The following is a 56,504-nucleotide window of genomic DNA, read 5'->3' on the forward strand; positions in this document are numbered from 1 at the left end:
GTTGCTCAGAAATTCGTCGCCTATTGCATAACGCTGCGATGGCAGCCAGCAGATCGGCCGCTTGGAAAGGGCTTTATGAACAGCACCGGAAATCTGGTAAAGCAACAACTCAAGCTCTGGTAATCCTGGCTAGAAAGCTCGCGCGGGTGGCATTCGCCCTGATGAAAAATCAGGACGAATACGTCACCAAAGGTGGGAAACTGGCTTGCTGAAAACCATAGAATCTCCCACAGGTAAGGCGCTGTACTTGAGATCAGTGAAATCCCTGGGATAGCGGGCATGCCCGCGAAGAGGCAGGCACAGGCAACAAAAAACCCGCTACCTGGCACTCAGGTAGCGGGTTTTCAGGTTTGCAGCGTAAGGCTTATTCGCCCAGCACCTGACCGATGGTCGGGTCCTTGAACAGGCGGGTCAGCGCATCGCTCAGCACATCGCCCACCAGCTGGGTGTTGGTGTCCTGGTTCGGCGCCATGCCGAAGCGCTGGTCCAGCGAAGCACCGTAACGGCCGCTGTAGCGGCGGCTGGCATTCTGCACATCGGCACGGAAGGTGGCACCGATGGTGGCTTCGGTCACGTACAGGTTGTCTTTAGGGGACTGATACTTCAGTTCGGCCAGGGTCACGGTCAGCTGTGGTGCGTTATAGGCATTCGGCGTCGGGGTGAAGCCGAGCAGGCGCACGGCGGCTTCGGCCTGGGCCTGCAGCTTGGGCACGACATCATTGCCACTGACGCTGATGGTGCTGGTTTCGGGGTACATGCCGCCCCGGGTGCCCAGGGACTGCGAAGCACGCCCATCGACCACCTTGACCACTACCGGCTGGCCGTGGCCGACCGGTGCGAGCTGAGCCTTGAGCGTGGGTTGCGGGCTGAGTTGTTGCGGGCTGTGGGCACAACCGACCAGGCTGAGGCTGGCTACGGCAATCAAACCGAACAACAGACGTTGCAACATGCGCGTTTCTCCAGAAAATACGGCGAAGGCCCACAGTATACCCAGCCAGGCACAGACCAGTCATCGGTCCGACCCGCTTGTCACAATCGTTTCATGGCCGCGCCCTTATCCTTGCGCCAAGCCCAAACGAACAGGACGTACCGCCATGGCCTCGCTCTGGACACTGCTCTGCCAACGCCCGCGTCACAACGCCTATGCTCGCCTGGACGGCGAAGGCATATGCCTGGCCTTCAAGCAGTGCAGCCAGGCACCGAGCGGTAGTGGATGGGTGCAGATCAGCGAAATACAGCTCGCCTGGCTGGGCCGCGAATTGCCCGCCGAAGCCCGGGCTTGCGCCCGCGCAAGCCGCCGTTGGCACCAGCGCATCCTCGCAGCCTGACAAACGCTGCAATAAAAACCACGAATTACGACCTTTCTGCCCGCGACATCGTTATAATCTCCCCCCGATTATAAGGACGTCTCCTGATCGGGCCCCGCATCTGTCGATTGACCTCGACACCTACACCCGCTTCGCCCACAGAGAGCCTTCCACTCAGGTCTTGCATCGGCTGTCGTGCCTGCTTTTCCGGCCCTTCGCACTGCATGAACCTGTGGGTTGCCATCGCGCAGTCCCCTTTTGAGGTTCACGTCTCCAAAAGAGCGTGAAAAAACGGTTTTTCACAACTTCACGAGAGTGTGGCGAGCAAATGAACAGTCTGGCATGTGCAAAAGCGGCAGATGAGTCCCGAACAGCCCTGAACAGGCGGCAGAAGCGCTCATTCCGGATGAGTGTCTGAGGTCGTTCCATAGCGCACGCACGACACCTTGACCATAAGTCGAATTGCCGCACCCGTGGCAGACAGCGTTCAATAACTGAACCCGAAGACTGGTTGGCGGTGTCCGCGGAAGTTGCAAGAACTGCGAAGAGTCGGACATGGCGATCCTGGCAACCCCAGTGGTCCTATGCTGTCAATTAGGTAGCTGTAGATTGTGGAGACGCGTTAAATGGCGCAGAACGAATCGGTTGATGTGGTATTGGTAGGCGCGGGCATCATGAGTGCCACCCTGGCCGTACTGCTCAAGGAGCTTGACCCGACCCTGAAGCTTGAGGTCGTCGAGGCAATGGACTCCGGAGCCGCGGAAAGCTCCAACCCCTGGAACAACGCAGGCACCGGCCACGCCGGCCTGTGCGAGCTGAACTACACGCCTCAGGCTGCCGACGGCAGCATCGACATCAAGAAGGCCGTGCACATCAACGCCCAGTTCGAGGTCTCGCGCCAGTTCTGGGCCTACCTGAGCAAGAAGAGCACCTTCGGCTCGGCACGTGCATTCATCAACCCGGTCCCGCACCTGAGCTACGTCGAAGGTGACAAGGGTGTGTCCTTCCTGAAGAAGCGCTTCGAGCTGCTCAAGCAGCACCACGCCTTCGCCGAGATGCAATACACCGAAGACAAGAGCGTGATGAAGGAGTGGATGCCGCTGATGATGCCAGGCCGCCCGGCCGACCAGCACATCGCCGCAACCCGCGTTGCCAAAGGGACCGACGTCAACTTCGGGGCACTGACCAACAAGCTGCTGAAGATTCTGGGTGACAGCGCCGATGCGCAGGTCAAGTACAGCAAGAAAGTCGTCGGCCTGCGCCGTAACGGCAGCGGCTGGACCGTCAGCATCAAGGACGTCAACAGCGGCGGCGCCCGTGAAGTCGACGCCCGCTTCGTGTTCCTCGGCGCTGGCGGCGCGGCCCTGCCGCTGCTGCAAATGTCCGGCATCCCGGAAAGCAAAGGCTTCGGCGGCTTCCCGGTCAGCGGCCAGTGGCTGCGTTGCGACAACCCGGAAATCGTCAAGCAGCACCAGGCCAAGGTGTACAGCCAGGCTGCGGTCGGCGCACCGCCAATGTCGGTGCCACACCTGGACACCCGCGTGGTAGACGGCAAGACTTCGCTGCTGTTCGGCCCTTACGCCGGCTTCACCACCAAGTTCCTCAAGCACGGCTCGCTCATGGACCTGCCGCTGTCGGTGCGCATGGGCAACATCGGCCCGATGCTGGCCGTAGCCCGTGACAACATGGACCTGACCAAATACCTGGTCAGCGAAGTGATGCAGTCGATGGAACAGCGCCTGGAATCCCTGCGCCGCTTCTACCCGCAGGCCAGAGCCGAAGACTGGCGCCTGGAAGTGGCCGGCCAGCGCGTGCAGATCATCAAGAAGGACCCGAAGAAAGGCGGCATCCTGCAGTTCGGTACCGAGCTGGTCTCGGCACAGGACGGCAGCCTGGCTGCGCTGCTCGGCGCCTCGCCAGGTGCTTCGGTAACCGTGTCGATCATGCTCGAACTGATCGAGCGCTGCTTCCCCGAGCAGGCCAAAGGTGCCTGGGCTGCCAAGCTCAAGGAAATCTTCCCGGCTCGCGAGAAGGCACTGGCCACCGATGCCGCGCTGTACCGCAAGATCAGTGCCGACAACGATGTGGCGCTGGAACTGGTGGAAGACAGCCCAGCCAAGCACTATGCCTGAGCCGGCCTGAAACGAAAAAACGCCCCTCGGGGCGTTTTTTTGTGCCTGGAATCTCTATCAGCCGCGGGCCTTGGCGATGATCTCGACGTACTCCGGCGCATTACGCTGGTCGGCGATCACCTCGACGAAGGTCTTGCCGTGCTCGTCCTTGCCATCCAGGTCCAGGCCAGCCTCGACGAAGAAGCCTACGAAGCGCTCGAAGTCATCGACACGCAGGCCGCGGTAGCCTTTGATCAGCTTGTGGTGCGAAGGCGAGGTCACGCCATCGGCCGGCTCAAACTGTAGGAACGACTTGATGTAGTCGTCGCTGATTTCGTCACCAATCACCTGCTTCTTGTCTTTGCGCATTGCCGGCTCCAACTGACCATCATGGAATTTCGAAGGCCGGCAGTTTACCCCCCACAGCCAGCGCGCCTCAACGCGAACGTACGGTACCGGTGTGCAGGTCGGCCCAGATGTGGCCATTGGCGTAGGTCAGGAACTGCACATAGACGGTCTCGTTACGCAGCAGGTCCATGATCACCCGGTAATCGCCGACCGGGTAATTCAGGCTCAAGGTTCGCGACTTTTCGTCGAACACTGGCTTCTTCAGGCTTTTGCCCGCCTCGCCATCGAAGTTGAGCAACACCTGGCTGATGGTCGCGCCCTTGTTCAGCGGTTTGCCCTTCAGGCGCATCTGCAGCGAAGCCGTGATCGGGATCGGCTGCTGGTCGGACTGGCGCTGTGCCCCCACCACTACCGAGTAGTCGGTTACTTGCAGCAACTGCTGGCCGGTCGGCGCTTCCTGGCGCAGGGACTGGTCATCGGGGGGGAGGAACTGGCTGTGCAGCGGCGCGGCGGCGAGAGGCAGGCTCACCGCCAGCAGCAGGGGAAGAATCGCACGCATGTGAGGCTCCTTGGCATGAAGGCGCACTCTAGCACGCAGGCAACAGCAGAACTCAATCGAACTGCGCGAGCATCCAGGCTTGGTATTCAGCCGCGCCGGGTTCACCTTCACGTGGCGCCCAGGCGGCATGCTCACCCTCGACCAACTGGCGGTAAGGGCCGGCCTTGCATTCGAACATGATGGTGTTGGGGTCGAGCGCCACCAGACCATGGTAGACGCCCGGCGGCAGATCTACCCCCATGCACTCGCCGCCCGCTTCGAGGATGCGGGTGCCAGTCAGCGCGCCCTGCTCATCGAACAGCAACAGACCGAGGCGGCCTTTGAGCACCAGCATGGTTTCAGCCTTGTCGTCGCTCAGGTGCCGGTGCGGCGCGATGTAGGTCGAGGGTTGCAAGCCGATCGCCAGGCGGTGGCAAGGGTCTGCCATCTCATGGAAGTTGTGATGGTGCCGCAGGCGCGGCGCATCGGCGGCTTTTTGCGCCAGCCCGGTAAGCAACGTTTGGTCGATGAATGCAGGCTGGCTCATGGTTACAGTCCCTTGACCGCGAAAATGCCGTTAGCGTTACGCCAGTAGCCTTTATAGTCCATTCCGTAACCAAAGATATAGCGATCAATGCACGGCAGGCCGGCATAACTGGCTTTCAAGCCTGGGCTGGCCTTGCGGTCGTGGTCCTTGTCGATGAGCACCGCAGTGTGCACCGCGCGCGCGCCGGCATGTTTGCAGAATTCGATGATGGCGCTGAGGGTGTGGCCTTCGTCGAGAATGTCATCGACGATCAGTACGTCGCGGTCAATGAACGACACTTCCGGCTTGGCCTTCCAGAACAACTCGCCACCACTGGTCTGGTTACGGTAACGGGTGGCATGGATGTACGAGACCTCCAGCGGGAACTGCAGGTGGGTCAGCAGTTTGCCAGCAAAGATCAGGCCGCCGTTCATCACGCAGAACACCACTGGGTTGGTGTCGTGCAGGTCCTTGCAGATCTGCTCGCCGACCTTGGCGATGGCCGCTTCGACTTCAGCTTCGTTGTAAAGGCAGTCTGCCTCGCGCATGACTTGACGGATGTGCTCGAGATCGGCGGACATGGCGCTCTCCAGGGGGGCATTTTGGAAAAGCGGGCAAAGGTACGCATCCGCTCGTCACAGATCAAGCATTTATGGACTAACGTGCAAAAGGACTACACGACAGCAAAGGCTGAATAGATTAATCTAGCGCGGTTTTTTTGCCCGCCTTTCGGAGCCCCCTATGCCTACTCGTGAGATCCGCCATCCGCTGATCCGCCACAAGCTCGGCCTGATGCGCCGTGCCGACATCAGCACCAAGAATTTTCGCGAACTCGCCCAGGAAGTCGGCGCCCTCCTGACCTACGAAGCCACCCAGGACCTGCCCCTCGAAAGCTATGAGATCGACGGCTGGTGCGGCAAGGTACAAGTTGAAAAAATCGCCGGCAAGAAGATCACCGTGGTACCGATCCTGCGCGCCGGCATCGGCATGCTCGACGGCGTACTCAGCCTGATCCCGGGCGCCAAGGTCAGCGCCGTGGGTGTTGCCCGCAACGAAGAAACCCTCGAAGCACACACCTACCTGGAAAAGCTCGCGCCAGACATCAACCAGCGCCTGGCCCTGATCATCGACCCGATGCTCGCTACCGGCGGTTCGATGGTGGCCACTATCGACCTGCTGAAAAAGGCCGGTTGCAAGGAGATCCGCGCCATGGTGCTGGTCGCCGCGCCAGAAGGTATCGAAGTGGTGGAGAAAGCCCACCCGGACGTGCAGATCTACACCGCTTCGATCGACCAGCGCCTCAACGAGCATGGTTACATCGTCCCAGGCCTGGGCGATGCCGGTGACAAGATCTTCGGCACCAAGCAGAAGGACGCCTGACCATGCAGGACGGCTTCAACGACCCGCTCTGGCGCCAGGTCGTCTCGGGCGCGCAGATGCTCTTCGTGGCATTCGGCGCGCTGGTGCTGATGCCGCTGATCACCGGCCTCGACCCCAACGTGGCATTGTTCACCGCCGGCATCGGTACCCTGCTGTTCCAACTGGTCACCGGCCGCCAGGTACCGGTATTCCTGGCATCGAGCTTTGCCTTCATCACCCCGATCATCCTCGCCAAGGGCCAGTTCGGCCTGGCCGAGACCATGGGCGGCGTGATGGCCGCAGGCTTCGTGTACACCTTCATGGGCTTGATGGTGAAGATCAAGGGCACCGGTTTCATCGACCGCATGCTGCCGCCGGTCGTCATCGGCCCGGTGATCATTTCCATCGGCCTGGCCATGGCCCCGATCGCCGCCAACATGGCGATGGGCAAGGCCGGTGACGGCAGCGTGCTGCTGCCATACAAGACCGCGATGCTGATCTCCATGCCTGCGCTGCTGACGACCCTGATCGTCGCGGTGTTCGGCAAGGGCATCTTCCGCCTGGTACCGATCATTGCCGGCGTGCTGGTGGGCTTTGCCCTGTCGTTCGCCTTTGGCGTGGTCGACACCGCCAAGATCGCCGCCGCACCTTGGCTGGAAATCCCCAACTTCACCGCACCGGCGTTCAACTGGCAGGCAATTCTGTTCATCGTGCCGGTCGCCCTGGCGCCGGCGATCGAGCACATTGGCGGGGTGATTGCAGTCGGCAGTGTGACCGGCCGCGACTACCTGAAGAAACCCGGCCTGCACCGCACCCTGCTGGGTGACGGCCTGGCCACCACCGCAGCCGGCCTGTTCGGCGGCCCGCCCAACACCACCTACGCCGAAGTGACCGGTGCGGTGATGCTGACCAAGAACTACAACCCGAAGATCATGACCTGGGCGGCAGTCTTTGCCATCACCCTGGCTTTCATCGGCAAGTTCGGCGCGCTGCTGCAGAGCATCCCGGTGCCGGTCATGGGCGGCATTCTGTGCCTGCTGTTCGGTTCGATCGCGGCGGTGGGCATGAACACCATGATCCGCCACAAGATCGACCTGGCCGAAGCGCGCAACCTGGTGATCGTTTCAGTGACCCTGGTGTTCGGTATCGGCGGCGTGCTGATCGGCAGTGGCGACGGCCCGGATGACTGGGGCCTGAAGGGTATTGCGCTGTGTGCCCTCGTGGCCATCGCCCTGAACCTGATCCTGCCGGGCAATGACGGCTGGAAGCACAAGAAGCTGGATGATCAATTGCCTTGATCCGGCCTTGACCTGACCTGGCCTCTTCGCGGGTAAACCCGCAGGTTCACCACTGCCCTGATGCATGTGCAGTAACTGTGGGAGCGGGTTACCCGCGAAGAGGCCGGATCAGACTTAGCACCACTCAGGCCTTTTCACACATCCCCGCCAGCACCTTCACCCACTCCGGGTGATCATTCAGGCACGGCACCAGCACCAGCTCCCTGCCGCCCGCTTCGACAAACTGCTCGCTGCCACGCATGCCGATCTCTTCCAGCGTCTCGATGCAATCGGCAACGAACGCCGGGCACATCACCAGCAGCTTCTTCACCCCGGCTTTGGCCAGCTCGTCCAGGCGCGTCTCGGTGTAAGGCTCGATCCACTTGTCACGCCCCAACCGCGACTGGAACGACACCGACCACTTGCCATCCGCAATGCCCATCTTCGCCGCGAAGGCCTTGGCCGTAGCCAGGCACTGCCCGCGGTAACACACGGCACGCACTTCGGCGCTGGCATCGCGGCAGCAGTCGGCTGAACGCAGATCGTGCTTGCCGGCGGGGTACAGCTTCTTCAGGTGCCGCTCCGGCAAGCCATGGAAACTCAGCAACAGATGGTCGAAGTCCTGCTCGAGGTAAGGCCGGGCGCTGGCGACCAACGCGTTGATGTACTCAGGATGGTCGTAGAACGGCTTCAGCACGCGCAACTGCAACGGCAGCTGGCGCTCGGCCAACGTCTGCTTTGCCTGTTCCACCACCGTGGTGACCGTGCTGTCGGCGAACTGCGGATAAAGCGGCGCCAAGGTCACTTTACGCACACCTTGCGCAGCCAGACGCGCCAGCACCTCGGGCAACGCCGGCTCACCGTAGCGCATGGCGATTTCCACCGGCCCGTGTGGCCAGTGTTCGACCATCGCCGCCTGCAGGCGACGGGTCAGGACCACCAGTGGCGAGCCTTCATCCCACCAGATAGAGGCGTAGGCGTGCGCCGACTGCTCCGGGCGCTTGATCAGGATCAGCGACACCAGCAGGCGTCGCACCGGCCAGGGCAAGTCGATCACGTAGGGGTCCATGAGGAACTGGTTGAGGTAGCGGCGCACATCGGCCACCGAGGTGGAGGCCGGCGAACCCAGGTTAACCAGCAGTAAAGCGTGATCGGTCATGCAGCGTCCTTTGTCAGAGGCGGCTGGACAAGTTGCCCAGGGCCGATTGCAGATCGTTGAAGCGGAAAGTGAAGCCTGCCGCCAGCAAGCGCACCGGGCGCGCTCGCTGACCGCCGAGCAGCAAGGTCGACAGCTCGCCGAGACCGGCCTTGAGCAGCAAACCGGGCATCGGCATGAATGCAGGCCGATGCAGCGTGCGCCCCAGGGCCTTGGCGAAATCGCGGTTGCGCACCGGCTCTGGTGCGCAGGCATTATAGGGACCGCTGGTATCCTTGTGCTGCAAGAGAAAATCTATCAGGGCGATCTGGTCGTCGATATGCACCCACGGCATCCACTGCCGGCCATTCCCCAACGGCCCGCCCAGCCCCAGCTTGAACGGCAAGCGCAGGCGCGACAGGAAACCACCGTCGCTAGCCAGTACCAGCCCGGTGCGCACCAGCACCACGCGAATGCCAAGCTGCTGTGCGCGCTGGGCGGTTTCTTCCCAGGCGATGCACAGCTGGCTGGCGAAGTCCTCGCGAACCGGCGCAGAGGCCTCGGTCAGTTCGCGTTCGCCGCCATCGCCATACCAGCCTACGGCGGAACCGGAAATCAGCACCTCCGGGCGCTGTTCACGGTTGCCCAGCCAGGCCAGCAGCTGCTCGGTGAGGGTGATGCGGCTGGCCCACAGCAGGTTGCGGCGCGCGGCCGACCAGGGCCGATCGGCGATCGGCGCACCGGCCAGATTGACCACTGCATCCACCTGCTCATCAGGGCCCAGATCCTCCAGCCGGCCAATGCCGCGCACCCCGCTGCCACACAATCGCGAGACGTGTTCAGGGCGCCGGCTCCACACGGTCAGGCGATGCCCCTTGCCCAGCCAGTACTGGCAAAGGTGCTGGCCGATCAACCCGGTACCACCTGTCAGCAATATATGCATGCCTGTGTCCTCGCAGCGTGCGGCCATGGTCTATTTTTAAGAACAAGGCACTTTTCCAGACCTATCGCTCTCGGATAACCATAGGCCAAGTTGCCTATGAAGCGGAATAACCTTATACAGAGATTGTACATTGTACAGGTTTGCCTGACAGCGTAGTCTGCCTACAGCAAGGTTCGAAGAGGCCATCATGACAGTACCTATTGCCATCATCGGTGCCGGCATCGCCGGCCTGTCCGCCGCCCAGGCCCTGCAGAAGGCCGGGCAGTCCGTTCACTTGTTCGACAAAGGCCATGGCAGCGGCGGGCGCATGGCCAGCAAGCGCAGCGAAGCCGGCGCACTGGACCTGGGTGCGCAGTATTTCACCGCCCGTGACCGGCGCTTCGTCGAGCAGGTGCAGCAGTGGGTGGCTGCCGGCTGGGCCGCGCAGTGGAAGCCTCAGCTGTACAACTACCGGGACGGTGAACTGACCCCCTCTCCCGACGAACAGACCCGTTGGGTAGGCGTGCCCCGCATGAGCGCCATCACCCGCGGCCTGCTCAAGGACGTCACGGTGAACTTCGGCTGCCGTATCGCCGAAGTGTTCCGCGGCAAGCAATTCTGGCACCTGCAGGACACCGAAGGTTGCAGCCATGGCCCGTTCAGCCGCGTGGTGATCGCCGTACCCGCGCCCCAGGCCACCCAATTGCTGGCCGCCACGCCGAAGCTCGCGGCCGTGGCAGCCGGGGTGCAGATGGAATCGACCTGGGCCGTCGCCCTGGCCTTCCAGGCAGCGCTGGATACGCCGATGCAAGGCTGCTTCGTGCAAGGGAGCGCACTCGACTGGCTGGCCCGTAACCGCAGCAAACCCGGCCGCGAAGAACATCTCGATACCTGGGTGCTGCATGCCACATCCGACTGGAGCAGGCAGCACATCGACCTGGCCAAGGAAGAAGTGATCGAGCACCTGCGGGGTGAATTCGCCGAGCTGATCGGCTGCGTGGTCCCGGCCCCGAGCTTCGCCCTGGCCCACCGCTGGCTGTATGCGCGGCCAACCAGCAATCACGAATGGGGTGCGCTGGCCGATGCCGACCAAGGCCTCTATGCCTGTGGCGACTGGTGCCTGTCAGGGCGTGTCGAAGGCGCCTGGCTCAGTGGCCAGGAAGCTGCGCGGCGGCTGTTGGAGCACCTGGACTAACGTCGCGCGGCAGCGCTATACAAAAATACTAGTTTGCATAACTTCCCGGCTGTGCTGGAATAAACTTGTACGCGATAGATTCTTTGTACAAGTTTTCGGAGACAGCCATGCCAGATCCTGCACCCGCATCTAAGCCCCGCATTGCCATCAGCGCCTGCCTGACCGGCCATAGCGTGCGCTACAACGGCGGGCACAAGGCTTCCGACCTGTGCCGTGAACAACTGCAAGCGCACTTCGATTGGCTGCCGGTATGCCCTGAAGTCGCCATCGGCCTGGGCGTGCCACGCGACCCGATCCGCCTGGTCGGCGACCCCTCGCAACCCGCCGTGGTCGGCACGCGCAACCCGGAGACCGACCTGACCGCTCCCCTGCGCGACTATGGCGAACAGATGGCCAATGAGCTCGATGACATCTGTGGCTACATCTTCATGCAGAAGTCACCCTCCTGCGGCCTGGAGCGGGTCAAGGTCTATCAGGAAAACGGCTATCCTGCGCCGCAAGGCGGCATGGGAGCCTATGCCGCTGCCTTCTGCGCCCGTCGCCCGGACCTGCCGGTCGAGGAGGAAGGACGCCTGCACGATCCGGTGCTGCGCGAAAATTTCATCAGCCGCGTCTACGCCTACGCCGACTGGCAGCAATTGCTGGCGCAAGGGTTGAGCCGTGGCGCCCTGGTGCGTTTCCATTCACGCTACAAGTACCTGCTGATGGCCAACAATCCCCAGGCCTACCGCCAGCTCGGCCGCCTGCTGGGCAGCATGAGCCGGGAAGACGATCCCGAGCAGATCGGGGCTCGCTACTTCAGCCAGCTGATGCAAGCGCTACGGCGTTGCGCCAGCCGGGGTACCCACGGCAATGTCCTGCAGCACCTGAGCGGCTACTTCAAGGACTCGCTGACACAGCAGGACAAAGCTGAGCTGCAGCACCTCATCGGTCAGTACCAGCAAGGTGAAGTACCGCTGGTGGTGCCACTGACGCTGCTCAAGCATCACCTGCGCAAGCATCCCGATCCTTACCTGCAACAGCAGACTTACCTGCAGCCCCACCCTGACAGCCTGGGGCTGCGCAATGCTGTCTGAAACGCTCGTGCCGATTGGCGAGCTGGCCCGGCGCACCGGCGTCAACCCGGTCACCTTGCGCGCCTGGGAGCGTCGCTATGGCTTGCTGAAGCCGCAACGCACCGCCAAAGGGCATCGCTTGTATGGGCAAGACCAGCTCGAACGGGTTCAGGCGATACTCGGCTGGCTTGAACGTGGTGCTTCGGTCGGTCAGGTTCGTGAGCTGCTCGATCAACCGGTGAAGCGTGCGCCGATGGGCGACTGGCAGCCGCGCCAGCTGCAGTTGATCGAAGCCATTGCCCACCTTTCCCAACGCAGTCTCGACCAGCAACTGAACCAGGTGATGGCGTTATACCCCGCCGTGACGCTGTGCGAACAGTTGCTGCTGCCACTGCTGGCATCCCTCGCGGTGCGCTGGCGCAGCCACTTCAACGCGCGCCTCGAACAGGTGTTTTTCCATACCTGGCTACGCAGCAAGCTAGGGGCTCGGGTGTATCACGACAATCAATCGTTGCAGGGGCCGGCCGTGCTGCTCTGCGAAGACAGCGAGCGCCCGTTCGACCCAAGCCTGTGGCTGTGCGCCTGGCTGCTAAGCAGCAACGGCATCCCCGTAGAGGTGCTTGAACAACCGGTGGGCGGCGCGCAGCTACAACGTGCCGTGACCACCCTGCAACCTTGGGCCGTGCTGATGCACCTTGGCCCACGCATCGATGCCAGCACCTTGCAGCGGACCTTGCAGGGCATCGGTGTGACCAAGCTGCTGGGCGGCGCCACCCTCGCCCTGCACCAAGCCGAGCTGCACGCTTTCGATCTGCCCGACCTTTTCCTGTTCGATACCCCGCAGGCGGCATTGCGTGTGCTGCAAGGCAATGTGCGCCAGCCTGTAGAGACGAGTGCCCCATGCAACTGATCTGGCTGCGCAGCGACCTGCGCATCGACGACAACTCCGCCCTCAGCGTCGCCTGCGAACGCGGCCCGACCGTGGCCTTGTGGCTGGCCAGCCCCGGCCAATGGCAGGCCCACGACGACGCTGCCTGCAAGGTCGACTTCTGGCTGCGCAACCTGCGCCAGCTGCGCCAGGCACTGGAGCAACTGAACATTCCACTGCTGGTGCGCAAGATCGACACGTGGGACCAGGCGCCGGCAACCCTGCTCGACGTGTGCCGGCGGCACAACATCGAAGCGGTGCACTGGAACGACGAATACGGCATCAACGAGGAGCAGCGTGATGCAGCCACGCGCAAGCTGCTGGAGGATGCCGGTGTGCGCGCTCACAGCTACCTGGACCAGCTGTTCTTCCGCCCGGGCACCATCGTGACTCGCAACGGTGACTACTTCCAAGTCTTTTCCCAGTTCAAAAAGGTCTGCCTGGAACACCTGCACCGCAGCCTGCCGACACTGGCCCCGCGGGTGAAGCGCCAGCAGCCACTGGATATCGCCAGCGACCCGATCCCGCAGCATATCGATGGCTTCGACAAGCCCGCCGTTGCGCTGAGTGATTACTGGCCCGCCGGTGAAGACCAGGCGCAGGCGCGGCTTGCCCGCTTCATCGATGAAACGGTCGAAGACTATGCGCACCTGCGCGACCTCCCGGCCAAACCTGGCACCAGCCAACTTTCTGCCTACCTGGCTGCTGGCGTGATCTCGCCCCGCCAATGCCTGCACGCAGCGCTGGCCAGCAACCGCGGCGAGCTCGACAGTGGCAGCAGCGGCGTGCAGACGTGGATCAACGAATTACTCTGGCGCGAGTTCTACAAGCACATCCTGACGGGTTACCCACAGGTCTCCAGGCATCGTGCCTTCCGCCCCCAGACCGAAGCCCTGCCCTGGCGCGATGCGCCAGACGATTTCAAGGCCTGGCAGGAGGGGCGTACCGGCTTCCCGATCATTGACGCGGCCATGCGCCAACTGCTGCACACCGGCTGGATGCACAACCGCCTGCGCATGATCGTCGCGATGTTCCTGAGCAAGAACCTGCTGATCGACTGGCGCCTGGGCGAACGGCACTTCATGCGCCATCTGATAGACGGTGATCTGGCCGCCAACAATGGCGGCTGGCAATGGAGTGCCTCCACCGGCACCGACGCAGTGCCCTATTTCCGCATCTTCAACCCGGTTTCCCAGTCGCAGCGGTTCGACCCCGAAGGCCGCTTCATTCGCTACTGGCTGCCGGAATTGCGCGGGCTGGGCGAAAAATCCATCCACCAGCCAGTGAAGTCAGCCGATCTTTTTGCTAATAATTCGTATCACAGTCCGATTGTCGATCTCGGCAGCAGTCGCCAGCGTGCACTGGAAGCCTTCAAGGGCCTACCACGCCGGCAGGATCAGAGGGCAGCATCTTGAATTACTCGCGTAGTTTCTGGGTTACGGGGGCCAGCAACGGACTGGGTCTGGCCTTGGTGGAGCGGTTGCTCGAGCAAGGGCACCGGGTTGCCGCAAGTGGCAAAGGAAGCGAGGAACTGGACGCACTGGCCGTGCGCCATGGTGGCCGGCTGTTGCGCCTGCCTTGGCAACTGCATGAAGACGGCACGGCCGCCAGGGCGGCAGAACAGATATGCCATGCCTGGTGTTCGCTGGACGTATTGATCATCAACGGTGGGGCCAGTGATTACCTGGCCGAAGACGTGGCGGACAGCGATGTGTTCGAGGCCATCGTCACTGACAACCAGCTGGCTGGCGAGCATTGCCTGGCCAGTGCACAGCCGTTGCTGGCAAAGGGGCATCAGCCGCAGGTCATGGCGATTTTCAATCGCTATTCGGCCTTGCAGCTCTACTCACCGACCCAGGTTTCGGCGGGCTGGAACAATCTGCCGCAGTGGTCGCGAGAACAGCGCCAGGCGTTGAAAGGGCTGGGGGTTGACCTGACCGTGGTGGCACCGCAGTCGCTGAAGACGCCGGTGACCTCCGTGCAGGCCGTCCCGGATGCCTGGACGCCGCACAGTGCGGCAGATGAACTGATCGCTCGTCTGGCGTTGCGTGAACCGGAGTTGGTGCTGGAAGTGCTGGATATCAGCAGCCTGTGGCCGTTATCTCGCTAAGTTGCGGGTTCTCAGGCCCGGCCTCATCGCGGCTCAACCCACGAAGAGGCCGGCACAGGCTCAGAGCGCCATGCGGTAATGCAGGCTGTAGCTCTCGACACCATCGTTAGGGGTCTGGATCCCCGCATTGGAATAGTGAATCGCCCTTACCCCGACCTCATGCCCACCGGCAAAACGCAGGCCGAAGCCAATTCGGTCTTCGAACTGGAACGCCGAACCTAACTTGTTGCTCTCGAGTTCGGTATGGGCAAATGCCGCCACACCAATCCCCGCTTCGATATACGGCTTTACCGAATTACCGGCGAATTCGTAAACGAACACGGGCGCAAACGAAAGGCTGTGGTTGCTCGACGTCTCGTCACCCTCCCAATAGGTGTAGGCGCCGTCCCAATAGCCAGTCAGCCGGCCGACGCTGGTCTGCCACCAGCTCGCATCCCAGTTGGACTGCAGGCCCAGTCGGTAAACCATGGTGGAATCACCGGTCTGTCCCACCGAAAACGATACATCGGCTGCTTGCGCTGCCACCACATGCCCCAGGGTAAACGCGGCAGCGGCCGCCAAACCGATCAGCTTCCTCATGAAAAACATCCTTTCCTGATGCTGTTATTAGTGTTCGCCTTGTGTCAGGCAAATCGGTAGAAATCGGCAAGGCAACGATAGTTCAGCTGTTTTCACATTTTTTTTACAACTGAAAGCGTTGCACAACGTCCGACTTGTGCCACAGCACTGGCAGGATGTTTCTCAGGGCCTGCGGTTCGCCGCTGGTCCAGAATGCCGCATCACGCGCCGGCCCCGCTGCCAGAAGATCGCGTGCGGCCAGCAGGCGTTGCAACTGGCGCGCCACGGCGGCTCCGGTATCGATGATGGCCACATCGGCGGGCACCATCTGCGCCAGCAGCGAACGCAGGAACGGGTAATGGGTGCAGCCGAGGATCAAGGTATCGCAGCCAGCGGTGAGCAGCGGCTGCACATAACCCAGCAGCAACTGGCGCAGCTGCGGGCTGCCGAGGTCACCGGTTTCGATCAGCTCGACCAGTCCCGGGCAGGGTTGGGTGACCACTTGCACGTCGTTGGCGAAACGGTCGAGCAAGGCGGCAAACTTGGCACTCTGCAAGGTGCCGGTGGTGGCCAGCACGCCGACCACGCCCGAGCGGGTGGCGGCGGCAGCAGGCTTGACCGCCGGCTCCATGCCGACCAAGGGCCAGTCGGGGTACAGCTCGCGCAGGTCGCCGACCGCAGCCACGGTCGCGGTATTGCAGGCCAGAACCATTGCCTTGGCACCTTGCGCCTGGAAGAACTCGGCGATGCGCCGGCAGCGCTGGCGGATGTAGTCCGCAGACTTTTCGCCATAAGACACATGACCGCAATCGCCCACATAGAGCAGCGACTCATTGGGCAACAGGCGCTGGATTTCGGCGAGCACCGACAAACCGCCGACCCCCGAGTCCATCACGCCGACCGGCGCCGAGCGATCAGCCATCGCGCTTGCCACACACGGCACAAGCCGGGTCTCGCTTGACCCGCAACTCACGCAGGCGCGTGCCGAGGGCGTCGATCAACAGCAGGCGGCCTATCAGCGGTTCACCGAAGCCGGCCAGCAGTTTCATCGCTTCCAGCGCCTGCAGGCTTCCCACCAGTCCAACCAGCGGGCCGATCACGCCGGCTTCGCTGCAGGTCAGCTCATCTTCGCTGCCGTGGCCGTACAGGCAGTGGTAGCAAGGGCTGTAGTCACGACGCGGGTCGAACACCGACAACTGGCCTTCCAGTCGGATCGCCGCGCCACTCACCAGGGGTTTACCCGCTGCGAAGCAGGCCGCATTGACCGCCTCGCGGGTGCCGAAGTTGTCAGAGCAGTCCAGCACCAGGTCGACCGCAGCCACCGCAGCGGCCAGGGAGTCTTGGTCCAGTGCCTGGCGGTGGGCGACCAGCGCGATCTCGGGGTTGATCGCCTGCAGCCGCTGCAGCGCCGAATCCACTTTGCTCATGCCGACGCTGCCGCTGTCATGGATGACCTGGCGTTGCAGGTTGGTCAGGTCGACGGTGTCGAAGTCGGCCAGGTGCAGCTCACCTACGCCCGCAGCCGCCAGGTACAGCGCCACTGGCGAGCCGAGGCCACCGAGACCGACGATCAATGCCTTGCTGCGCTTGAGCCGCAGTTGGCCATCGATGTCCACCTGGGCCAGCAGGATCTGCCGGCTGTAACGCAACAGCTCCTGATCGCTCAACATGGCAGACGCCCCAGTGAAATACGCTCATGGCCGCCCAGGTCCTTGCGGCTGGCCACCTCGGTGAAGCCTTGTGCGGCCAACAGGGCACGTACGTCCGTCGCCTGGTCGTAACCGTGCTCGAGCAGCAGCCAGCCACCCGGCACCAGGTGCTCAGGCGCCTGGGCGACGATCACCCGCAGGTCATCAAGGCCATCGCTACCAGCCACCAGCGCACTGCTGGGCTCGAAACGCACGTCGCCCTCGACCAGGTGCGGGTCTTCAGCGCGGATGTATGGCGGGTTGCTGAGAATCAGGTCGAAACGTTGCCCGGCGAGGCTGCCAAACCAGTGGCTGACCAGCACCCGGACGTTACTCAGGCCCAGGCGCTGGCGATTGCGCTCGGCCAAGGCCACGGCCTCTTCGACGCGGTCCACCGCCGTTACCTGCCAGGCCGGGCAATCGCTGGCCAGGGCCAGGGCGATGGCGCCAGTGCCGGTGCCCAGGTCGAGGACCTTGGCAGGCGATGCGGGCTGCAGCTCCAGGGCGGTTTCGACCAGCAGCTCGGTATCCGGGCGTGGAATCAGCGTATGCGGCGCCACTTCAAGGTCGAGCTTCCAGAAGCCCTGCTGCCCGAGGATGTAGGCCACCGGCTCGCCGGCCCGGCGGCGCTGCAGGTAGCTGGCGTAGGTCTCGGCATCTTCGCTGCTGACGATGCGCTCGGGCCAGGTGTGCAGGAAGCTGCGCGACTTGCTGATGGCAGCGGCGAGCAGCAGTTCGGCGTCCAGGCGTTCGCTGGGCGAGTCCGGCAGCTGCGCGTTGCGCAGGAGGCTGGCAATGATGGTCATCAGTCCCCCAGGGCAGCCAGCTGGTCGGCCTGGTATTCGGCCAACAGCGGTTCGATGACGGCCTCCACGCCACCGGCAAGGATGTCGTCGAGGGAGTACAGGGTCAGGTTGATGCGGTGATCGGTCACCCGTCCCTGTGGGTAATTGTAGGTACGGATGCGTTCGGAGCGGTCACCGGAGCCGACCAGCAACTTGCGCTCGCTGGCGATGGCGTTCTGCGCGGCACTGGTCTGCATGTCATTGAGCTTGGCCGACAGCCAGGACATGGCGCGGGCGCGGTTCTTGTGTTGCGAACGCTCTTCCTGGCACTCGACCACGATGCCGGTGGGCAAGTGGGTGATGCGGATCGCCGAGTCGGTCTTGTTCACATGCTGACCACCGGCACCCGAGGCACGGTAGGTATCTACACGCAGGTCGGCCGGGTTGATCTCGATTGCCGCTTGCTCGTCAGGCTCGGGCAGCACGGCAACGGTGCAGGCCGAGGTGTGGATACGGCCCTGGGATTCGGTTTCCGGCACCCGCTGAACACGGTGCGCGCCAGACTCGAACTTGAGCTTGCCGTACACGTTGTCGCCTTCGACACGGGCGATGATCTCTTTGTAACCGCCGTGCTCGCCTTCGTTCTCGGAGAGAATCTCCAGGCGCCAGCCGCGCTTCTCGGCGTAGCGCGAGTACATGCGGAACAGGTCGCCAGAGAAGATCGCCGCTTCGTCACCGCCAGTACCGGCACGGATCTCGAGGAATACGTTGCGGCCATCGTTGGGATCCTTGGGTAGCAGCATGCGCTGCAGGTTGGACTCCAGTTCGACCAGCTGCTCCTTGGCTTCGCGCACTTCTTCAACGGCCATTTCGCGCAGGTCGGGGTCAGCGTCCTTGAGCAGCGCCTGGGCGCCTTCAAGGTCGTCCTGCACCTTGCGCCATTCTTTGTAGGCGGCATGAACCGGCTCGACTTCGGCATATTCGCGGGAATAGGCGCGGAAGCGGGTCTGGTCGGAAATCACTTCGGCGTCACCGAGCAGCGCGGTGAGTTCCTCGAAGCGGTCCTGGAGAATCTCCAGTTTGTTCAGCAGCGACGCTTTCATTGCGGGGATTTGTCCGTCGAGCCCTCGTTGAGGGCAAAGAGTTCCTGGGCCATGGCCAGCGCATCGAGGCGGCCCTCGGCCGAGAGCTTTTTCAGCTGCACGCTAGGGGCATGCAGGAGTTTGTTGGTCAGGCCCCGGGCCAGTTGCGCCAATACTTCTTCGGGGTTGCCGCCATTGGCCAGCAGGCGCTGGGCCTTTTGCAGTTCTTCGTCGCGCAGGCGCTCGCTTTGCTGGCGGTAGGCGCGCAGCACATCGACCGCGGCCAGTTCGCGCAGGCGCAGCATGAAATCTTCGGCGCCCACCGAAACCAGCTCTTCGGCGGCCTGGGCTGCACCCTGGCGGCTCTTGAGGTTTTCCGCGACCACCTCGTGCAGGTCATCGACGGTGTACAGGTAGACGTCGTCGAGTTCGCCCACTTGCGGCTCGATGTCACGCGGGACGGCGATATCGACCATGAAGATCGGTTTGTGCCGGCGCTGCTTCAGCGCGCTTTCCACCGCGCCCTTGCCGAGGATCGGCAACTGGCTGGCTGTGGAGCTGATGACGATATCGCTGTTGGCCAGCTCCTGCGGGATGTCGGCCAGCAGCACGGCATGGGCACCGAACTGCTCGGCGAGGATGCTCGCCCGCTCCAGGGTGCGGTTGGCCACGACGATGCGGCGCACACCTTGTTCATGCAGGTGACGGGCGACCAGGGTGATGGTTTCGCCGGCACCGATCAGCAGGGCCTGGCTGCGGCCCAGGTCGCTGAAGATCTGCTTGGCCAGGCTGACCGCAGCGAATGCCACGGAAACCGGGTTTTCGCCGATCGCGGTGTCGGTGCGCACCTGCTTGGCGGCGCTGAAGGTGGCCTGGAACAGGCGCCCGAGCAGCGGGCCGATGGTGCCGGCCTCACGCGCCACCGCATAGGCGGACTTCATCTGACCGAGGATCTGCGGTTCGCCGAGCACCAGCGAATCGAGCCCGGAGGCGACCCGCATCATGTGCTTCACCGCATCGTGCTCTTCGTGGACGTAGGCGCTGGCGCGCAGTTCGTCCAGGCTCAGCCGGTGATACTCGGCCAGCCATTGCAGAACGGCGTCGGCGGACAGGTGGTCCTGCTCTATATAAAGCTCGCTACGGTTGCAGGTCGACAGGATCGCCGCCTCACGGCTGGCGGTCAGTCGGCAGAGCTGCTGCAGGGCGTCGACCAGCTGCTCTGGGGTAAACGCCACGCGCTCGCGTACGTCTACCGAGGCAGTCTTATGGTTGATACCAAGTGCAAGAAAGGCCATGCAAGGTCGCTGGTTGTGACGAGAAGCCGATAATTGTCCTCTTTCGCAGGTTTTAGAACAACCACCGTTCGCTATTGTCGTGATAGGGCGGACCAACCTGGCCCCAGGGAGCCCTGTCCACGCCCCGCCCGAAAAAACCCCACCGCCAAGGCAAGCGCAAAATCTGTGGGAGCGGGCATGCCCGCGAAAAGGCCAGAGCAGGAGAAGCGAATCCCCCAGTCGCCTCCCCTCGTGACACTCTCCGCTCCGAGCGTCCATAAGTCACAAGGGAATATTTCCTACAATTAGCACCTGTCAATGAAACTTCCCGACACATCTAAGGCAAAGTTATCCACAATCTTGTAGTCCATTTCCCAAATAGATGTCCCTCTATTGCCTTCCCGATATCGGTGCCTAGCCTGCCAATCACTGACCGGGCCAAGTCCGAAATTTCGGGGTATGCGGATAAGGTTGCCGGGGTGGGCAAAGCTGCGCGCCTGATCAAGAATGGCAGCTATATCGGTGTAGCACTCGGAGTGGGAGCTACGGGACTCGAGATTCAGAAGGCCTGTACCTTGGGGAGAGAGGAGGACTGCAGCAGAGCGCAGTTCGTCGAGACTGCATCTTTGGTTGGTGGTTTAGCAGGTGCTAGCGCTGGAGCATATGCTGGCGCATATATTGGCCCAGCGGTGTGCGCAGTTCTGGGCGTCGCCAGTGGTGGGACAGGCACACTTGCTTGCGCAGTTGCGGGAGGAGCTATAGGAGGAAAATCTGCTGGTGATTACGCTGGAGAAAAGGGCAAATCCTTCGGTGAATTTCTATATCGGGAAAGCCTGAAGTGAATACGACCTGGGAACGGGAATAGTGGGGATTTCAATCATTGTCCCCATGGCACTCACATTCATTACCCAGTGCTACGTTGCTCAAAAATACACCGAGCTTTTTGAGTCTTTTCTATCAAATTGCAAATACGTCATAGATAACAGAAAAATCTACAGGTTCGCGGGCCTGCCAGGAAAGCTGATACGCACTGGTTCCATATCGGCAGTATTGGCAACCCCCAAATTGTTCATATGGCGAGGACTCGCTAACGCAGAGGAGGTCAAGGCTTTCTCCCGAAAGCATCGACGCATTCTTCTTTGCCTGCTGGCCTTGCATCTGACGCTGCTCTCTGCGCTCGTGCTCTCCCACTTCCTGTTTCCCGTTAAATAGCCGAATCAACGGAGCGATCTACACCACCGAACCTCTCACCTACCCCGCTGTCCGACCTAGCACCACCCAAGCTGTAAACCACGACCTTCGCAGGTGGGTTTGCCCTCGCGCTTGTGTCATCATGCTCCGACCGCCGGTTAGTCTTTTTAAGCCTCTCTATGAACAGACCCTACGCACTGCTGCTTGCCTTCGCCCTGCTCCAGGGCTGCCAGAGCCTGGCCCCGCAAAAGGCCGAGCCTCCCGCCGCCGAGGCCGAGGCGAAGAAGCCCGTGGTGTATGGGTCGTTCACGCAAGACACTCTTTATAGCCTGCTGGTGGCCGAACTGGCCGGCCAGCGCAACCGCTTCGACATCGCCCTGGCCAACTACGCCGACCAGGCCGAGAAGACCCAGGACCCGGGCGTTTCCGAGCGCGCGTACCGGATTGCCGAGTACCTCGGCGCCGACGAGCCGGCGCTGGACAGCGCACTGATCTGGGCCAAGAACGACCCGGACAACCTCGACGCCCAGCGCGCCGCCGCCATTCAGCTGGCCCGCGCCGGCCGCTACGACGACTCCATGACCTATATGGAGAAGGTGCTGCAAGGCCAGGGTGACACCCACTTCGACTTCCTTGCCCTGTCCGCCGCCGAAACCGACCAGAGCACCCGCGACGGCCTGATGCAGAGCTTCGATCGCCTGCTGGTCAAATACCCGGACAACAGCCAGTTGGTGTTCGGCAAGGCGCTGCTGCTGAACCAGGACGGCAAGGCCCAGCAAGCCCTCGACCTGCTCGAAGCGCACCCGGCGCAGAATGGCGAAATCGCCCCGATCCTGTTGCGCGCCCGCCTGCTCCAGGCTCTGGACCGTGGGCCGGAAGCGCTGCCGTTGCTGCGCGGGGCAATCCGTGACAACCCCGATGACAAGCGCCTGCGCCTGACCTATGCGCGCACCCTGGTCGAACAGGACCGCATGGCCGACGCCAAGGCCGAATTCCTCAGCCTGGTCCAGCAGTACCCGGATGATGACGAAGCGCGTTACTCCCTGGCCTTGGTGTGCCTGGAGATGAAGGACTGGGATGAAGCCGAGGTCTACCTGCGCGAGCTGATCGAGCGCGACAGCAACGTCGACGCCGCCCGCCTCAACCTGGGCCGCATCGCCGAAGAGCGCCATGACCCGGCCGGCGCCCTGCGCGAATACGCCCTGGTCGGCAACGGCCCGGATTACCTGCCGGCGCAACTGCGCCAAGCCGACATCCTGATCGCCAACGGCCGCGGCACCGAGGCTTCGCGCCTGCTCGCCGAGGCCCGCGAGGCGCAGCCGGACTACGCGGTGCAGCTGTACCTGATCGAATCGGAAAGCTACAGCAACAACAACAAGGACGCCCAGGCCGACCAGGTGCTGCAGCAAGCCCTCAAGCGCTACCCGGACGACCTCAACCTCCTTTATACCCGCGCCATGCTCGCCGAAAAGCGCAATGACCTTCCGCTGATGGAAAAAGACCTGCGCGCCATCATCGCCCGCGAGCCGGACAACGCCATGGCGCTGAACGCCCTCGGCTACACCCTGGCCGACCGCACCACCCGCTACGACGAAGCGAAGGCACTGATCGACAAGGCCCACCAGCTGACCCCGGACGACCCAGCCGTGCTCGACAGCATGGGCTGGATCAACTATCGCCTGGGCCACCTCGAAGAGGCTGAAGACTACCTGCGCCAGGCCTTTGCTCGCTTCCCCGACCACGAAGTGGCCGCTCACCTGGGCGAAGTCCTGTGGGCCAACGGCAAGCGCCGCGAAGCCCGCCAGGTCTGGGCCAAGGGCTTCGAAGCCCAGGCCGACAGCCCCATCCTGCGCAAGACCCTCCTGCGCCTGACCGGATCCGAGACTCTTTAACGCCATGTTTCTGCGCCATTGCATCACCTTCACCCTGATCGCCCTGCTGGCCGGCTGTGCCGGCTTCGGTAGCCGTGAGGCCTTGCAGGGCCACGGCGACCCACAGCAGTGGCGCGCCCACAAAGAGCAGCTGAGCAGCCTCGACGGCTGGCAGATCAACGGCAAGGTCGGCATCCGCGCCCCGCGCGACTCCGGCAGCGGCACGCTGTTCTGGCTGCAACGCCAGGATTACTACGACATCCGCCTGGCCGGCCCGCTCGGCCGTGGCGCAGCTCGCCTGACTGGCCGCCCGGGTGGCGTGGTGCTGGAAGTGGCCAACCAGGGCCGCTATGAAGCCGGCAGCCCCGAAGCCCTGCTGGAAGAACAGCTCGGTTGGCAGCTGCCGGTCTCGCACCTGGTCTGGTGGGTACGCGGCCTGCCCGCCCCCGACAGCAAGAGCAAGCTGACCCTGGATGGCGACAGCCGCCTGGCCAGCCTCGACCAGGATGGCTGGCAGGTTCAGTACCTGAGCTATACCGAGCAGAACGGCTACTGGCTGCCGGAACGCATGAAGCTGCATGGCAAAGACCTCGACGTGACCCTGGTGGTCAAGGACTGGCAACCGCGCCAGCTGGGGCACTGATCCATGCACACGCTCACCCTGCCCGCCCCGGCCAAGCTCAACCTGTGGCTGCACATCATCGGTCGCCGCGCCGACGGTTACCACGAGCTGGAAACCGTGTTCCAGTTTCTCGACCATGGCGACGAGCTGAGCTTCGCCCTGCGCGAAGACGGCGTGATCCGCCTGCATACCGAAATCGAAGGCGTGCCCCACGACAGCAACCTGATCGTGCGCGCCGCGCGTACATTGCAGGAACAGTCCGGCACCCGGCTGGGTGCCGATATCTGGCTGACCAAGGTACTGCCCATGGGCGGCGGTATCGGCGGCGGCAGCTCGGATGCGGCGACCACGCTGCTGGCGCTGGCCCACCTGTGGCAGCTGGACTGGGACGAAGACCGCCTGGCCGCGCTGGGCTTGAGCCTGGGCGCCGATGTGCCGGTGTTCGTCCGTGGCCATGCCGCCTTTGCCCAGGGCGTCGGTGAGCAACTGACCCCGGTCGACCCGGAAGAGCCGTGGTATGTCGTCCTGGTGCCGCAAGTGTCTGTCAGCACAGTAGAAATTTTTTCACATCCACAGTTGACACGTGATTCCCTCCCCCTTAAGATGCGCCCCGTTCCCAAGGGAAACAGTCGAAATGACTGCCAACCGGTGGTAGAGCAGAATTATCCGGAAGTTCGCAACGCGCTGAATTCACTGGGTAAATTCACAGAGGCTCGACTAACCGGCACTGGAAGTTGTGTGTTTGGGGCCTTCCCAAGCAAAGCCGAAGCTGATAAAGTTCTGGCCCTTCTTTCAGCGACCCAAACAGGGTTTGTGGCGAAAGGAAGCAATATTTCGATGTTGCATCGCAAGCTGCAAAGTCTGGTCAAGAAGTCGAGCGCATAAGCGTTCGCAGCAACAGATACAGGGGCGTCGCCAAGCGGTAAGGCAGCAGGTTTTGATCCTGCCATGCGTTGGTTCGAATCCAGCCGCCCCTGCCATTTTCCTTATACTCATCCAGGTATACCCTCAGCCTTCAGGTACTGCGCGTGTCCAAGATGATGGTCTTTACGGGGAACGCTAACCCCGATCTGGCTCGGCGTGTCGTACGTCAGCTGCATATCCCTCTCGGTGACGTCTCTGTCGGTAAATTCTCCGACGGTGAGATCAGCACTGAGATCAATGAAAATGTCCGCGGTAAAGACGTCTTCATTATTCAGCCGACCTGTGCCCCGACCAACGATAACCTGATGGAACTGGTAGTGATGGCCGACGCCTTCCGCCGCTCCTCAGCATCCCGAATCACCGCCGTGATTCCGTACTTCGGATATGCCCGCCAGGACCGCCGTCCGCGTTCGGCACGTGTAGCCATCAGCGCCAAAGTCGTTGCTGACATGCTTACTGTCGTGGGTATCGACCGTGTTCTCACCGTCGACCTGCACGCTGACCAGATCCAAGGCTTCTTCGATATCCCGGTCGACAACATCTACGGCTCGCCCGTACTGGTCGACGACATCGAAGACCAGCGTTTCGAGAACCTGATGATCGTTTCCCCGGACATCGGTGGCGTTGTGCGCGCACGCGCCGTTGCCAAGTCCCTGGGCGTCGACCTCGGTATCATCGACAAACGCCGTGAAAAGGCTAACCACTCCGAGGTCATGCACATCATCGGCGACGTCGAAGGGCGCACCTGCATCCTGGTAGACGACATGGTCGACACCGCCGGCACCCTGTGCCACGCGGCCAAAGCCCTGAAAGAGCACGGCGCTGCCAAGGTTTACGCCTACTGCACGCACCCTGTCCTGTCGGGCCGCGCGATCGAGAACATCGAGAAGTCGGTACTGGACGAGCTGGTGGTGACCAACACCGTTCCGCTGTCTGCCGCTGCTCAAGCCTGTGACCGTATCCGCCAGCTGGATATCGCACCGGTTGTCGCTGAAGCGGTCCGTCGCATCAGCAACGAAGAATCGATCAGCGCGATGTTCCGCTAAGCGGAACGCGTGTTGATGTGAAGCGCCCCGCCCCAGCATGTGTTGGGGCGGGGCTTTTTTGCCATCCCCGTCTGGCGCTGGTCGCAAACGCCATTCGGGAGGCTATTTTGGAGAAGCAAAATGACTGATTTCATCCTGAACGCCCAAGCGCGTACTGACCTGGGGAAAGGTGCGAGCCGCCGCCTGCGTCACTCCGCCAGCATCCCTGCCGTTGTATACGGTGGCGATAAAGAAGCTCAATCCCTGACCATCGTGGCCAAGGAAATCGCCAAGCTGTTCGAAAACGAAGCTGCCTTCAGCCACGTTATCGAACTGAACGTCGACGGCGCCAAGCAGAACGTCATCGTCAAGGCCATGCAGCGCCACCCAGCCAAAGGCTTCATCATGCACGCCGACTTCGTTCGCGTCGTTGCCGGCCAGAAGCTGACCGCTGTTGTTCCAGTGCACTTCATCAACGAAGAAGCACCGGTCAAGAAAGGCGGCGAGATCTCGCACGTCGAATCGCAGATCGAAGTTTCCTGCGAAGCCAAAGACCTGCCAGAGTTCATCGAAGTCGACCTGGCCAACGCCGAAATCGGCACCATCATCCACCTGTCGGACCTGAAAGCTCCGAAAGGCGTAGAGTTCGTTGCTCTGGCCCACGGTGATGACAAAGCTGTTGCCAACGTTCACGCTCCGCGCGTTTCCGCCGAAGCTGCTGAAGAAGGCGCTGCCGAGTAATCCACTCGCACGCCGGTGTTGATCGGGTTACAGTGCGCCCCGCGCCCTGTAACCCACCAACTCCAAGGAAGAGCCCCTGACGTGACCGCCATCCAGTTGATCGTTGGCCTGGGTAACCCCGGCCCCGAATACGAACAGACCCGGCATAACGCAGGGGCTCTTTTCGTTGAACGCATTGCCAGCGCCCAGCGTGTATCGCTGACCGCTGACAAAAAATATTTCGGCCTGACGGCTAAATTCAGCCATCAGGGCAACGACGTTCGTCTGTTGATCCCCACCACCTACATGAACCGTAGCGGCCAGGCCGTGGCGGCATTGGCCAATTTCTTCCGCATCAAGCCGGAAGCGATCCTGGTGGCACACGACGAACTCGACCTGCCTCCGGGCGTTGCCAAGCTCAAGCGCGGCGGCGGCCATGGGGGCCACAACGGCCTGCGCGACATCATCGCGCAGCTCGGCAACCAGAACGACTTCCACCGCCTGCGGCTTGGCATTGGCCACCCGGGCGACGCCAAACTGGTCTCCAACTTCGTCCTGGGCCGCGCGCCGCGCGCCGAGCAGGAGAAGCTCGACGCCAGCATCGATTTTGCCCTCGGCGTGCTGCCGGACGTGCTGGCTGGCGACTTCGCCAAGGCCATGCGCGAGCTGCACAGCCAGAAGGCCTGATTTCCTAGAGAGGGGAATACCCATGGGTTTCAATTGCGGCATCGTCGGCCTGCCCAACGTCGGCAAGTCCACCCTGTTCAACGCCCTGACCAAGTCTGGCATCGCGGCGGAGAACTTCCCTTTCTGCACCATCGAGCCGAACAGCGGCATCGTGCCGATGCCCGATGCGCGCCTGGCGGCGCTGGCGGAAATCGTCAAGCCTAACCGCATCCTGCCGACCACCATGGAGTTCGTCGACATTGCAGGCCTGGTGGCCGGTGCGTCGAAAGGTGAAGGCCTGGGCAACAAGTTCCTCGCCAACATCCGCGAGACCGACGCCATCGCCCACGTGGTGCGCTGCTTCGAAGACGAGAACGTGATCCACGTTTCCAACAGCGTCGACCCCAAGCGCGACATCGAGATCATTGACCTCGAACTGATCTTCGCCGACCTCGACAGCTGCGAGAAGCAACTGCAGAAAGTTGCTCGCAACGCCAAGGGCGGCGACAAGGACGCCCTGGCGCAAAAGGCGATCCTGGAGAAGCTGATCCCGCACTTCACCGAAGGCAAGCCAGCGCGCAGCCTGATGAAGCACATGGCTGACGACGAGAAGGCCATGATCCGTGGCTTCCACCTGCTGACCAGCAAGCCGGTGATGTACATCGCCAACGTCGCCGAAGACGGCTTCGACAACAACCCGCACCTGGACGTGGTCAAGGCCATCGCCGAGGAAGAAGGCGCGGTCGTGGTGCCGGTGTGCAACAAGATCGAGGCGGAAATCGCCGAGCTGGAAGACGGCGAAGAGAAAGACATGTTCCTCGAGGCCCTGGGCCTGGAAGAGCCTGGCCTGAACCGCGTGATCCGCGCCGGTTACGAGCTGCTCAACCTGCAGACCTACTTCACTGCCGGCGTGCAGGAAGTGCGCGCCTGGACCGTACGCGTCGGCGCCACCGCCCCGCAGGCCGCTGGCGTGATCCACACCGACTTCGAAAAAGGCTTCATCCGCGCCGAAGTGGTCGCCTATGACGACTTCATCCAGTTCAAGGGTGAAAGCGGTGCCAAGGAAGCCGGTAAATGGCGCCTGGAAGGCAAGGACTACATCGTCAAAGACGGCGACGTGATGCACTTCCGCTTCAACGTCTAAACGGCAGTCTGCAGCACTGAAAACCCCTTGAGGCCCATGGTTTCAAGGGGTTTTGTCTTTGAGCTTCTCCTGCACGATTGCCGGGGCTGCTTTGCAGCCCTTTCGCGACACAAGGCCGCTCCTACAGATACAGCGAAATCTGGATAATTGCGCTGTACTTGTAGGAGCGGCCTTGTGTCGCGAAAGGGCCGCAGAGCGGCCCCAACTTTCTGCATCTAAGCAGAGTATCTAAAGGACCACCTAGCGCTTCATGCGCCCTCCTCCCAGGAGCCTCGACCATGCATGAAACGCCTCCCCGCTCGGGCTTCGACTGGCAGCGCTGGCTCCCCGGCCTGGCCACCCTGCTGCACTACCAGCCCGCCTGGCTGCCCAAGGACATCGCCGCCGGCCTGGTGCTGACCACCATGCTGGTGCCGGTCGGCATCGCCTACGCCGAAGCTTCCGGGGTACCGGGCATCTACGGCTTGTACGCCACCATCATCCCGCTGCTGGCCTACGCCCTGTTCGGCCCCAGCCGCATCCTGGTGCTCGGCCCGGACTCGGCACTGGCCGCACCAATCCTGGCGGTGGTGGTGCAGTACGCCGCCAGCGACCCGCAGCGCGCCATCGCCATCGCCAGCCTGATGGCCCTGGTGGCCGGCGCCTTCTGCATGATCGCCGGGCTGCTGCGCCTGGGCTTCATCACCGAGCTGCTGTCCAAGCCGATCCGCTACGGCTACATGAACGGTATCGCCCTCACCGTGCTGATCAGCCAGCTACCCAAGCTGTTCGGTATCAAAGTCGATAGCGAGGGGCCCTTGCGCGACCTCTGGCACCTTGGCCAGGCACTGTTAGCCGGCCAGGGACACTGGCCAAGCTTCATCGTCGGCGCCGGCAGCCTGGTACTGATCCTCCTGCTCAAACCCTTCAAGCGCATCCCTGGAATCCTGATCGCCGTGGTGCTGGCGACCCTGGCCGTGAGCCTGTTCAACCTCGACCAGATGGGCGTCAAGGTACTCGGCCAGTTGCCACAGGGTCTGCCCAGCTTCGTCTTCCCATGGGTAAACGACATCGACCTGGTCGAAGTGGTGCTGGGCGGGATTGCCGTTGCCCTGGTGTCGTTTGCCGACACCAGCGTGCTGTCGCGCTCCTATGCCGCGCGGCTCAAGACACCGGTCAACCCCAACCAGGAGATGTTCGGCCTGGGCGTTGCCAACCTGGCCTCCGGCCTGTTCCAGGGCATCCCCATCAGCAGCAGCTCGTCACGTACCCCGGTGGCCGAGGCAGCGGGCTCGAAAACCCAGCTGACCGGCATCATCGGCGCGCTGGCGGTAACCCTGTTGCTGCTGGTCGCCCCCAACCTGATGCAGCACCTGCCCAACAGCGCCTTGGCTGCCGTGGTCATCGCCGCCGCTTTGGGGCTGTTCGAGTTCGCCGACCTCAAGCGCATCTTCCGTATGCAGCAATGGGAGTTCTGGCTGTCGTTCACCTGCTTCGTCGGCGTCGCGGTGTTCGGTGCCATCCCGGGTATCTGCATTGCCGTGGCGATCTCGGTGATCGAATTCCTGTGGGACGGCTGGAGGCCGCATTTCGCCGTGCTCGGGCGGGTCGATGGCACCCGCGGCTACCACGACGTGAAACGTTATCCACAGGCCCGGCGGATTCCCGGGCTGGTGCTGCTGCGCTGGGATGCGCCGCTGTTCTTCGCCAACGCCGAGCAGTTCCAGGGTACGGTGCTGGCGGCGGTGGACGAATCGCCGACTCCGGTGCAGCGGCTGGTGATTGCAGCGGAACCTGTGACCAGCATCGATATCACTTCGGCAGACATGCTCGCCGAGCTGGATCGGGCGCTGGAAGCTCGGGGGGTGGAGCTGCAGTTTGCCGAGATGAAAGACCCGGTGAAAGACAAGATGAAGCGCTTCGAGTTGTTCGAGCATATGGGGGAGCGGGCGTTTCACCCTACGGTCGGGGCGGCGGTGGATGCCTACCTGGCAGATACCGGGATTGATTGGAAGCCCTGAGTAGCCTGTACCGGCCTCTTCGCGGGCTTGCCCGCTCCCACAGGGTGTGTGTGATCCCATCAGCGACGCTGTACCTGTGGGAGCGGGCGTGCCCGCGAATAGGCCGGTGCAGGGGGGCTAGGCAGCCCGAACCCGGCGCCGGTCGATCCAGATCAGCATGGCACTGGCATACAGCGACACCGCCACGAACAGCGCCATGCGCACGGCAAACGCCTTGTACACATCCTGCCCGCCAGCACTGTCCTGCACCGACTGCCCGAGCAGGATCAGCATGGTCGTCAGGCAGCTCACCCAGTACGCCGGGCTCTGCCGGGTCTGCACCGCACGGTAAAGCCTGCGCGCCTGCCAGAGGACGAACAGCAGCACCCATAGAAAGAACATCCACAGGTGAACGAACAGGCTCAACGCGCCCCACACCAGCATTGCCAGTAGCCCAGCCAGCAAGGTCGAGCCGATCAGCTCGCGGCTGGCATGCCGCGCCCGCGTCTCCCCGGCCTGCTGCCCCAGGCTCACCGCCTTCATGATCAGCGGCATGAACTGATCCGGGGCGATCAACGCCAGCAGAAACGCCGGCATCACGATAAGCGTGGCGCGCAGGGCAACCCAGCCGACATCCGCGCTGTCCAGCAAGGGCGGCGACGGCTGCACAGGCGCGCCGGGCGGCTCGGGAAACAGCACATGGGCCAACGCGCTCCCCAACACCGCCAATAGCATGCCCTTGGCCAACGCCTCGACCACCGACAGCGCCAAGGTAAAATCGCTGGTGCCAGCCGCCGCGATCATGGTCAGGCCGATCACCAGCAGGTTGGCCAGCAGGCCATTGCCGCCCTTGAGCGCGTAGCGCAAGACCAGGAACACCCCCACGCCGACCAGCAGCACCCCGCTCACCGGAGCATGGCGCAACAGCGGAATCAGCAACAGGCCGCTGCCGCAACTGAGCAATACCAGGATCGCCAGTGCCGGCGCCGCCTTGAACGGCAGCGGCTCGCTGCGCATGGCCAGCAACAGCACCGCAAACACCGGCGCCAGGATCGGCACCGGCAGGCCCAGGCCAAAGCTGGTCGCCAGGCACAGCGCCACTCCCCAGGCCAGGCGCAGCGCGCGCAGGCGGCGCAGCTCAATAGGCATACGACAGCCAGCTCATCAGCCACATGAACACGCGACCCAGCAGGTTCAGCGGGTTGCCTTCGCTGGGCAGGGCCATGACTTCGGCCTGGCCACCCACACGCAATCCGGACTTGTCTTTGAGCTGATCACGGTCGAGTTCGACGATCACCGGGAAGCGCTGCGCCGAACGCAGCCAGTCGCGGCTGTTCTGCACTGTTGGCAAGGCCCCAGGGGGCGCAGGCTGGCCGACGCTCACGCCATAGCCGATGCTGCGGATCTGCCCCTTCAGCACGGTGCCGGGCAAGGCATCGAGTACCACCAGCACCGGCGCGCCGGGGCGCAGGCGACCGAGGTTGTTCTCGGTCATGTCGGCACTGATCCACACGTCGTGGATGGTGATCAGGGTCATCATCGGGCTGCCAGCACCCACGTAGTGGCCCACGTCGGTGCGCAGGTCGGTAATCAAACCGTTGGCGTCGGCGCGCACCACGGTGCGGGCCAGGTCCAGGCGCGCCTTTTCCACGTTGGCCGCGGCGCTGCGCAGTTGAGCGTTATCGGCGTCGGCCCCGCCCTGCTGCTCGCGGGCCCGTTCGACCTCGGCGCGGGCGGCTGCCACCTGGCTGATGGCCTGGTCACGGGTGGCCTGCGCACCTTCCAGACGACGCACCGATACCGTGCCCGGGTCTTCATCGATCAAGCGCTTGAGCCGCTCGGCATCCTGGCGCGCCTTGCGTTCGTTGGCCTGTGCCGCCACCAGCGCGGCCTGGGCCGAGTCGATGCCGGCGGTACTGGCGCCGATCTGCCGGCGCACGGTGTCCAGGTCGGCTTCAGCGCGGGCCAGGGCGATGCGGTACTGTTCCTGGTCGAGTTCGAACAGCACATCGCCCTGGCGCACTTCCTGGTTGTTGCCCACCGCCACGCGCTTGATCTGCCCGGCCACTTCGGCGGCCACCGGTACCACGTAGGCCTGCAGCCGGGCTTGTTGGGTGTAGGGGGTGAAACGGTCGGCCAGCAGGTACCAGACCAGGCTGACAGCGATCAGGATCAACACCCAGCGCATGCCGCGATCGGGGGCTGGCGGCTTCTGCGCAGAATCACTCATTTCGGCTCACCTTGTGCGGGGTCGGCGGGGGCCGGCTCGTCGAGCAGGTCGCCCCAATCGGTACGGTTTTGCATCTTCTGGCGGGTAACAGGGTCGATCGGTTTGCGGTTGTTGTCCCAGCCGCCGCCCAGTGCCTTGTACAAACTCACCAGGCTGCTCACCGCATTGCCACGGCTGACCAGGTAGCCGTCCTGCTGCTGCAACAACAGCTGCTGGGCGTCGAGCACGCGCTGGAAGTCGGCAAAGCCTTCCTGGTACTGCGAACTGGCCAGGGTCAGCGAACGCTGGGCGGCCTGCGAGGCATCCTGGCGAATGCTGGCGCTTTGCAGCGAGCGCACCAGGCCGCTGGCAGCATCGTCGGCCTCGTGCGCCGCTTCGCGCACGCTCTGGTGATACAGCTCGATCAATTGCTGCAGGCGGGCGTCTTCGACCCGCACGGCATTCTTGCGCCGGCCGTAGTCGAACGGGTTCCAGATCAGGCTCGGCCCCGCCGCCAGGTCGAAAGTGTTGGGCAGGCGGCTGGTCGACAGGAAGGTCCAGCCAATGCTGCCCAGCAGGCTCAGCTGTGGATAAAGGTCTGCTTCGGCCACGCCCACCAGCGCCGATTGCGCCGCCACTGCCTGTTCAGCGACGCGGATGTCCGGGCGCCGCTGCAGCAGGCTGGCCGGCACGTCCTGCAGCACCGCGCGGTCCGGCAGCGGCAACTGCCCGTGGCGCGCCTGCAGCTCGGGCAGCGGCCCCGGTGGCCGGCCGAGCAGCGAACAGAGCACGTTGCGCAAGGCGTTGAGCTGGTTCTCGAACTCGGGAATGGTGGCCAGGGTCGCCAGGTACTGGGTACGCGCCTGCTGCCAGTCGAGTTCGTCGTTCTCGCCGTGGCGAAACAGCCGTTCGGTGATCTGCAGGCTGCGCTCTTGGCGTTTGGCGTTTTCCTGAGCAATATCCAGCCGCGCCTCGGCGGTACGCAGGGCAAAGTAGGTGTCGGCTACCTGCGCCCGCATCAGCAGCATGGCATCGGCGTAGTTGGCCTGGGAGGCGAAGTAGACCGCATCGGCACTCTCGATGGCGCGGCTGAAACGGCCCCAGAAGTCGATCTCCCAGCCGATGTCGAAGCCCACGCTGGACTGCCAGAACACCGAGTCACGGGCGGTGGAGGTGCCGGACTGGTCTTGCTTCAGGTACAGGCTCTGCGCGTTCAATTGCTGCAGCTGTGGATAACGCCCGGTCTGCACGATGGCCAGCTGCGCCCGCGCCTCGGCAATGCGCAAGCCAGCCACTCGCAGGTTGGTATTGTTGGCATCGGCTTCGGCGATCAGCCCTTCGAGTGTAGGGTCGGCGAACACCCGCCACCACTGGCGCAGGTCCGGTGCTGGCGCAAAGCGCCCGGCCTGCTCCAGCAGGGGCGTGCTCCAGCTGTCCAGCCATGGGTCCTGGGGCTTTTCGAAGTCCGGGCCGACCTGGGTACAGCCGGCCAGAATCATCAGCAGCCCCAGGCCATAGCAGCGCTTGGGCATGGCTCAGGCCACAGGCGGGGTCGGTTGCTCCGGCACCTGCAGCGCCACCCATTGCCAGAACAGTACATAGGTCACGCCGAGGATCACCGGGCCGATGAACAGGCCGATGATGCCCTTGACCACCATGCCGCCAAGGGCACCGATCAGCACCACCGGCATCGGCACGTCCACACCGCGCCCGAGCAGCAACGGTTTGAGCACGTTGTCGGCAAGCCCGGCGACGAAGGTATAGACGGCGAAGATGATGGTCGCGGCAGTGAAACCCTCGACGTTGAACACATAGATGATCACCGGCACCGTGACCAGCGTTGCGGGTGCCTGGGCAATCCCCAGCATGAGGATGACGATCGCCAGCATGCCCGCCCCAGGCACACCCTTGACCACGAAACCGACGCCAATCAGCAACATCTGGATGAAGGCGATGCCGATCACGCCCTGGGCCACGGCACGAATGGTCGCGGTGCACAGCTGGGCCAGCGGCTTGCCGCGCTCCTCGCCGGATACCCGCATGGCGATGCGCTGCGAGGCGACTTCACCGCGCTCGCCAAAGGCCATGATCACGCCAGAAATGATGATCGCACCGACGAACAGCAAAAATGCACCACCGACACTGGCCGCGGCGCCCAGCACTGTAAGCCCGGCACCCTTGAGCTGTGGCATCCACTGGTTGAGCACGCTGGCCATGTTTTGCGACGCCGACAGCCACAGTGCATACAGCCTGGGCCCGATCAGCGGCCAGGTCGCTACCGACTCGGGCGGGGCCGGCACGCTCCAGGTACCACTCTTGAGCAGGGTCACCAGGCTGTCCACCGAATCGCCGATGGACATCACCACCAGGTAGATCGGGACCAGCAGCACGATCAGCACCAGCAACACCACCAGCGTTGCCACGTAGCCATCCTTGATGCCGGTGCCGCGCCTGATTCGCAAGTACAACGGATACAGCGTGACCGCCAGAATCACCGACCACAGCATCAGTTCCAGGAACGGCTGGAAAACCTGGAAGGAGAACATCACCAGGGCGGCCACCAGGCCCGCCTTGATCAGCACGTCGAGCAGGCCCCGCGACAGGGCGCTGTCCAGCTTCAGACTCGGCTGCATGTTTCACCTCCGGACAGTAGGTGCGCCCGCGAGGCGCGATTCAGTGGCTCGTCTCGCCGACCGGGCAGTCTCTGTCAGGCAACCGCCGCGCCAGAGCCATCATCACCAGGGGCACCACCGCCATCGACATGGTGATGGCAAGCACCAGCAAGTCGTGTACCTGTTGTGTCAGTACTTGATGCTCCAGCGCCAGCTTGAACACCACGAAGGCAAACTCACCGCCAGACGCCAGCACGATCGCCAGGCACAACGCCTCGGCGCGGTTGAGGCCGCCCGCCGTTTGCCCGAGGACGAGCAGCAGGGGCAACTTGACCACCACCAGCAGCAGCGTCAGCCCCAGGACGATCAGGGGCATGCCGAACAGCAGGCGCAAGTCGGCGCTCATGCCGACGCCGACGAAGAACAGCCCCAGCAGCAGGCCCTTGAGCGGCTCGATCTGGGTTTCCAATTCGTGGCGAAAGGGCGACTCGGCCATGATCACGCCGGCCAGGAAAGCCCCCAGGGCCATGGACACCCCTACGTGCTCCATCAACCAGGCCGTGCCCAGCACCACCAGCAACGCGGTGGCGGTAGACAGTTCGGGCAAGCCGGAACCGACCGTCCATCTGAAGACGGGGCTCAACAGATAGCGGCCGAAGACGATCAGCACGCCAATGCCGGCCGCCACGGCCAGCAGCGGCCAAGAACCTTCGTCGGCAGTGCTGACATCACCACCGAGCAAAGGCACCACGGCAATCAGCGGAATGGCAGCAATGTCCTGGAACAGCAGGATCGCGACGGCCAGGCGACCGTGCGGCTTGCCCAGGTCCTTGCGCTCGGCCAGCACCTGCAGGCCAAACGCCGTCGACGACAGCGCCAGCCCCAGACCGAGCACGACCGCCGCCGCCTTCGATTGGCCAAACAGGAAATACGCCAGCAGGCCGAGCACCACCGCCGTCAAACCCACTTGCAGCGAGCCGATGCCGAACAATGCCTTGCGCATGGTCCACAGGCGGCGCGGCGACAGCTCCAGACCAATGACGAACAGCAGCATCACCACGCCCATCTCCGACAGGCGGGCAACGTTGTCGGGGTTGCCCAGCAGGCCCAGCACTGAAGGCCCGATCAGGATGCCGGCCAGCAGATAGCCGGGCACCGCCCCCATCTTCAAACGCTGCGCCAGTGGTACCAGCAGCACCACGGCCAGAAGAAACACTACCGTCGCCTGCAGCAGGCTGCCGTCATGTGGCATGGATTCGCACTCTTGCTAGCCCCTTTGGAAGAGATCAGAAATGTTCTTCGACCACCTTGAAGGGATAGGGCACGGCCTTGTATTTGCCGATCTTGCCGCGCTTGGGCAGCTTCACCACCTCATCGCGGGTGATGTCCTTGTAGGGGATGCGCGTCAGCAGGTGGCTGATGATGTTCAGCCGGGCACGCCGCTTGTCGTTGGAATACGCCATGAACCACGGCGCCCAGGATGAATCGGAAGCCGCGAACATGTCGTCGCGTGCCCGGGTGTAGTCGTCCCAGCGGGTGTACGACTTGAGGTCCATGGGCGACAGCTTCCACAGCTTGCGCCCGTCATTGATACGGTCCTGCAGGCGCCTGGTCTGCTCTTCGGCGCTGACTTCGAGCCAGTACTTGATGAGGATGATCCCCGATTCGACCATCAACTTCTCGAACAGCGGCACCACGGTGAGGAACTTGGTGCTCTGCTCTTCGCTGCAGAATCCCATTACCCGTTCGACACCGGCGCGGTTGTACCAGCTGCGGTCGAAAATCACCACTTCGCCGGCGGCCGGCAGGTGGCGCAGGTAGCGCTGCACGTACATCTGGGTCTTTTCCCGCTCGGTCGGTGCCGGTAACGCCACCACGCGGAACACCCGCGGGCTGACCCGTTCGGTGATGGCCTTGATGGTGCCGCCTTTGCCGGCACCATCACGGCCCTCGAACACGATGCATACCTTCAAGCCCTTGGCCACCACCCATTCCTGCAGTTTCACCAGCTCCACGTGAAGCTTCCTGAGCGCTTGCTCATACGCTTTGCCGCCCAGTTTTTCTGGCTGCTCGTTCGAATCTTTCTTCCTGGACGGTTTGGCCATGGCGCTCTCCTGAGGGCGAATGAAGAGTCAGTATGGTCGATTCATGGCACTTTTCCGCTTCGCTTGTCAGGCAACAGGCGGCGCCTGAGCAGCCCTTATTTCGCCAGCTTGTTGTAGCTGGTCATCAGGTTGCGATAGTCCGGGATGTGGTTGGAGAACAATGTGCCCAGGCCTTCGATATCGTTGCGCCAGTCACGGTGCAGCTCGCAGGCGACGCCGAACCAGGTCATCAGCTGGGCACCGGCTGCCTCCATGCGCCGCCAGGCCGAATCTCGGGTCAGCTCGTTGAAGGTACCGGAGGCATCGGTGACCACGAACACCTCGAAGCCCTCCTCCAGCGCCGACAATGCCGGGAAAGCCACGCAGACCTCGGTGACCACCCCGGCGATCAGCAGCTGCTTCTTGCCGGTGGCTTTCACGGCCTTGACGAAGTCTTCGTTGTCCCAGGCGTTGATGTTGCCGGGGCGGGCGATATAAGGGGCGTCGGGGAACTGCTCCTTGAGTTCGGGCACCAGCGGGCCATTGGGGCCGGTTTCGAAGCTGGTGGTGAGAATGGTCGGCAGCTTGAAGTACCTGGCCAGGTCGGCGAGGGCCAGCACGTTGTTCTTGAAGCGGTCGGGCTCGATGTCGCGCACCAGTGAAAGCAGGCCTGCCTGGTGATCGACCAGCAGGACGGCGGCGTTGTTCTTGTCCAGACGCTTGTATTGGAAGGCCATGACGGAACTCCTTGCATCGTAGGTTTGGAGTTTCAGCGTAGGCAAGGATGGGGGGCAGGAGGGACCGTCAGTCGGTTCGCTTGGGGGCTACTTGATCGGTAGCCATCACTTCACAAATTCCTGAACTGATTATTTCTCCGCCGCGATTTTTCTCCTCAGCCGCCCCCACCAGAATCGCTTCACCACAATCACAATAACCGTGAGGCCACTCCCGTGGACCAGACACTCCAGGTACGGCAAGCTGCCGCCGACCTCGTCGCGGCCTTTGCCAGCAACAACACCGCTCGCTACTTCGCCTGTTTCAGCGAAGACGCCAGCTTCCTCTTCCACACCTTGCCGCAACCGCTGCTGTCACGTCGTGCCTATGAAGCCCTCTGGGCCCAGTGGCAGGCCGAGGGCTTTGCCGTGCTCGGCTGTGAGTCACGCAACGTGCAAGTGAGCCTGCAAGGCGACGTGGCAATCTTCATGCATGACGTGGCCACTCACATCCGCCTTGCCGGTGAGGAGCACCAGCTGGCCGAACGCGAGACCATCGTCTTCCGCCGTCACGGCGAGCAATGGCTGGCGTGCCACGAACACCTGTCGGTCGTCACCGCCTCCTGATCCGCACTTACGCGGCCTTGCCGCACTGCCATCGCACCCACAAGAGGGCCCGCGCACCGCGATGGGCCTACAACTACCGCGCTGGAGCATCACCATGAGCCACTCGACCGGTATCGAGACCAATGGCGTCGAGCAGTTCCCCGACGATCAACGCGACGCCTCCCCGCTGGACCTGTTCCGCCTGATCTTCGGCGGTGCCAATACATTCGCGACTGCCGTACTGGGCAGCTTCCCGGTGCTGTTCGGGCTATCGTTCCAGGCCGGCGTCTGGGCGATCCTGCTGGGCGTCGGCGTGGGCGCGCTGATCCTCGCGCCGATGGGCCTGTTCGGTGCCCTCAACGGTACCAACAACGCGGTGTCGTCGGGCGCGCACTTTGGCGTGCACGGGCGCATCGTCGGCTCGTTCCTGTCACTGCTCACCGCAGTGGCGTTCTTTTCGCTGTCGGTGTGGAGCTCGGGTGATGCCTTGGTTGGCGGCGCCAAGCGCCTGGCCGGGCTGCCGGAGACCGACCTGACCCTGGGCCTGGCCTATGGCCTGTTCGCGGTGCTGGTGCTGGTGGTGTGCATCTTTGGCTTCCGCTTCATGCTGTGGGTCAACAAGATTGCCGTGTGGGCTTCGAGCCTGCTGTTCCTGCTGGGCATCTTCGCCTTCGCCGGGCCGTTCGATGCGGGCTTCGCCGGTAGCGTCAACCTCAGCCAGCCGGGCTTTTGGGCGGCATTCGTCGGCGCGGCGATCCTGGCCATGAGCAACCCGGTGTCGTTCGGAGCCTTCCTCGGTGACTGGTCGCGCTACATCCCGCGACAGACGCCAAAATCCCGCATCATGCTGGCCGTGATCGCCGCCCAGGTGGCAACGCTGATCCCCTTCCTGTTCGGCCTGTGCACTGCCACCCTGGTGGCCAGCCAGGCGCCTGACTACATCGCCGCCAACAACTACGTCGGCGGCCTGCTGGCCGTGGCGCCGAGCTGGTTCTTCCTGCCGGTGTGCCTGATTGCGGTGATCGGCGGCATGTCCACCGGCACCACCGCGCTGTATGGCACCGGCCTGGACATGTCCAGCGTGTTCCCGCGCCTGCTCAGCCGCGCCGGCGCCACCCTGTTGATCGGTGTACTGGCCATCGGTTTCATCTTCATCGGCCGCTTCACGTTCAACCTGGTGCAGAGCGTGTCGACCTTCGCCGTGCTGATCATCACCTGCACCAGCCCATGGATGGTGATCATGATCCTCGGCCTGATCACCCGGCGCGGCTTCTACCACGCAGACGACCTGCAGGTGTTTACCCGCGGCCAGCGTGGCGGCCAATACTGGTTCCTGCATGGCTGGAACTGGCGCGGCATGGGCGCATGGATCCCCAGCGCGGTGGTCGGCCTGTGCTTCGTCAACCTGCCAGGGCAGTTCGTCGGCCCGCTCGGCGACCTGGCCGGTGGCATCGACCTGAGCCTGCCGGTCACCCTGGGCCTGGCCGGCCTGCTGTACCTGCTGCTGCTCAACCTGTTCCCTGAACCTGCTGGCGTGTATGGCCCCAACGGCCCGCGCTGGGTGCGCTGCAAAAGCGCCCCGCACACGCCGGTGACCACTGCCGAAATGGCCTGACTGGACACCGACCATGACCACTTCCCACTACATTGCCGGCCGCTGGGTCGAAGGCCAGGGCAACGACTGCATCAGCGTCAGCGAGCCTGCGCTGGGCTTGCCCTTCGCCGAACTGATGGCCGCCAGCGTGGCCCAGGTCGACCAAGCCGTGGCCGCCGCCCGTGACGCCCTGCCTGCCTGGAAAAAGGTCAGCGCCAGCACTCGTGCGGCCTTCCTGCGCGGCTTTGCCGAACAGCTCGGCCATCGCCGCGAAGCACTGATCACGTTGCAGATGCGCAACAACGGCAAGCCGCGACACGAGGCCGAAATCGACCTGGATGATGCGGTCGCCACCTTCGCCTACTACGCCGACTTGGCCGAACAACTGCCCTCGAAGAACCGTGACGTGCCATTGGCGGCGGCGGGCTTCACCGCCCGCACCCGCCTGGAGCCGGTGGGCGTGGTCGGCCTGATCGTGCCGTGGAACTTCCCGCTGGTGACCAGCGCCTGGAAGCTCGCCCCGGCCCTGGCTGCCGGTTGCACCGTGGTGCTCAAGCCGTCGGAAGTCACCCCGCTGATCGAGCAGACCTACGGCCAGATCGCCGACACCCTGGGCCTGCCGGCCGGGGTGCTGAACATCGTCAACGGCAAGGCCGAGGCTGGCGCTGCGCTGAGCAGCCACAACGGCCTCGACAAGCTGTCGTTCACCGGCAGCAACAGCGTCGGCAGCCAGGTGATGCGCAGCGCTTCGGCGCAGTGCCGGCCAGTGACCCTGGAGCTCGGTGGCAAATCGGCGATCGTGGTGTTCGACGATTGCGACCCGGACCAGGCGGTGGAGTGGATCGTTGCCGGTATCACCTGGAACGCCGGGCAGATGTGCTCGGCCACCTCGCGCCTGCTGGTGCAGGACGGCATTGCCGACACACTGCTGCCGCGCCTGCAGGCAGCACTGCAAAAGCTGCGGGTCGGCAACCCGCTGACCGAAGAGGTGGACATGGGGCCGCTGACCAGCCAGGCGCAGTGGCTGAAGGTTGCCAGCTACTTCGCGACGGCGCGTGAGGAAGGCCTGCAGTGCCTGGCCGGCGGGCAGGCGCTTGACCGTGAGGGCTGGTTCGTGAGCCCGACGCTGTACACCGAAGTGCCGAAGGACAGCCGCCTGTGGACCGAGGAGATCTTTGGCCCGGTGCTGTGCGCGCGTCGCTTCGCCACTGAAGAGCAAGCGATTGCCGAGGCCAACGACAGCCGCTTCGGGCTGGTCGCCACGGTCTGCTCCGCCGACCTTGAGCGCGCTGAGCGCGTGGCCGATGCGCTGGAGGTCGGGCATGTGTGGATCAACTCGGTGCAGGCGGTGTTCGTCGAGACGTCGTGGGGCGGCACCAAGGGCAGCGGGATTGGGCGGGAGCTGGGGCCTTGGGCGTTGTCGGGGTACCAGTCGGTGAAGCATGTGACTCGGTGTTTGGGGTGATGGCTTAGAGGGCCTGACACAAGATTTTCAGCGCCTGTGAAATCGAGCGCCGCCCGCGCGGCGCATCGCGGGCAAGCCCGCTCCCACATTTGTTTCGGGCCAGTTACTCCTGTCCCGCCAACAGGACCCGCCTTGGTGCATGACATTAGATCGATGAAAAGCAGTTGCGCCCACCTCAATATCGAAGGGAACAAACAAGGCGGTCCCTGTTGGCTTCATAGGAGAGATTGGCCCGAAGCAGATGTGGGAGCGGGCTTGCCCGCGATGCGCCGCGCGGGCGGCGCTCGATCTCACAGGCGCTGAACTTTTCATGGCGAACACATGGTGGCCCTCCCCCAATCCCCAGCCATGCATCCCCAAACATTCCCGCGTAAGAAGGAAGCTGCTGGCAAGGCCAACGCGCTGGCACTAAAAATCCTCAGGAGGATGAAACGGGGCTGCTTTGCAGCCCTTCGCGGGCTCGCCCGCTCCCACAGAGGACCCTGCTGACTCGAAGAGTCATGTGCAGTTCTTTGAGAGCGGCGATCCAACTTGCCCCGCAAAGGCCCTTACACCGACTCGTCGGCCGGACGCGAGCCTTCCTGCACCAGCACCATGCTCTGCGGCGAAGACAGGGCAATACCTTCATCGCGCAAACGGCCAAGAATGGTGAACAGCAAGTCGCTGCGGGTTCCCGACACCTGCCGTGGCCCTGCCACATAACCACTCACGCCAATGACCATGCCCGCAGAGGTCAGGTCCTTGAAGGTCACCGAGCAGGCAGGCGCATCGAGGATTGCCTCATGCTCGCGATAGGCCGCCAGCAGCAGATCACGTACAAGGTTGGCATCGGTCTCCAGCGGCAAGGTCAGGGTGATGCCCACTACGCCCAGGGCATTGCCCATGGTCACGTTGCGCACGTTCTGCGAGATGAACTGCGAGTTGGGCACGATCACCGTGGAACGGTCAGACATCTGGATCTCGGTGGCGCGCACGTTGATCCGGCGGATATCGCCTTCGACCCCGGCCAGGCTCACCCAGTCGCCCACCTTGACCGGGCGTTCGGTGAGCAGGATCAGGCCGGAGATGAAGTTCTGCACGATCTGCTGCAAGCCGAAGCCGATACCGACCGACAGCGCACTGACCACCCAGGTCAGGCTGGTCAGGTTGATGTGCAAGGTCGACATCACCAGCATGGCCAGGAATATGAAGCCGAGGTAACCGACCAAGGTCACCAGCGAGGCGCGCATGCCGGCGTCCATGTCGGTTTCCGGCAGCAGTCGCTCGCTCAGCCAGCGCTTCACTACGCGGATGGCGAACAGGCCGCCGAAGAAGATCAGCAGCGCCAGCAGGATGTCCTGCGGCACGATGTTGAGGTTGCCGAGCAACTTGCCACCGGTGCCGTCCCAGTCACCCAGGCTCAGCAACAGCTCGCCGGGGCTGGTGCCCGACGGCATCAACGCCAGCAAGATGGCCAGGAACAGCAGCACCGTACGGCTGATACCGACCAGGATGGTGCTGGCCTGGGCCTGGTGGCGTGGCGCCAGGCCCAAGGTCGAGGCGAGTGCCAGACCGCCCGGTTGGCGGGGCGACAGCAGGGCTTCGCAGAGGTCGCTGAGGAACGTGGTGAGCAGGTAGGCACACACCGCCACCACGCTGATCCACAGCAGCTTGGCCGTAAGGAAGTAGGCCAGGGTCAGGTAGCCAGCGAGCAGCGCCAGCACGATCAGCCCGACCCACACCACGGTCACGAACGGGATCAGCCCGGCCCAGCCCGTCGGGCGCTCCAGGTTGTGCTTTCTCAGGGTGCGGCGGTAGCGCAGCAGCGCCACCGTGAAGATCACTGCCACCACCAGCGCGGTCAGGCCATTGGTGGCCACGGTCAGCGCCAGGCTGGTGCCGATCACGCTGTTGATGCGCTCCATGGTCAACATGACCATCAGCGCCAGCGCCAGCAGCTTGGGGAACCAGCCCAGCGCGCTGGCCACTTCGTCGTGAATCGGCGGCAGCCGCCAGGACGGACGCTGCAGCATCAGCATGGCGCGGCCCAGGCCAGTGATGAAGGCGCTGAACACCACCAGGGTGAGGAAGTGATTGGTCAGGCTGGCGACGTCGGAGCCAAGCTCCGAGCTGCTTTCCAGGCCCCAGCGCAGCAGCGAAACGGAACCGGAGATGGTGCCCAGGGTAGCCAGGCTCACGCTCAGGGCCAGGGCGCTGCGCCGCAAGCGGCCTTCTGGCAGGCGGTGCACCATGATGCTGGCCAGCATACGCTCCAACAGCCCGCGCACCACAGTCCATACCAGGATCGCCGCCACCAGGCTGCTGATGAAGAACCAGCGATGTTCGGCACTCAAGGCACTGCCGACAGCATCGGTGGCCTCCTCGCGCAGATCGCGCAAGCGCGCTACGTCGTCCGAGGTGGGGCGGATAAGGCTCTGCCAGAACGCCGGGCTCAACGGCGTCGTGGCTCGGCTGAGGATTTGCGAGTTGAACTGGCTACGGCGCAGGTTGACGATTTGCGTGGACAGGTCGCGGGCCGATTGAGTCAACTTGGCCGCCTGTTCCTGCTCGGCAACCAACGCCTTTTTCTCGTTAGCCAGCTGCTGGCGCTGACGGGACAGCACTTCGGCTTCTTCCGGCTGCACCGGGCCGAGCACCTTGAGCTTGTCGTCGAGCTTTTCCACATCTGCGGTGCGCAAGGCACTCAACGCTTCGGCCTGGCGTTGTACCTGCACGGCGGACAGGCGCAACTGCGACAGCAGGTCATCGTTGGCATTGCTGGTAACGCCCTGGCGGATCTGGTCGAGCCGATCGCTCAGTTGCTCATAGCTGGCATTTTCGTCCAGCACCGGTACTTCCGCCGCTGCCAGGCTGGAAACCGGCGTGGCCGGTGCCGACCAGGCCGGCGTGGTCAGCGACAGCAGCAGCGCCATGACGCCTAGGTAGAATCGGGCAAGGCTGACAAGCCTCATCGAATGTTCCTCTTTACACATCGAACTGGCGGGGGATTCTACGCGGCTTCCGGCAATCAGGAGAGTGCCGTTTCTCGCGCCAGCAGTTGCCGTTTGCGCTCAACCCCCCAACGATAGCCGCTGATGTCACCGTCACGGCGAACCACACGGTGGCAAGGGATGGCTACGGCGATGTGATTGGCCGCACAGGCCATGGCCACGGCCCGCACAGCCTTGGGTGCGCCGATGCGTTCGGCGATCTCGGTATAGCTGACCCGGCCGCCCACCGGCACCTCGCGCAAGGCCTGCCAGACCCGCTCCTGAAAGGCGGTACCTTGCACATCCAGGGGCAGCCCCAGCCCCAGCGCCGGCGCTTCGACAAAGCCGACCACTTCGGCGACCAGCCGCTCGTAGCCGGAATCGCCACCGATGAGGCGGGCTTTGGGGAACTGATTTTCCAACTGCTCGAGCAACGCCTCGGGGTCATCACCCAGGAGGATCGCGCAAATGCCCTTCTCGCTCTGGGCCACCAGAATCGCCCCGAGGAAGCACTGACCGATGGCGAAGTGGATAGTCGCTCCGGCGCCGCCTGCCCGGTACTCGCGGGGGCGCATGCCCAGGCGCTGGCCAGCGCTTTCGTAGAAACGGCTGTTGGAGTTGTAGCCGGCGTCGTAGATCGCATCGGTCACCGTACGTTGCCCGTCGCCCAGCCGCTCGCGCAGGCGCCTGGCGCGGAAGGCGCTGGCATAGGCCTTGGGGGTGAGGCCGGTTTCGGCCTTGAACAGACGGTGCAGATGGAAGGGGCTTACGGCCAGTTGCGCGCCGAGCTGGTCGAGGCCGGGCGGGGTATCGCTGCTTTCCAACAGGCGGCAGGCGCGGGCAATCAGGTCAGCGCGACGGCTTTCGCCCGGCTTGGCCATGCAGCGGCGGCAGGCACGGTAGCCGGCGGCTTCGGCGCTGGCGGCATCATTGAAGAACTCGACGTTGTCGCGCTTGGCCATGCGCGATCTGCAGCCGGGGTGGCAGTACACGCCAGTGGTGCGCACGGCGTAGACGAAGTGGCCGGCGGCAGAGGGGTCACGGGACTCGACGGCTTGCCAGCGCTGGGTGTCAGTGGTGAAGGCATTCATCCGGTCAACCTCGGCTATCTGTCTGGTCTGTTCCGGCCTCTTCGCGTGCACGCACGCTCCCACAGGGATCGCGCCATGCCCGAGTCCAACGCAGTACCTGTGCGGGCATGCCCGCGAAAGGGCCGGCAAAGCCACTGCAAAAACATCAGGCCCGCCACAAGTACCAGGCCGCCACAGTCCTGTATGGGCTCCAGCCACCACCCAGTGAGCGCATCTGCGCCGGGGTCGGTGCCTTTTCCAGCCCCTTGAGCCGACGATACCCCTCGCGCACGCCAAAATCGTCAACCGGCAGGATATCCGAGCGCTCCAGGCTGTAGATCAACAGCATCTCCACGGTCCAGCGCCCGACGCCACGCAAAGCGATGAGCCGCTGGATCAATGCATCGTCCGATAAGCCCAAGGCCTCCTCACGACTGGGCACCACGCCCTCCAGGCTGGCCTGGGCGATACCCTGGATGGTCGCCAGCTTGCTCGCCGAAAAGCCGCAACCGCGCATCATCTCGGGGCTGACCGCCAGCAATCGTTCCGGCGCCGGAAACGCCTGCCCGGGAAACAGCGCCAGCAACCTCCCGAGGATCGCCTCGGCCGCCCGCGCATGCAACTGCTGATAGGCAATCGCCCGCACCAACGCTTCATAAGGTTCGCGCCCTGGCGTTGCCTGGTGCAGGCAGGGCCCGGTCACCTCGATATGCCGCGCCCAGTCAGGGTCCAGCGCTGCCAGGTAGTCGGTGGCTTCACGGTAGGCGGCGGGAGAAAGGTCGGCGAGAATCATCCGTAGCTCCTGTGGCTTCAAGGCAGGTCCAGCTTAGCCCAGCTGCTGATCGGGCAAACGCCGGATCTTGCGCCACCAATTCTTCACTCAGCAACGGCGCGCAACTTTCCCACCCGGCGGTACGATTGCCGGGCACAGCACACGAACAGCCCTGCCATCAGTGCCAGTGCCATCGGCAGCCCATGCGGCGCCACATCCATCGCCGCCCCGCTCACCAGCGGCCCGACCAGGCTGCCGACGCCCCACAACAGGCCCACGCTGGCATTTGCCGTGACCAGGTCCTGCCCTTTGAAGCGTTGCCCGATCAGCACCAGCGCCAGGGTGTAGATACCGCCCGCCACCGCGCCCAGCAGCACCAGCATCGGCCACAGCAGCCAAGTCACCTGCAGCAGCCATGGCAGGGCGATGCCGATGGCCATCGCCACCAGCCCGCACAACAGGTGCAGCCCGGTGCGCTCGACGCGGTCGGCCAGCCAGCCCAACGGCAGCTGGAACACCATGTCGCCGGCAAACACCACGGTCACCATCAGCGCCGCCACAGCCACGGCAAAACCATGGCTGCTGGCGTACACCGGCAACAGCGACAGCACCACGGCATCGAAGAACGAGAAGAACAGCACCGCCACGCACAGCGCCGGCGCCACACGGAAGAAGCCGGCCAGGCCGAAGCTCTTCTCGCCCTCGTCGCCATGTTCGACATGGTCGTTGGGCACGGTCAGCAAAATGCACAGCAAGGCCAGGCCATAGCCAATGGTGACCACGCCAATGATCCAGGGGCTATCGGCGCCAATCAACGCGATCAGTGCCGGGCCAAGTACCTGGAAACCGGTGAAGCTGGTGGCGTACAGGGCCATGATCTTGCCGCGGTTGTGGTCCGGGCACAGCTCGTTGACCCAGGACTCGCCGAGGATGATCGCGATGCCCATGCCAATGCCCAGGCCCAGGCGCAGCACGGCCAGCATCCACAGCGTATCGAACGCCGAATCAAGCAGGGCGATGCTCACGGTGCACAGGCTGAAGCACAGCAGGTAGATGGTGCGCCGGGTGAGGTGCCGGCAGCAGGCATCGACCATGAACGCCGAAAGCATCATGCCCGCAGCCGGGATGGCCGAGATGATGCCGATTTCCAAGGTTCCGGCCCCGGCCTCGTGCAGGCGCAACGACACCAGCGGCAAGCTGGCCCCCAGGCTGAAGCCCACTACCGATACGGCGAACAGAAGGCCCGCCAGCAAACGCATGTTCATGTACCACTCCAGGCAAAACTGAAAAGACGTGCAGATACAGGCGCCCATACGCTCGCCGGGAAGGCGGACCACGCAGAGGCGCTGGGTGTCAGTTCAGGGCTGGATGTGGCGAGAAGGTGAAGGCGAACAGCACACTGCGGCGACGCTTGAGCACCGTATCGCTCGGCCACGCACGACGCATGGCCTGGAGGGCAGGCTGGCGGGCGTGTGGGAGGGATTGGGTACGGCGCATTGCTGTGGCTACTACGCAGGTGTTGAAAAGAGAGGCGGCACTCTAGGCCAAGCCTGACCTTATCGTCAATTGCCCGGGGGCCTCTGCGAGGCCCTTTCGCGACACAAGGCCGCTCCCACATGGATAGTGTCAGCCTGGCGATGTGCAATCCCTGTGGGAGCGGCCTTGTGTCGCGAAAGGGCTGCAAAGCAGCCCCGGCGATGTCAGCGCTTACCGGTATTTGGCAGAAACACCGCCAACAAGCCGAACAATGGCAAGAACGAGCACAACCCATACACATACTCGATCCCGCGCAAATCAGCCAGGTACCCCAAAAGCGCCGCACCAATGCCACCAAAGCCGAACATCAACCCGAAGAACACCCCGGCAATCATGCCCACGCTGCCCGGCACCAGCTCCTGGGCATACACCACGATCGCGGAAAACGCCGAGGCCAGGATGAAACCGATCACCACGCTGAGCACCGTGGTCCAGAACAGGTCGGCATACGGCAGCGCCAGGGTGAACGGCGCCACGCCAAGAATCGAGAACCAGATCACCGCCTTGCGCCCGATGCGGTCACCGATCGGCCCGCCGAAGAAAGTCCCCGCCGCCACCGCGCCAAGGAACAAGAACAGGTGCAGCTGCGAGCTGGCCACCGACAGGCTGAACTTCTCGATCAGGTAGAAGGTGAAGTAACTGGTGAAGCTGGCCATGTAGAAGTACTTGGAAAACACCAGCAGCCCGAGCACCACCAGCGCCGCGATCACCCGCCCGCGAGAGATGCCGTGGGTGGCCTGCACCGCCTTGCGCGCCTTGGCCTGGTTCAGGTGCTCCTTGTACCAGCGGCGCAGCATCAGGGTCACGGCAAAGAAGAACAGCGCCGCCACGCCGAACCAGGCCACATGGGTCTGGCCGAACGGAATCACGATCGCCGCCGCCAGCAACGGGCCGAAGGCAGAACCGGTGTTACCGCCAACCTGGAAAGTCGACTGCGCCAGGCCGAAACGGCCACCCGAGGCCAGCCGCGCGATCCGCGAGGTCTCCGGGTGGAAGGTCGACGAACCGATGCCGACCAGTGCCGAAGCCAGCAGAATCATCGGGAAGCTGCCGACGAAGGCCAGCATGACGATCCCCACCAAAGTGCACAGGGTGCCCAGCGGCAACAGGTTTGGCGTCGGCCTGCGGTCGGTGAAGAAGCCGACCCACGGTTGCAGCAGCGAGGCGGTGATCTGGAAGGTCAAGGTGATCATGCCGATCTGGGCGAAGCTCAGGTCGTAGTTGGCCTTGAGCATCGGGTAGATCGCCGGCAGCACCGACTGAATGAGGTCGTTGACCAGGTGCGCCAGGGCGCAGAAGGCGATGATGCGCATCACCAGCGGATTGGCTTGGTTTGCCGAACCGGTGCTGGCGGTGGGGGTGCTGCTGATGGCCATGAGCTTGAATTCCGTCCGCAGGTTTGGGATCCGATTATCGGGAAACAAATAGATACATAGCTACCTTTTTGTTTAACCCGCTACGCGTACTTGTAAATGGTTCTCAATATATTTAGCATCTTCAACCTACCTTCCCCCGTAATCGTTGGGCGAAACCGCCCTCACGCGAGCACACCGACCCATGAGCCCGATGCCCGCCACGCAGATTCAGGCCGATCCTCAGCAGGAAGCGCTGGAGTGGTTTTCCCGCCTGCGCCAGCCCGGCTGTGATGAAGGCGAACGCCAGGCATTCGGCCGTTGGTGCCAGGAGCCGCGTAATGCGCACGCCTACGCCGAACTGGAAGCGTGCTGGCAGCAACTTCAGGTGCCCCCCGCCCGGCCACGGCCGCGTTTGCTCAAGGTCCGCCGTAGCTACCTGGGCAAGGTATTGGCCGTGCTGTTCCTGCTGTTGCTCGGCGCTGTTGCCTATCTTTACTGGCCGCTGATGCAACGCCTGGCCAGCGAACTGGCTACTGATGTGGGTGAGCGGCGCAGCGTGCGCCTGGCTGACGGTTCAACGTTGCACCTGGACAGCGCCAGCGCGGTGAACGTCGACCTGCGCGGGCGCACGCGCCAATTGCACCTGGTGCAAGGCCAGGTGTACCTGGAGGTGATGCTCGATGGCCGCGCCATGGAGCTTCAGGTAGACGATACCCGTATCCAGGTTTACGGCACCCGCCTGATGGTGTCGCGCCATGCCGATCAAGATGAACTGGTGGTGCTCAATGGCAAGGCCATGGTCATCCAGGGCGGCGACCAGCGCATGGTGTCGGCAGGAGAACGAGTGACCTTCAGCGAGGCACGGATCAACCCGGTACAGAAAGCCGACGTGAAGACGGCGGATGCCTGGCGCAGCGGCCACCTCCGCGCCAGCGACATGCCCCTGGGGCAGGTCATTGAGCGCCTGGCCAGCTATCAGGGCCGCCGGGTCTGGCTGATGGATGAGCAGACCGCCTATCGACGGGTAAGTGGCGACTTCAACCTCGACCGCCCAAGCGAAACCCTGGCGGCACTGGCTGCCGAGCAGCATTTGCAGCTGTACGGGGTGCTCGGGCAGTGGCTGATCGTTCGCTGAAACCGGGGTAGGTCGCTAAGTTTTTGAAAGGTGTGCAATTTTTTTTGAAATGAGTGTTGACACAGGTCCATCACAAGGGAATAATGCGCCCCATCGGCTACATAGCTCAGTTGGTTAGAGCATAGCATTCATAATGCTGGGGTCCGGGGTTCAAGTCCCTGTGTAGCCACCAAACAAGTCAAAGGGCTTACCGCAAGGTAGGCCCTTTTTCTTTGCCTGCAAAAAAGTCCCGCCTTATCAACGCACCCCGGCGACCGCCACGGCCAACCCCAGGCCGATCAGCGCAACACCGATCATGCGGTCTACCAGACGCTGCCTTGCGATCATCAGCGCACGCAACCCCGCACGGGAAAAGAACAACGCCACCAGGCTGAACCAGGCCCAGTGAGCGAACGACATGAATGCCCCGTAGGCGAAATCCACGCCCAATGAACTGCCCGGCCGCACCACCTGGGTGTAGGCACTGACGACGAAGAGCATGGTCTTGGGGTTGAGGGCATTGGTCATGAAGCCTGTGCGCAACGCAGCCAGCACGCCGGATTGCGCCACCTCCCCTTCCAGGCTGACACGACCGGTATTGGTCAACGACTGATAGCCCAGGTAGATCAGATAGCCCGCACCGAGCACTTTCATGGTCAGAAACAGCGCCGGGCTCTGGCTGATGACCACGGCGATCCCCAGCACGGTGTACAGCACATGCACCTGCACACCCAGGGCAATCCCCACTGCAGCGGCCAGCCCAGCCTTGCGGCCCTGGGCGTAACTGCTGCGAGTGACCAGGGCGAAGTCGGCGCCGGGGCTGATGACGGCCAAGATAGTGAACAGGGCGACAGCAATGAGTTCGGTCAAAGGGAAAGGCCTCGATAGACGATGAGAAAGCACAGATGCATCTATTATCGAGAGCTGCCTGGCGGGAAAAAAACGATTTAAAGTGAAGCAGATCTGATAATTTTCCTGACAGATATCCAAAGCCCGTTCCGGCCTCTTCGCGGGCATGCCCGCTCCCACAGGGTCCTCAGCAAGCCTGAGGGTTGTGCTGTACATGTGGGAGCGGGCGTGCCCGCGAAGAGGCCGGCACAGGCAAACAGGGACCCCATGAAACTGCCAGCCCTCAGTGCCTTCCGCTACTTCGACGTTGCCGCCGAAACGGAAAGCTTCGTCCGCGCCGCCGAGCGCCTGCATGTCACCCACGGCGCCGTCAGCCGTCAGGTACGCCTGCTCGAGGAAAGCCTGGGCATCGACCTGTTCGAACGGCGCAACCGGGCGATCTTCCTCACCCCCGCCGGCCGGGCACTGCACGGCACCACCCAGGCGATCTTCGAACAGCTCGAAGGCGCGGTGCAGCGCCTGCAACAGCAGGAACGCGACAACGTGCTGGTGCTGTCCTGCGAGCCGACCATCGCCATGCGCTGGCTGATCCCGCGCCTGCCACGCTTCCATGCCGCGCACCCGGACCTGCAACTGCATCTGGTAGCTGCCGGCGGCCCGGTGGACTTTGCCCGGAGCGGAGTCGACCTGGCGCTACGCCGGGATGACTTCCATTGGCCACCGGCGCTGCACAGCATGAAAATCTGCGACGAGTGGATTGGCCCGGTCAGCCGCACCAACAGCGACAACCTGGACGGCCAACGCCTGCTGCACAGCAGCACCCGCCCCAACGCCTGGCCCACCTGGCTACGCCTGGGCGAGCGGCAGGCAGCCCACAGCGAGCGCAGCGACTTCGAACACTTCTACCTGTCGCTACAGGCCGCCAGCGCCGGCCTGGGCCTGGCCATCGCCTCGGCATTGATGGTGCGTGACGAACTCGACAGCGGCCAACTGCACGCCCCGTTCGGCTTCCTGCGCGATGGTTCTGCCTATTACCTGCTCAGCCCGCAGCCACTGAGCGATGGTGGCAAGCGCCAACGTTTCGCCGAATGGGTCATGAATGAATGCCAGGCCTGCCTCACTCACCTGGGCTTGCTGCAGAACGACGAGCTTGAACCGCCATCACCACCCCAGGTGCGATAACCCGCAGTATCGATGTGGATACGCCCACTCGGGTAGCGCCCCAGGCCCATGTTCCAGGCCTGGCCATGCTGCTGCCAGAAGCGGCACAGTGGATTGGGGTCGGCCCAGGCCGGCAGCAGGATATCGACCGCGAAGGCGCGAGTATGGGCACTGCCCACGGCGCCGCCCGCGCAGCGATTGAGATCGAGGTTGCGATAGGCCGACACCACTTCAAACTGGCGCAAGATACCTTGCCCGCCGAGGGTATTGACCAACGCCAACGTGGAACGCACTGCCGGCCAGTTACTGGCAGGCGGCACCGCAAACGGCGAGGCATGGCACTGCTTCCAGTCCGACGCCGAACGCAGCAGCTGATGAATGGGCACGACACCATAGAGGCGCGCATCCACCAGCATCTCGCGAAACGGCCGGGTTTGATGATCACCGGCCCACTGCGCGAACATCCACACGTCGCGCTCGTCTGCCAGCAGCCCTGTGCTCGACAGCACACCTGCAGCCAATAGCAGCCTGCTCGCTCTTCTCATCCCCATGCTCCCTGCCCCAGTATGAGCGCGGCCGTCAAATCGGGCGGCCACTGACAAGGAGTTAAGCATGCACAAGACTGCCGCAACGAGCCTCGCCGCCCTCGCCTTCAGCGGCCTGGCCATGGCGGATGCGCGCATCGACCTGGGCGACGCCCAGCGCGTTACCCGCCTGTTCGCCTTCCCCAACAATTGCCACGTGATCTGCTACCGCGACTGGACGCTGGAACAGACTGTCGAGCACTACCTGACCCAGAGCGTACGCCGTGACGGCCACGCCAACGCGCAGGTGCACGTCAGCCGTGACCACGACCGGCTGCACGCCACCATCAGCGACGTGCCCGCCAATTATGCCGAGCCCCTGCGCAAGCTGCTCGACAGTGGCGAGCTGGCCTATAAGGGCGCGACCCAGCTGAACAAGGATGGCAAATGGTCCTACGACTGGTATCTGTTCCTGCCGCTGGGCATGGCCCTGCAGAATCGCCGCAGCATCGAGCTGCTGCACTTCCCGCCAGACTATTCACTGACCCAGGCGCAGGACTACCTGCGTTCCAACACGACCGACCGCTGGGCCGAACTGCTGACCTTCAACGGCGTCGACGCCGGCCAGACCCCGGCCTACCAGACCATCATCGACATCGCCCCGATCGCCGCGCCAGCCAGCGCGGGAGCAGCCCTGACGGACACCTATGGTTACTTCAAGGACTACCAGCTGCGCATGGTCAAGGAAATGACCCTGCAACAGGGCACCCGGCCACTGCCCATGGTCGCCTTCGGCGCACCAGTGCGCAGCTGGGTCCAGCAGCAATACGGGCCGCAGGTGGATGTACTGGGCCTGGTCAGCATCAGCCCTCAACCCGGTGCGCGCGTGCCGGTACTGGGTGCCAACCACCCAAGCGCGATCTGGTATGCGGCAAACAAGGACAGCCATGGCGGCAATCAGGATGCGGCCGATGCCGCAGGGCTGAAGATGATGGGCCAGGATTTGACGGCGGCCTGCTGGCAGGCCGGGATGGGCCGTAATCCCGCAGCTGAACCGAAGATGACCCTGGATGCCTGCGCGACCAAGTGGCAGGTAACGCAGAAAAAGCAGACCTGTGAGCTGTTCTTCCGCACCGTGCGCAAGTACACACCAGAGCAGGCAGCCGCGAAGTGCAATACCGGGGAGATGACCCGAAGCCTGCGGGACCTGCGCAAGCCGGTCGAGGTTGTGCCGCGGGAACTGTGATCGACTTTCCGGCCTCTTCGCGGGCTCGCCCGCTCCCACAGGAACCCTGCACATTTCGAATGTTGCGCAGTACCTGTGAGAGCGGGCTTGCCCGCTAAGAGGCCGGCACAGGCTTGCTCAGTCTTCGAGCAAGGTGCAGGCCATCACCAACGCATCTTCACGTCCACCCGCGACCGGGTAGTAATCGCGGCGACGGCCGATCTCATTGAAGCCATAGCGCTCGTACAAGCGATAGGCTGACTGATTACTCGCCCGTACCTCGAGGAAGCACTCACGACCATTGAGCTGGTAGGCCCGCGCCATCAGGTGTTCTAGCAGCTTCAGCCCCAGCCCACGCCCTTGGTTCTCGGGTTTGACGGTAATGTTGAGCAGATGCGCCTCATCAATGATCACATTGATCACCCCATGCCCCACCTGCTGCTGCCCGTCGAACATCAGCCACACTTCGTAGGACTTGAGCGCGTCCTGGAAAATCCCGCGGGTCCAGGGATGACTGAACGCGGCATATTCGATCTTAAGCACGGCATCCAGATCCGCCTCGGTCATCAGGCGGAAACTGATCGAGTCACTCATTCAACGCTCTTCCAGCGCGCCATCAGCTGGCGCATCGCTTGCCAGACGTCCGCCTTGCGCTGCGGCTCGTCCATCAACAGTTCAAGGCCTGGCAACGCCCAGGCATCACCCAGGCCATCGACCTTCAGTACTTGGTAATAAGCCGCCTCGTCGGCGCTGGCCGCGTAACGCATGGCCGGCAAGCCGATCAGCCACAGCACGCTGCAAGGGCTTTGCTCCAGGCGCGCCTGAATGAAGCCCCGGACAAAATCCCGTGCAGCATCCGGGCCCTGGTCCATGTTGCCCCGCACCAGCAACGGCCAGCGCACCGGCTCGCCGATGATCTGCGGCGCATCGGGCAGGCCGGCGGCACGCAGCATGTCCTTGAGCAACAGATAGGATGGGTCGCGGCTCTGGAAAGGCTGACCGGTAGCCAGTTCGACCAGCAGCAGGCAGCTGCCGGCACGCAGCAACTGCAGCGAGAAGCGCGGTGGTGGCACCGGGGCCGGACGTGGCGCAGGGGCCTCTTCCTCGGCTTCGACTGGCCTGGCAGCGGCCTTGGGCGTGCTGCCCGGGCGCGGAATCTCGATTTTCGGGCGCTCGCCGGAGCGGGCCTGGGGCGCGGCCGGGGCCTCGCTGGAGGCCGGCGCAGAGGGCCGAACCTCGAAGTCGATTTCCTCTACCGGCACCTGCGGCAACAGCAGCTCGGCTCGCGATGGCGCGGCGAACGGCAATTCGGCACGCGGCAGCCAATGCACCACTTGCATGGCGGAAAGGTAGGCGCGGCGGCGGGGTTCGGTCAGCAAGGCTCGGGGGTCCGGGGTTCAAAACGTCGCACATTCTAACGTTGTTGGCCGGGCTGTGCTGCAACTGGTCGGCGGAAATTTGCTGCCAGTGCCGGCCTCTTCGCGGGTGAACCCGCTCCCACAAGGGACGGTGAAAGCCTTACAGGTGGAACGGTTATCTCTCATTACAGACCAAGGGGTGAAATCCTCCCCCTCGGATGAAGTACAATCGCCCCCTTTTTACTTGGCAACGAGTAGACGCCAATGATCGAACCCAAGCGCGTCCTGCGCGCCCTAGCCGAACACTGGGCCCTGATCGAGCCGCTGTGCGAGCGTTTCGACCAGGGCACCCTGAGCCTGGTGGAGCTGCGCCAGCAACTGAGCCGCCAGCAGGTGGAAAGCACACCGCAGGACATCACCCAGCTGCTCGACGTGTGGATCCGCCTGGACATCCTGGTGCCCGTGGCCAAAAGCCCGAACCGCTTCGAGCTCAATGCCCAGATCCACGACTTCCTTGCCTACCTGCGCCGCGAGCACCGGCTGGGCCTGTGCCTGGAGATCGAGGCCTACCTGCGTCACCTGGAGCGCCTGGCCGGGCATATCCAGGATGCCTTCGACAACCGCGACAGCGACTACCTGGCGCGCCAGCTGCGCCTGCTCGACATGCGCGTGCGCGACGTGCTGAAGAAGCTCGACAACGACGAGCAGGCGCTGGTTGCCGTGGCCGAGCGGGCCAAGACCAGCAATCGCCAGATCCCGCTGCGCCAGCGCTACGCCGAAGTTCTGGCGACCTGGGACGAATACGTCGAGCCGATGATCCAGCTGGTGAACGCCGACGGCGCGTTCGAGCAAGGCGTACGCAAGGTCGAGACCGTGCTGCTGAAGCTGCTCGGCGAGCAGGCGCGCCTGGGTCATCTGGTCGACGATGACATGCTGCTGCGCACCCAC

Annotated in this window: 54 protein-coding genes, 2 tRNA genes and 1 pseudogene (1 of these 57 running past the window's edge); 27 read left to right on the forward strand and 30 right to left on the reverse strand. The window is 63.4% G+C overall.

Annotation, left to right across the window (positions count from 1 at the left end):
• Window positions 1–212, forward strand: a pseudogene (locus tag CQW31_RS31465) (IS110 family transposase); the annotation flags it as partial.
• 152 nt (window positions 213–364) lie between these two features.
• On the opposite strand, the gene CQW31_RS17505 reads toward CQW31_RS31465, so the two are convergent.
• A complete protein-coding gene (locus tag CQW31_RS17505) occupies window positions 365–949 on the reverse strand; it encodes a YajG family lipoprotein (RefSeq protein WP_054887481.1) in 585 nt (194 codons plus the stop codon).
• Between the two features lie 145 nt (window positions 950–1,094).
• Between CQW31_RS17505 and CQW31_RS17510 the strand changes: the two genes are divergently transcribed.
• Window positions 1,095–1,328, forward strand: coding sequence for a hypothetical protein (locus tag CQW31_RS17510; protein ID WP_054887480.1), 234 nt, complete (start codon window positions 1,095–1,097; stop codon window positions 1,326–1,328).
• Between the two features lie 605 nt (window positions 1,329–1,933).
• Window positions 1,934–3,439, forward strand: a complete 1,506-nt coding sequence (gene mqo / locus CQW31_RS17515) for a malate dehydrogenase (quinone) (protein ID WP_099815020.1) — start codon at window positions 1,934–1,936, stop codon at window positions 3,437–3,439.
• 57 nt (window positions 3,440–3,496) lie between these two features.
• Here the strand turns inward: mqo and CQW31_RS17520 are convergent, their stop codons facing one another.
• From CQW31_RS17520 to CQW31_RS17535, 4 genes are all read right to left on the reverse strand, one after another.
• A complete protein-coding gene (locus CQW31_RS17520) occupies window positions 3,497–3,787 on the reverse strand; it encodes a PA4642 family protein (RefSeq protein ID WP_027918322.1) in 291 nt (96 codons plus the stop codon).
• Between the two features lie 67 nt (window positions 3,788–3,854).
• A complete protein-coding gene (locus tag CQW31_RS17525; RefSeq protein ID WP_054887478.1) occupies window positions 3,855–4,325 on the reverse strand; it encodes a hypothetical protein in 471 nt (156 codons plus the stop codon).
• Between the two features lie 52 nt (window positions 4,326–4,377).
• Complete coding sequence (locus CQW31_RS17530; protein ID WP_054887477.1) at window positions 4,378–4,851, reverse strand: WbuC family cupin fold metalloprotein; 474 nt, start codon at window positions 4,849–4,851, stop codon at window positions 4,378–4,380.
• A gap of 2 nt (window positions 4,852–4,853) precedes the next feature.
• Window positions 4,854–5,411 (reverse strand): hypoxanthine-guanine phosphoribosyltransferase, encoded by a 558-nt coding sequence (locus CQW31_RS17535; protein WP_054887476.1) that lies wholly within the window; start codon window positions 5,409–5,411, stop codon window positions 4,854–4,856.
• Window positions 5,412–5,571: 160 nt separating this feature from the next.
• On the opposite strand from CQW31_RS17535, the gene upp reads away from it, so the two are divergent.
• Both upp and CQW31_RS17545 read left to right on the forward strand, forming a co-directional pair.
• On the forward strand, window positions 5,572–6,210 hold the full coding sequence (upp, locus tag CQW31_RS17540; protein WP_054887475.1) for a uracil phosphoribosyltransferase: 639 nt from the start codon (window positions 5,572–5,574) through the stop codon (window positions 6,208–6,210).
• Window positions 6,211–6,212: 2 nt separating this feature from the next.
• A complete protein-coding gene (locus CQW31_RS17545) occupies window positions 6,213–7,487 on the forward strand; it encodes a uracil-xanthine permease family protein (protein WP_054887474.1) in 1,275 nt (424 codons plus the stop codon).
• Between the two features lie 124 nt (window positions 7,488–7,611).
• On the opposite strand, the gene hemH is transcribed toward CQW31_RS17545, so the two are convergent.
• Together hemH and CQW31_RS17555 are read right to left on the reverse strand one after the other, a co-directional pair.
• Entirely contained in the window at window positions 7,612–8,625 is a 1,014-nt protein-coding gene (gene hemH / locus CQW31_RS17550; protein WP_054887473.1) for a ferrochelatase, read from the reverse strand.
• Between the two features lie 13 nt (window positions 8,626–8,638).
• A complete protein-coding gene (locus CQW31_RS17555) occupies window positions 8,639–9,544 on the reverse strand; it encodes a TIGR01777 family oxidoreductase (protein WP_054887472.1) in 906 nt (301 codons plus the stop codon).
• A gap of 187 nt (window positions 9,545–9,731) precedes the next feature.
• Between CQW31_RS17555 and CQW31_RS17560 the strand changes: the two genes are divergently transcribed.
• The 5 genes from CQW31_RS17560 (at window position 9,732) to CQW31_RS17580 (ending at window position 14,811) form a co-directional block, all read left to right on the forward strand.
• Window positions 9,732–10,718, forward strand: coding sequence for an NAD(P)/FAD-dependent oxidoreductase (locus CQW31_RS17560; protein WP_099815021.1), 987 nt, complete (start codon window positions 9,732–9,734; stop codon window positions 10,716–10,718).
• Window positions 10,719–10,825: 107 nt separating this feature from the next.
• Complete coding sequence (locus CQW31_RS17565) at window positions 10,826–11,794, forward strand: DUF523 and DUF1722 domain-containing protein (protein ID WP_099815022.1); 969 nt, start codon at window positions 10,826–10,828, stop codon at window positions 11,792–11,794.
• A complete protein-coding gene (locus CQW31_RS17570; RefSeq protein ID WP_054887469.1) occupies window positions 11,784–12,683 on the forward strand; it encodes a MerR family transcriptional regulator in 900 nt (299 codons plus the stop codon). Before CQW31_RS17565 ends, CQW31_RS17570 begins: the two co-directional genes overlap by 11 nt.
• Entirely contained in the window at window positions 12,674–14,116 is a 1,443-nt protein-coding gene (phrB, locus tag CQW31_RS17575; protein ID WP_099815023.1) for a deoxyribodipyrimidine photo-lyase, read from the forward strand. The genes CQW31_RS17570 and phrB overlap by 10 nt, the downstream gene beginning before the upstream one ends.
• Complete coding sequence (locus tag CQW31_RS17580; RefSeq protein WP_099815024.1) at window positions 14,113–14,811, forward strand: SDR family oxidoreductase; 699 nt, start codon at window positions 14,113–14,115, stop codon at window positions 14,809–14,811. Before phrB ends, CQW31_RS17580 begins: the two co-directional genes overlap by 4 nt.
• 60 nt (window positions 14,812–14,871) lie before the next feature.
• On the opposite strand, the gene CQW31_RS17585 is transcribed toward CQW31_RS17580, so the two are convergent.
• From CQW31_RS17585 to hemA, 6 genes are all read right to left on the reverse strand, one after another.
• Complete coding sequence (locus CQW31_RS17585) at window positions 14,872–15,390, reverse strand: acyloxyacyl hydrolase (protein ID WP_054887466.1); 519 nt, start codon at window positions 15,388–15,390, stop codon at window positions 14,872–14,874.
• 103 nt (window positions 15,391–15,493) lie between these two features.
• Complete coding sequence (gene murI / locus CQW31_RS17590; protein ID WP_099815025.1) at window positions 15,494–16,291, reverse strand: glutamate racemase; 798 nt, start codon at window positions 16,289–16,291, stop codon at window positions 15,494–15,496.
• Window positions 16,284–17,039 (reverse strand): molybdopterin-synthase adenylyltransferase MoeB, encoded by a 756-nt coding sequence (locus tag CQW31_RS17595; RefSeq protein WP_099815026.1) that lies wholly within the window; start codon window positions 17,037–17,039, stop codon window positions 16,284–16,286. Before CQW31_RS17595 ends, murI begins: the two co-directional genes overlap by 8 nt.
• Complete coding sequence (gene prmC, locus CQW31_RS17600; protein ID WP_099815027.1) at window positions 17,033–17,863, reverse strand: peptide chain release factor N(5)-glutamine methyltransferase; 831 nt, start codon at window positions 17,861–17,863, stop codon at window positions 17,033–17,035. Before prmC ends, CQW31_RS17595 begins: the two co-directional genes overlap by 7 nt.
• Window positions 17,863–18,945, reverse strand: a complete 1,083-nt coding sequence (gene prfA, locus CQW31_RS17605) for a peptide chain release factor 1 (protein ID WP_054887462.1) — start codon at window positions 18,943–18,945, stop codon at window positions 17,863–17,865. The genes prmC and prfA overlap by 1 nt, the downstream gene beginning before the upstream one ends.
• A complete protein-coding gene (hemA, locus tag CQW31_RS17610; protein ID WP_054887461.1) occupies window positions 18,942–20,219 on the reverse strand; it encodes a glutamyl-tRNA reductase in 1,278 nt (425 codons plus the stop codon). The genes prfA and hemA overlap by 4 nt, the downstream gene beginning before the upstream one ends.
• A 1,349-nt stretch (window positions 20,220–21,568) precedes the next feature.
• Between hemA and CQW31_RS17620 the strand changes: the two genes are divergently transcribed.
• The 9 genes from CQW31_RS17620 to CQW31_RS17660 all read left to right on the forward strand — a co-directional run bounded on the left by CQW31_RS17620 (window position 21,569) and on the right by CQW31_RS17660 (window position 30,361).
• Window positions 21,569–23,281 (forward strand): tetratricopeptide repeat protein, encoded by a 1,713-nt coding sequence (locus CQW31_RS17620; protein WP_099815029.1) that lies wholly within the window; start codon window positions 21,569–21,571, stop codon window positions 23,279–23,281.
• Between the two features lie 4 nt (window positions 23,282–23,285).
• On the forward strand, window positions 23,286–23,903 hold the full coding sequence (gene lolB / locus CQW31_RS17625; RefSeq protein WP_054887459.1) for a lipoprotein insertase outer membrane protein LolB: 618 nt from the start codon (window positions 23,286–23,288) through the stop codon (window positions 23,901–23,903).
• A gap of 3 nt (window positions 23,904–23,906) precedes the next feature.
• On the forward strand, window positions 23,907–24,767 hold the full coding sequence (gene ispE, locus CQW31_RS17630; RefSeq protein ID WP_099815030.1) for a 4-(cytidine 5'-diphospho)-2-C-methyl-D-erythritol kinase: 861 nt from the start codon (window positions 23,907–23,909) through the stop codon (window positions 24,765–24,767).
• Between the two features lie 20 nt (window positions 24,768–24,787).
• Window positions 24,788–24,862, forward strand: a tRNA-Gln gene (locus CQW31_RS17635).
• A 48-nt stretch (window positions 24,863–24,910) separates the two neighbouring features.
• Window positions 24,911–25,852, forward strand: a complete 942-nt coding sequence (locus tag CQW31_RS17640) for a ribose-phosphate pyrophosphokinase (protein WP_003247410.1) — start codon at window positions 24,911–24,913, stop codon at window positions 25,850–25,852.
• Window positions 25,853–25,972: 120 nt separating this feature from the next.
• Complete coding sequence (locus CQW31_RS17645; protein ID WP_099815031.1) at window positions 25,973–26,572, forward strand: 50S ribosomal protein L25/general stress protein Ctc; 600 nt, start codon at window positions 25,973–25,975, stop codon at window positions 26,570–26,572.
• Window positions 26,573–26,653: 81 nt separating this feature from the next.
• On the forward strand, window positions 26,654–27,238 hold the full coding sequence (gene pth, locus CQW31_RS17650; protein WP_009686183.1) for an aminoacyl-tRNA hydrolase: 585 nt from the start codon (window positions 26,654–26,656) through the stop codon (window positions 27,236–27,238).
• A gap of 22 nt (window positions 27,239–27,260) precedes the next feature.
• Window positions 27,261–28,361: a redox-regulated ATPase YchF gene (gene ychF, locus CQW31_RS17655; RefSeq protein WP_054887456.1), complete on the forward strand. Its 1,101-nt coding sequence runs from the start codon at window positions 27,261–27,263 to the stop codon at window positions 28,359–28,361.
• Between the two features lie 278 nt (window positions 28,362–28,639).
• Window positions 28,640–30,361, forward strand: a complete 1,722-nt coding sequence (locus tag CQW31_RS17660) for a SulP family inorganic anion transporter (protein WP_099815032.1) — start codon at window positions 28,640–28,642, stop codon at window positions 30,359–30,361.
• A 117-nt stretch (window positions 30,362–30,478) separates the two neighbouring features.
• On the opposite strand, the gene CQW31_RS17665 is transcribed toward CQW31_RS17660, so the two are convergent.
• The 7 genes from CQW31_RS17665 to ycaC all read right to left on the reverse strand — a co-directional run bounded on the left by CQW31_RS17665 (window position 30,479) and on the right by ycaC (window position 37,982).
• Window positions 30,479–31,489, reverse strand: a complete 1,011-nt coding sequence (locus CQW31_RS17665) for a DUF2955 domain-containing protein (protein ID WP_054887454.1) — start codon at window positions 31,487–31,489, stop codon at window positions 30,479–30,481.
• Window positions 31,479–32,570, reverse strand: a complete 1,092-nt coding sequence (locus CQW31_RS17670) for an HlyD family secretion protein (protein WP_099815033.1) — start codon at window positions 32,568–32,570, stop codon at window positions 31,479–31,481. The genes CQW31_RS17665 and CQW31_RS17670 overlap by 11 nt, the downstream gene beginning before the upstream one ends.
• Window positions 32,567–34,081, reverse strand: a complete 1,515-nt coding sequence (locus CQW31_RS17675; RefSeq protein ID WP_099815034.1) for an efflux transporter outer membrane subunit — start codon at window positions 34,079–34,081, stop codon at window positions 32,567–32,569. Before CQW31_RS17675 ends, CQW31_RS17670 begins: the two co-directional genes overlap by 4 nt.
• Before the next feature lie 3 nt (window positions 34,082–34,084).
• Window positions 34,085–35,182, reverse strand: a complete 1,098-nt coding sequence (locus tag CQW31_RS17680) for an AI-2E family transporter (RefSeq protein ID WP_099815035.1) — start codon at window positions 35,180–35,182, stop codon at window positions 34,085–34,087.
• Between the two features lie 40 nt (window positions 35,183–35,222).
• Window positions 35,223–36,413: a monovalent cation:proton antiporter-2 (CPA2) family protein gene (locus CQW31_RS17685; RefSeq protein WP_099815036.1), complete on the reverse strand. Its 1,191-nt coding sequence runs from the start codon at window positions 36,411–36,413 to the stop codon at window positions 35,223–35,225.
• 34 nt (window positions 36,414–36,447) lie between these two features.
• Entirely contained in the window at window positions 36,448–37,266 is an 819-nt protein-coding gene (ppk2, locus tag CQW31_RS17690) for a polyphosphate kinase 2 (protein WP_054887450.1), read from the reverse strand.
• 95 nt (window positions 37,267–37,361) lie between these two features.
• On the reverse strand, window positions 37,362–37,982 hold the full coding sequence (gene ycaC / locus CQW31_RS17695) for an isochorismate family cysteine hydrolase YcaC (RefSeq protein ID WP_054887449.1): 621 nt from the start codon (window positions 37,980–37,982) through the stop codon (window positions 37,362–37,364).
• A 213-nt stretch (window positions 37,983–38,195) separates the two neighbouring features.
• Between ycaC and CQW31_RS17700 the strand changes: the two genes are divergently transcribed.
• The 3 genes from CQW31_RS17700 (at window position 38,196) to CQW31_RS17710 (ending at window position 41,623) form a co-directional block, all read left to right on the forward strand.
• On the forward strand, window positions 38,196–38,585 hold the full coding sequence (locus CQW31_RS17700; RefSeq protein ID WP_099815037.1) for a nuclear transport factor 2 family protein: 390 nt from the start codon (window positions 38,196–38,198) through the stop codon (window positions 38,583–38,585).
• Between the two features lie 94 nt (window positions 38,586–38,679).
• On the forward strand, window positions 38,680–40,179 hold the full coding sequence (locus CQW31_RS17705) for a cytosine permease (protein WP_099815038.1): 1,500 nt from the start codon (window positions 38,680–38,682) through the stop codon (window positions 40,177–40,179).
• A 13-nt stretch (window positions 40,180–40,192) separates the two neighbouring features.
• A complete protein-coding gene (locus CQW31_RS17710) occupies window positions 40,193–41,623 on the forward strand; it encodes an aldehyde dehydrogenase family protein (RefSeq protein ID WP_099815039.1) in 1,431 nt (476 codons plus the stop codon).
• Between the two features lie 548 nt (window positions 41,624–42,171).
• Here the strand turns inward: CQW31_RS17710 and CQW31_RS17725 are convergent.
• The 6 genes from CQW31_RS17725 to CQW31_RS17745 all read right to left on the reverse strand — a co-directional run bounded on the left by CQW31_RS17725 (window position 42,172) and on the right by CQW31_RS17745 (window position 49,346).
• Entirely contained in the window at window positions 42,172–44,574 is a 2,403-nt protein-coding gene (locus tag CQW31_RS17725; protein ID WP_099815040.1) for a DUF3772 domain-containing protein, read from the reverse strand.
• Between the two features lie 56 nt (window positions 44,575–44,630).
• A complete protein-coding gene (ada, locus tag CQW31_RS17730; protein WP_099815041.1) occupies window positions 44,631–45,683 on the reverse strand; it encodes a bifunctional DNA-binding transcriptional regulator/O6-methylguanine-DNA methyltransferase Ada in 1,053 nt (350 codons plus the stop codon).
• A gap of 145 nt (window positions 45,684–45,828) precedes the next feature.
• Window positions 45,829–46,455: a DNA-3-methyladenine glycosylase gene (locus CQW31_RS17735; RefSeq protein WP_099815042.1), complete on the reverse strand. Its 627-nt coding sequence runs from the start codon at window positions 46,453–46,455 to the stop codon at window positions 45,829–45,831.
• Window positions 46,456–46,538: 83 nt separating this feature from the next.
• Window positions 46,539–47,699 carry an MFS transporter gene (locus CQW31_RS17740; RefSeq protein ID WP_099815043.1) on the reverse strand — a complete coding sequence of 387 codons (1,161 nt, stop codon included), beginning with the start codon at window positions 47,697–47,699 and terminating at the stop codon, window positions 46,539–46,541.
• A gap of 88 nt (window positions 47,700–47,787) precedes the next feature.
• On the reverse strand, window positions 47,788–47,931 hold the full coding sequence (locus CQW31_RS31335; protein WP_177332445.1) for a hypothetical protein: 144 nt from the start codon (window positions 47,929–47,931) through the stop codon (window positions 47,788–47,790).
• Window positions 47,932–48,134: 203 nt separating this feature from the next.
• A complete protein-coding gene (locus CQW31_RS17745) occupies window positions 48,135–49,346 on the reverse strand; it encodes an MFS transporter (protein WP_054887612.1) in 1,212 nt (403 codons plus the stop codon).
• Window positions 49,347–49,527: 181 nt separating this feature from the next.
• On the opposite strand from CQW31_RS17745, the gene CQW31_RS17750 reads away from it, so the two are divergent.
• Entirely contained in the window at window positions 49,528–50,460 is a 933-nt protein-coding gene (locus CQW31_RS17750; RefSeq protein ID WP_178075576.1) for a FecR domain-containing protein, read from the forward strand.
• A 95-nt stretch (window positions 50,461–50,555) separates the two neighbouring features.
• Window positions 50,556–50,632 (forward strand) — tRNA-Met (locus tag CQW31_RS17755).
• A gap of 65 nt (window positions 50,633–50,697) precedes the next feature.
• Here the strand turns inward: CQW31_RS17755 and CQW31_RS17760 are convergent.
• On the reverse strand, window positions 50,698–51,309 hold the full coding sequence (locus tag CQW31_RS17760) for a LysE family translocator (protein WP_054887610.1): 612 nt from the start codon (window positions 51,307–51,309) through the stop codon (window positions 50,698–50,700).
• A 246-nt stretch (window positions 51,310–51,555) separates the two neighbouring features.
• On the opposite strand from CQW31_RS17760, the gene CQW31_RS17765 reads away from it, so the two are divergent.
• Window positions 51,556–52,470: a LysR substrate-binding domain-containing protein gene (locus tag CQW31_RS17765; RefSeq protein WP_054887609.1), complete on the forward strand. Its 915-nt coding sequence runs from the start codon at window positions 51,556–51,558 to the stop codon at window positions 52,468–52,470.
• Here CQW31_RS17765 and CQW31_RS17770 read toward each other — a convergent pair.
• A complete protein-coding gene (locus CQW31_RS17770) occupies window positions 52,410–52,994 on the reverse strand; it encodes a D-Ala-D-Ala carboxypeptidase family metallohydrolase (RefSeq protein WP_082433696.1) in 585 nt (194 codons plus the stop codon). The genes CQW31_RS17765 and CQW31_RS17770 overlap by 61 nt on opposite strands.
• Before the next feature lie 67 nt (window positions 52,995–53,061).
• Between CQW31_RS17770 and CQW31_RS17775 the strand changes: the two genes are divergently transcribed.
• On the forward strand, window positions 53,062–54,219 hold the full coding sequence (locus tag CQW31_RS17775) for a hypothetical protein (RefSeq protein ID WP_099815045.1): 1,158 nt from the start codon (window positions 53,062–53,064) through the stop codon (window positions 54,217–54,219).
• 117 nt (window positions 54,220–54,336) lie between these two features.
• Here CQW31_RS17775 and rimI read toward each other — a convergent pair whose 3' ends face one another.
• Both rimI and CQW31_RS17790 read right to left on the reverse strand, forming a co-directional pair.
• Entirely contained in the window at window positions 54,337–54,792 is a 456-nt protein-coding gene (rimI, locus tag CQW31_RS17785) for a ribosomal protein S18-alanine N-acetyltransferase (protein WP_054887607.1), read from the reverse strand.
• Complete coding sequence (locus CQW31_RS17790; protein WP_054887606.1) at window positions 54,789–55,577, reverse strand: hypothetical protein; 789 nt, start codon at window positions 55,575–55,577, stop codon at window positions 54,789–54,791. The genes rimI and CQW31_RS17790 overlap by 4 nt, the downstream gene beginning before the upstream one ends.
• A 243-nt stretch (window positions 55,578–55,820) precedes the next feature.
• Here CQW31_RS17790 and mksB point away from each other — a divergent pair, with 243 nt between their 5' ends.
• On the forward strand, window positions 55,821–56,504 hold the 5' portion of the coding sequence (gene mksB, locus CQW31_RS17795; RefSeq protein ID WP_178075577.1) for an Mks condensin complex protein MksB. 594 nt of this gene lie beyond the right edge of the window; 684 of the gene's 1,278 nt are visible here — the first part of the coding sequence; the start codon lies at window positions 55,821–55,823; the stop codon falls past the right edge of the window.

It is taken from the genome of Pseudomonas sp. 382, from assembly GCF_002759075.1.
GTDB lineage: Bacteria > Pseudomonadota > Gammaproteobacteria > Pseudomonadales > Pseudomonadaceae > Aquipseudomonas > Aquipseudomonas vlassakiae.

Bases quoted from the DNA above. Each gene is read 5' to 3' on its own strand.
- CQW31_RS17565 (WP_099815022.1), top strand. From the start codon at position 10,826: ATGCCAGATCCTGCACCCGCATCTAAGCCCCGCATTGCCATCAGCGCC.
- CQW31_RS17570 (WP_054887469.1), top strand. From the start codon at position 11,784: ATGCTGTCTGAAACGCTCGTGCCGATTGGCGAGCTGGCCCGGCGCACC.
- CQW31_RS17735 (WP_099815042.1), bottom strand. From the start codon at position 46,455: ATGATTCTCGCCGACCTTTCTCCCGCCGCCTACCGTGAAGCCACCGAC.
- CQW31_RS17645 (WP_099815031.1), top strand. From the start codon at position 25,973: ATGACTGATTTCATCCTGAACGCCCAAGCGCGTACTGACCTGGGGAAA.
- CQW31_RS17675 (WP_099815034.1), bottom strand. From the start codon at position 34,081: ATGCCCAAGCGCTGCTATGGCCTGGGGCTGCTGATGATTCTGGCCGGC.
- CQW31_RS17750 (WP_178075576.1), top strand. From the start codon at position 49,528: ATGAGCCCGATGCCCGCCACGCAGATTCAGGCCGATCCTCAGCAGGAA.
- ychF (WP_054887456.1), top strand. From the start codon at position 27,261: ATGGGTTTCAATTGCGGCATCGTCGGCCTGCCCAACGTCGGCAAGTCC.
- CQW31_RS17520 (WP_027918322.1), bottom strand. From the start codon at position 3,787: ATGCGCAAAGACAAGAAGCAGGTGATTGGTGACGAAATCAGCGACGAC.
- CQW31_RS17680 (WP_099815035.1), bottom strand. From the start codon at position 35,182: ATGCAGCCGAGTCTGAAGCTGGACAGCGCCCTGTCGCGGGGCCTGCTC.
- phrB (WP_099815023.1), top strand. From the start codon at position 12,674: ATGCAACTGATCTGGCTGCGCAGCGACCTGCGCATCGACGACAACTCC.
- CQW31_RS17765 (WP_054887609.1), top strand. From the start codon at position 51,556: ATGAAACTGCCAGCCCTCAGTGCCTTCCGCTACTTCGACGTTGCCGCC.
- lolB (WP_054887459.1), top strand. From the start codon at position 23,286: ATGTTTCTGCGCCATTGCATCACCTTCACCCTGATCGCCCTGCTGGCC.
- CQW31_RS17595 (WP_099815026.1), bottom strand. From the start codon at position 17,039: ATGTTGAGCGATCAGGAGCTGTTGCGTTACAGCCGGCAGATCCTGCTG.
- CQW31_RS17710 (WP_099815039.1), top strand. From the start codon at position 40,193: ATGACCACTTCCCACTACATTGCCGGCCGCTGGGTCGAAGGCCAGGGC.
- CQW31_RS17545 (WP_054887474.1), top strand. From the start codon at position 6,213: ATGCAGGACGGCTTCAACGACCCGCTCTGGCGCCAGGTCGTCTCGGGC.
- upp (WP_054887475.1), top strand. From the start codon at position 5,572: ATGCCTACTCGTGAGATCCGCCATCCGCTGATCCGCCACAAGCTCGGC.
- CQW31_RS17535 (WP_054887476.1), bottom strand. From the start codon at position 5,411: ATGTCCGCCGATCTCGAGCACATCCGTCAAGTCATGCGCGAGGCAGAC.
- CQW31_RS17525 (WP_054887478.1), bottom strand. From the start codon at position 4,325: ATGCGTGCGATTCTTCCCCTGCTGCTGGCGGTGAGCCTGCCTCTCGCC.
- CQW31_RS17685 (WP_099815036.1), bottom strand. From the start codon at position 36,413: ATGCCACATGACGGCAGCCTGCTGCAGGCGACGGTAGTGTTTCTTCTG.
- hemA (WP_054887461.1), bottom strand. From the start codon at position 20,219: ATGGCCTTTCTTGCACTTGGTATCAACCATAAGACTGCCTCGGTAGAC.
- ada (WP_099815041.1), bottom strand. From the start codon at position 45,683: ATGAATGCCTTCACCACTGACACCCAGCGCTGGCAAGCCGTCGAGTCC.
- CQW31_RS17705 (WP_099815038.1), top strand. From the start codon at position 38,680: ATGAGCCACTCGACCGGTATCGAGACCAATGGCGTCGAGCAGTTCCCC.
- ispE (WP_099815030.1), top strand. From the start codon at position 23,907: ATGCACACGCTCACCCTGCCCGCCCCGGCCAAGCTCAACCTGTGGCTG.
- CQW31_RS31335 (WP_177332445.1), bottom strand. From the start codon at position 47,931: ATGCGCCGTACCCAATCCCTCCCACACGCCCGCCAGCCTGCCCTCCAG.
- CQW31_RS17510 (WP_054887480.1), top strand. From the start codon at position 1,095: ATGGCCTCGCTCTGGACACTGCTCTGCCAACGCCCGCGTCACAACGCC.
- prfA (WP_054887462.1), bottom strand. From the start codon at position 18,945: ATGAAAGCGTCGCTGCTGAACAAACTGGAGATTCTCCAGGACCGCTTC.
- CQW31_RS17530 (WP_054887477.1), bottom strand. From the start codon at position 4,851: ATGAGCCAGCCTGCATTCATCGACCAAACGTTGCTTACCGGGCTGGCG.
- CQW31_RS17620 (WP_099815029.1), top strand. From the start codon at position 21,569: ATGAACAGACCCTACGCACTGCTGCTTGCCTTCGCCCTGCTCCAGGGC.
- CQW31_RS17745 (WP_054887612.1), bottom strand. From the start codon at position 49,346: ATGGCCATCAGCAGCACCCCCACCGCCAGCACCGGTTCGGCAAACCAA.
- CQW31_RS17665 (WP_054887454.1), bottom strand. From the start codon at position 31,489: ATGCCTATTGAGCTGCGCCGCCTGCGCGCGCTGCGCCTGGCCTGGGGA.
- CQW31_RS17670 (WP_099815033.1), bottom strand. From the start codon at position 32,570: ATGAGTGATTCTGCGCAGAAGCCGCCAGCCCCCGATCGCGGCATGCGC.
- rimI (WP_054887607.1), bottom strand. From the start codon at position 54,792: ATGAGTGACTCGATCAGTTTCCGCCTGATGACCGAGGCGGATCTGGAT.
- murI (WP_099815025.1), bottom strand. From the start codon at position 16,291: ATGGCTGATCGCTCGGCGCCGGTCGGCGTGATGGACTCGGGGGTCGGC.
- mqo (WP_099815020.1), top strand. From the start codon at position 1,934: ATGGCGCAGAACGAATCGGTTGATGTGGTATTGGTAGGCGCGGGCATC.
- CQW31_RS17770 (WP_082433696.1), bottom strand. From the start codon at position 52,994: ATGAGAAGAGCGAGCAGGCTGCTATTGGCTGCAGGTGTGCTGTCGAGC.
- ycaC (WP_054887449.1), bottom strand. From the start codon at position 37,982: ATGGCCTTCCAATACAAGCGTCTGGACAAGAACAACGCCGCCGTCCTG.
- prmC (WP_099815027.1), bottom strand. From the start codon at position 17,863: ATGACCATCATTGCCAGCCTCCTGCGCAACGCGCAGCTGCCGGACTCG.
- CQW31_RS17585 (WP_054887466.1), bottom strand. From the start codon at position 15,390: ATGAGGAAGCTGATCGGTTTGGCGGCCGCTGCCGCGTTTACCCTGGGG.
- CQW31_RS17775 (WP_099815045.1), top strand. From the start codon at position 53,062: ATGCACAAGACTGCCGCAACGAGCCTCGCCGCCCTCGCCTTCAGCGGC.
- ppk2 (WP_054887450.1), bottom strand. From the start codon at position 37,266: ATGGCCAAACCGTCCAGGAAGAAAGATTCGAACGAGCAGCCAGAAAAA.
- CQW31_RS17725 (WP_099815040.1), bottom strand. From the start codon at position 44,574: ATGAGGCTTGTCAGCCTTGCCCGATTCTACCTAGGCGTCATGGCGCTG.
- CQW31_RS17560 (WP_099815021.1), top strand. From the start codon at position 9,732: ATGACAGTACCTATTGCCATCATCGGTGCCGGCATCGCCGGCCTGTCC.
- CQW31_RS17555 (WP_054887472.1), bottom strand. From the start codon at position 9,544: ATGCATATATTGCTGACAGGTGGTACCGGGTTGATCGGCCAGCACCTT.
- CQW31_RS17740 (WP_099815043.1), bottom strand. From the start codon at position 47,699: ATGAACATGCGTTTGCTGGCGGGCCTTCTGTTCGCCGTATCGGTAGTG.
- hemH (WP_054887473.1), bottom strand. From the start codon at position 8,625: ATGACCGATCACGCTTTACTGCTGGTTAACCTGGGTTCGCCGGCCTCC.
- CQW31_RS17505 (WP_054887481.1), bottom strand. From the start codon at position 949: ATGTTGCAACGTCTGTTGTTCGGTTTGATTGCCGTAGCCAGCCTCAGC.
- CQW31_RS17660 (WP_099815032.1), top strand. From the start codon at position 28,640: ATGCATGAAACGCCTCCCCGCTCGGGCTTCGACTGGCAGCGCTGGCTC.